The 40,564-nt window shown below is 53.3% G+C and carries 34 protein-coding genes and 1 pseudogene; 23 read left to right on the forward strand and 12 right to left on the reverse strand.

The features are described from left to right. Positions 1-7: 7 nt before the first annotated feature. Both fabF and POTG_RS01015 read left to right on the forward strand, forming a co-directional pair. On the forward strand, positions 8-1,246 hold the full coding sequence (fabF, locus tag POTG_RS01010; protein WP_009222926.1) for a beta-ketoacyl-ACP synthase II: 1,239 nt from the start codon (positions 8-10) through the stop codon (positions 1,244-1,246). A gap of 186 nt (positions 1,247-1,432) precedes the next feature. Continuing rightward, the gene (locus POTG_RS01015; RefSeq protein WP_009222927.1) at positions 1,433-2,560 is read left to right on the forward strand and encodes a DUF4349 domain-containing protein; all 1,128 of its coding nucleotides are present in this window, start codon (positions 1,433-1,435) and stop codon (positions 2,558-2,560) included. A gap of 296 nt (positions 2,561-2,856) precedes the next feature. Here the strand turns inward: POTG_RS01015 and POTG_RS01020 are convergent, their stop codons facing one another. Then, complete coding sequence (locus tag POTG_RS01020) at positions 2,857-3,738, reverse strand: LysR family transcriptional regulator (RefSeq protein ID WP_009222928.1); 882 nt, start codon at positions 3,736-3,738, stop codon at positions 2,857-2,859. Between the two features lie 136 nt (positions 3,739-3,874). Here POTG_RS01020 and POTG_RS01025 point away from each other — a divergent pair, with 136 nt between their 5' ends. Both POTG_RS01025 and POTG_RS01030 read left to right on the forward strand, forming a co-directional pair. Then, the gene (locus tag POTG_RS01025) at positions 3,875-5,287 is read left to right on the forward strand and encodes an MFS transporter (protein WP_009222929.1); all 1,413 of its coding nucleotides are present in this window, start codon (positions 3,875-3,877) and stop codon (positions 5,285-5,287) included. A 121-nt stretch (positions 5,288-5,408) separates the two neighbouring features. Continuing rightward, positions 5,409-7,601 (forward strand): alpha-galactosidase, encoded by a 2,193-nt coding sequence (locus POTG_RS01030; RefSeq protein WP_009222930.1) that lies wholly within the window; start codon positions 5,409-5,411, stop codon positions 7,599-7,601. Positions 7,602-7,857: 256 nt separating this feature from the next. Here the strand turns inward: POTG_RS01030 and POTG_RS01035 are convergent, their stop codons facing one another. Next, positions 7,858-9,108, reverse strand: a complete 1,251-nt coding sequence (locus tag POTG_RS01035) for a methyl-accepting chemotaxis protein (protein WP_036643720.1) — start codon at positions 9,106-9,108, stop codon at positions 7,858-7,860. 249 nt (positions 9,109-9,357) lie between these two features. On the opposite strand from POTG_RS01035, the gene POTG_RS01040 reads away from it, so the two are divergent. Next, a complete protein-coding gene (locus POTG_RS01040; protein WP_036643922.1) occupies positions 9,358-9,810 on the forward strand; it encodes a MarR family winged helix-turn-helix transcriptional regulator in 453 nt (150 codons plus the stop codon). Continuing rightward, a complete protein-coding gene (locus tag POTG_RS01045; protein ID WP_009222933.1) occupies positions 9,800-11,320 on the forward strand; it encodes a DHA2 family efflux MFS transporter permease subunit in 1,521 nt (506 codons plus the stop codon). Before POTG_RS01040 ends, POTG_RS01045 begins: the two co-directional genes overlap by 11 nt. An 88-nt stretch (positions 11,321-11,408) precedes the next feature. Here the strand turns inward: POTG_RS01045 and POTG_RS01050 are convergent. The 4 genes and pseudogenes from POTG_RS01050 to POTG_RS01065 all read right to left on the reverse strand — a co-directional run bounded on the left by POTG_RS01050 (position 11,409) and on the right by POTG_RS01065 (position 17,088). Next, positions 11,409-13,851: pseudogene (locus POTG_RS01050) on the reverse strand (GH36-type glycosyl hydrolase domain-containing protein). 102 nt (positions 13,852-13,953) lie between these two features. After that, the gene (locus POTG_RS01055; RefSeq protein WP_009222935.1) at positions 13,954-15,006 is read right to left on the reverse strand and encodes a LacI family DNA-binding transcriptional regulator; all 1,053 of its coding nucleotides are present in this window, start codon (positions 15,004-15,006) and stop codon (positions 13,954-13,956) included. A 100-nt stretch (positions 15,007-15,106) separates the two neighbouring features. Then, positions 15,107-16,024, reverse strand: coding sequence for a molecular chaperone DnaJ (locus tag POTG_RS01060; protein WP_009222936.1), 918 nt, complete (start codon positions 16,022-16,024; stop codon positions 15,107-15,109). A 176-nt stretch (positions 16,025-16,200) separates the two neighbouring features. Then, positions 16,201-17,088, reverse strand: a complete 888-nt coding sequence (locus tag POTG_RS01065; RefSeq protein ID WP_009222937.1) for a C40 family peptidase — start codon at positions 17,086-17,088, stop codon at positions 16,201-16,203. Positions 17,089-17,193: 105 nt separating this feature from the next. On the opposite strand from POTG_RS01065, the gene POTG_RS01070 reads away from it, so the two are divergent. Next, the gene (locus POTG_RS01070) at positions 17,194-18,456 is read left to right on the forward strand and encodes an MFS transporter (RefSeq protein ID WP_009222938.1); all 1,263 of its coding nucleotides are present in this window, start codon (positions 17,194-17,196) and stop codon (positions 18,454-18,456) included. Positions 18,457-18,586: 130 nt separating this feature from the next. Then, positions 18,587-19,579 carry an aldose 1-epimerase gene (locus POTG_RS01075; RefSeq protein ID WP_009222939.1) on the forward strand — a complete coding sequence of 331 codons (993 nt, stop codon included), beginning with the start codon at positions 18,587-18,589 and terminating at the stop codon, positions 19,577-19,579. 99 nt (positions 19,580-19,678) lie between these two features. On the opposite strand, the gene POTG_RS01080 is transcribed toward POTG_RS01075, so the two are convergent. Beyond that, positions 19,679-20,035 carry a LytTR family transcriptional regulator DNA-binding domain-containing protein gene (locus POTG_RS01080; RefSeq protein WP_009222940.1) on the reverse strand — a complete coding sequence of 119 codons (357 nt, stop codon included), beginning with the start codon at positions 20,033-20,035 and terminating at the stop codon, positions 19,679-19,681. Between the two features lie 173 nt (positions 20,036-20,208). Here POTG_RS01080 and POTG_RS01085 point away from each other — a divergent pair, with 173 nt between their 5' ends. Both POTG_RS01085 and POTG_RS01090 read left to right on the forward strand, forming a co-directional pair. Then, positions 20,209-21,303: a lactonase family protein gene (locus POTG_RS01085; protein ID WP_009222941.1), complete on the forward strand. Its 1,095-nt coding sequence runs from the start codon at positions 20,209-20,211 to the stop codon at positions 21,301-21,303. Between the two features lie 88 nt (positions 21,304-21,391). Beyond that, positions 21,392-22,468 (forward strand): AI-2E family transporter, encoded by a 1,077-nt coding sequence (locus tag POTG_RS01090; protein ID WP_009222942.1) that lies wholly within the window; start codon positions 21,392-21,394, stop codon positions 22,466-22,468. A gap of 85 nt (positions 22,469-22,553) precedes the next feature. Here POTG_RS01090 and POTG_RS01095 read toward each other — a convergent pair whose 3' ends face one another. After that, the gene (locus POTG_RS01095; protein WP_009222943.1) at positions 22,554-23,096 is read right to left on the reverse strand and encodes a hypothetical protein; all 543 of its coding nucleotides are present in this window, start codon (positions 23,094-23,096) and stop codon (positions 22,554-22,556) included. Between the two features lie 141 nt (positions 23,097-23,237). Here POTG_RS01095 and POTG_RS01100 point away from each other — a divergent pair, with 141 nt between their 5' ends. The 7 genes from POTG_RS01100 to POTG_RS01130 all read left to right on the forward strand — a co-directional run bounded on the left by POTG_RS01100 (position 23,238) and on the right by POTG_RS01130 (position 33,226). Continuing rightward, positions 23,238-24,266, forward strand: a complete 1,029-nt coding sequence (locus POTG_RS01100) for an FUSC family protein (RefSeq protein WP_036643723.1) — start codon at positions 23,238-23,240, stop codon at positions 24,264-24,266. A 222-nt stretch (positions 24,267-24,488) separates the two neighbouring features. Then, on the forward strand, positions 24,489-26,834 hold the full coding sequence (gene helD, locus POTG_RS01105) for an RNA polymerase recycling motor HelD (RefSeq protein ID WP_009222945.1): 2,346 nt from the start codon (positions 24,489-24,491) through the stop codon (positions 26,832-26,834). 81 nt (positions 26,835-26,915) lie between these two features. Continuing rightward, on the forward strand, positions 26,916-28,181 hold the full coding sequence (locus tag POTG_RS01110) for an MFS transporter (protein ID WP_009222946.1): 1,266 nt from the start codon (positions 26,916-26,918) through the stop codon (positions 28,179-28,181). 157 nt (positions 28,182-28,338) lie between these two features. Beyond that, positions 28,339-29,025 (forward strand): ribose-5-phosphate isomerase RpiA, encoded by a 687-nt coding sequence (gene rpiA, locus POTG_RS01115; RefSeq protein ID WP_009222947.1) that lies wholly within the window; start codon positions 28,339-28,341, stop codon positions 29,023-29,025. Continuing rightward, positions 29,010-29,450 (forward strand): GNAT family N-acetyltransferase, encoded by a 441-nt coding sequence (locus POTG_RS01120; protein ID WP_009222948.1) that lies wholly within the window; start codon positions 29,010-29,012, stop codon positions 29,448-29,450. Before rpiA ends, POTG_RS01120 begins: the two co-directional genes overlap by 16 nt. Before the next feature lie 168 nt (positions 29,451-29,618). After that, entirely contained in the window at positions 29,619-30,068 is a 450-nt protein-coding gene (locus tag POTG_RS01125; RefSeq protein ID WP_016312489.1) for a MarR family winged helix-turn-helix transcriptional regulator, read from the forward strand. Then, positions 30,065-33,226 (forward strand): MMPL family transporter, encoded by a 3,162-nt coding sequence (locus POTG_RS01130; protein ID WP_009222950.1) that lies wholly within the window; start codon positions 30,065-30,067, stop codon positions 33,224-33,226. Before POTG_RS01125 ends, POTG_RS01130 begins: the two co-directional genes overlap by 4 nt. Positions 33,227-33,305: 79 nt before the next feature. Here POTG_RS01130 and POTG_RS01135 read toward each other — a convergent pair whose 3' ends face one another. Then, positions 33,306-33,983 (reverse strand): tetratricopeptide repeat protein, encoded by a 678-nt coding sequence (locus POTG_RS01135; protein ID WP_009222951.1) that lies wholly within the window; start codon positions 33,981-33,983, stop codon positions 33,306-33,308. Positions 33,984-34,086: 103 nt separating this feature from the next. Continuing rightward, positions 34,087-34,644 (reverse strand): hypothetical protein, encoded by a 558-nt coding sequence (locus POTG_RS24555; RefSeq protein ID WP_009222952.1) that lies wholly within the window; start codon positions 34,642-34,644, stop codon positions 34,087-34,089. Positions 34,645-34,802: 158 nt separating this feature from the next. On the opposite strand from POTG_RS24555, the gene POTG_RS01145 reads away from it, so the two are divergent. From POTG_RS01145 to coaD, 5 genes are all read left to right on the forward strand, one after another. Beyond that, on the forward strand, positions 34,803-35,516 hold the full coding sequence (locus POTG_RS01145; protein ID WP_009222953.1) for a glycoside hydrolase family 73 protein: 714 nt from the start codon (positions 34,803-34,805) through the stop codon (positions 35,514-35,516). Positions 35,517-35,648: 132 nt separating this feature from the next. Then, positions 35,649-36,101, forward strand: coding sequence for a hypothetical protein (locus POTG_RS01150; protein ID WP_198136135.1), 453 nt, complete (start codon positions 35,649-35,651; stop codon positions 36,099-36,101). A 75-nt stretch (positions 36,102-36,176) separates the two neighbouring features. Next, on the forward strand, positions 36,177-36,383 hold the full coding sequence (locus tag POTG_RS24560) for a hypothetical protein (RefSeq protein ID WP_050769658.1): 207 nt from the start codon (positions 36,177-36,179) through the stop codon (positions 36,381-36,383). 19 nt (positions 36,384-36,402) lie between these two features. Continuing rightward, positions 36,403-37,005, forward strand: a complete 603-nt coding sequence (gene rsmD, locus POTG_RS01160; protein WP_009222955.1) for a 16S rRNA (guanine(966)-N(2))-methyltransferase RsmD — start codon at positions 36,403-36,405, stop codon at positions 37,003-37,005. Further along, positions 36,998-37,510, forward strand: coding sequence for a pantetheine-phosphate adenylyltransferase (coaD, locus tag POTG_RS01165; protein ID WP_009222956.1), 513 nt, complete (start codon positions 36,998-37,000; stop codon positions 37,508-37,510). The genes rsmD and coaD overlap by 8 nt, the downstream gene beginning before the upstream one ends. A gap of 15 nt (positions 37,511-37,525) precedes the next feature. Here the strand turns inward: coaD and POTG_RS01170 are convergent, their stop codons facing one another. After that, on the reverse strand, positions 37,526-38,746 hold the full coding sequence (locus tag POTG_RS01170; protein ID WP_157273273.1) for a nucleoside recognition domain-containing protein: 1,221 nt from the start codon (positions 38,744-38,746) through the stop codon (positions 37,526-37,528). Between the two features lie 178 nt (positions 38,747-38,924). Here POTG_RS01170 and POTG_RS01175 point away from each other — a divergent pair, with 178 nt between their 5' ends. Next, positions 38,925-39,953 carry a SepM family pheromone-processing serine protease gene (locus tag POTG_RS01175; protein WP_009222958.1) on the forward strand — a complete coding sequence of 343 codons (1,029 nt, stop codon included), beginning with the start codon at positions 38,925-38,927 and terminating at the stop codon, positions 39,951-39,953. A 56-nt stretch (positions 39,954-40,009) separates the two neighbouring features. On the opposite strand, the gene POTG_RS01180 is transcribed toward POTG_RS01175, so the two are convergent. Continuing rightward, on the reverse strand, positions 40,010-40,564 hold a 555-nt coding region (locus tag POTG_RS01180; protein ID WP_009222959.1), incomplete at its 5' end, for a nucleotidyltransferase family protein.

The following is a 40,564-nucleotide window of genomic DNA, read 5'->3' on the forward strand; positions in this document are numbered from 1 at the left end:
ATGTTTTATGGAACGAGTGGTTATTACCGGAATGGGTATTGTATCCCCGCTGGGCAATGATGTAGATACATTTTGGCAAGGGTTAAAAGAAGGACGCTCCGGGATATCGCAGATCGAACGTTTTGACGTTACGGATTTTAGCACCAAGATCGCCGGGCAGGTTCGAGGGTTTGACGGCGAGGCAATCTTCGGGCGAAAGGAAGCCCGCAAAATGGATCTCTTCTGCCAATACGCGTTGTTCGCCGCAGAACAGGCAGTTCAGGACGCCGATCTCAATCCGGAGCTGATCGACCGCGAGCGCTTTGGCGTGTATGTCGGCTCGGGCATCGGCGGGATTGAAACGTTGGCGGAAAACGTTAAAGTGCTCGAAAATCGCGGACCTAACCGGGTGAGCCCGAGTCTGGTGCCGATGATGATCTCCAATATGGCGGCTGCTCAGATCAGCATCCGTTTCGGCGCGTTAGGCGAGACGCTGTCTCCGGTTACGGCTTGCTCGATCGGCAATTCGTCGATCGGCGAGGCGTTCCGGCTGATCCGCAGCGGCGAAGCCGATGTGATGATCGCCGGCGGAACCGAAGCGGCGGTGCATCCGCTTGCGCTGGCCAGCTTTGGCAATGCAACCGCGCTCTCCAAGCGGAACGAAGCTCCGGAGCAAGCCAGCCGGCCGTTTGACGCGGACCGCGATGGCTTCGTGATGGGCGAAGGCGCCGGGATCGTGGTACTCGAGTCGCTGTCGCACGCATTACGCCGGGGAGCACGCATTCACGGCGAGTTGATCGGCTACGGTGCAAGCTCCGATGCCTACCACGTGGTCGCTTCGCATCCCGAAGGCGCAGGCGCCTATCTGGCGATGAGACGAGCGCTCGTCTCGGCGGGGATCACGCCGGAGCAGGTTGATGTGATCAGCGCCCATGCGACAAGCACCCCGGTCGGCGATCTTGGGGAGACGAAGGGGATCAAAAAGGCGTTTGGCAAATACGCCCATCGCATTCCGATTACGGCTAACAAATCGATGACCGGCCATATGTTTGGTGCGGCTGGCGGCGCGGAAGCTATCGCCCTGGTCCAAACGCTGAAGGAAGGCATCATCCCGCCGACGATCAATCTGATGAACCCCGATCCGGAATGTGATCTCGATAACGTGCCCAATGAGGCGCGCCGGGCCGAGCTTAAGATCGGGTTATCCAACTCATTTGGATTCGGCGGACATAACGCCGTGATCGTCGTGCGTAAATATGAGGAATAGGTTCAACCCAACCAACCGTCCCGTCGATGCGGGACGGTTTATTTTTATTTCACAGGTCAGGCAACATTAGGTAGCCCTTACGCGTTAGGATAGGTAAGGGACGCCGCAGGATGAAATACAGATGAATCCGACAAAGCCGGCATCGTGCGGAAGTCTTGAAATCTGAAACCACAGGGGGGCATATTGGTGGGGAAAAGGGGAAAAAAGATAACGGTTTGGGGCGTTATCATTATGCTTCTGCCTCTGCTGCTTAGCGGTTGCGGGAGTGCAAGCAATGACGTTGCCTCGAATTCGTCGGCTTCTAAAGAAGCGATGAATCAAGCAAGCAGCTGGGCGGAAACCGAAATGGATGGAGCAGGCGCTGCTGAGACTGCAACTGATGTGGCCACAGCACCCGCGACCGGCTCTGTCGCACCGGATTCAGCGGCGGCTGGGAATGTGGGGAACGACAGCGAGGCGGTGAACTCCACGTCGGGACTTCAGCAAGCTAGTACCGATGCCGGGCTCAACCGCAAGCTGATCTACCAGGCACACGTCGTGATGGAAGTGAAGGACTACGCCAAGGCACAATCGGAGATCCGCAATCTGGTGACGCTGGCGGGCGGCTACATCGTAGAATTTTCCGAGAACCAATCGCAGCACGAGCTTGGCGGCAACTTTGTACTCAAAGTACCGGCGGCTGGCTTCTCCTCGTTCCTGGACCGGCTGGAGGGATTAAAGCCCGAGTCATTGCAGCGGAACATCCAAGGACAGGATGTCTCGGAGGAGTATGTTGATCTGGAATCCCGATTAAAGGTCAAACAAGCGATGGAAGCACGGTACCTGAAATTCGTCGAGGAAGCGACCCAGACCAAGCAACTGGTTGAATACGTTAATGAGCTGGAGCGGATTCAAACGGAGATCGAGCAAATTAAAGGGAGAATGCGGTACCTCGACAGCAATGTGTCCTATTCAACGATTGATATCCGCGTCTTCCAGCCGGATCCGTCGAAGCTGACAGCGGCATCCAGCGATGATACGCCCTTGCTGGAACGGATGAAAAAAGCCTTGACCGGCAGCATCGACGTCTTGTCGCTCTTCTTCCAGTGGCTTGTCGTATTCGCAGCAGGGGCGCTGCCGCCGCTTGTCATTGCCGCCCTTATCGTCATCCCGATCTGGATCAAGCGCCGGAAGAACCGGGAGCAGCGCGAACGCCGCCGTGCTGAGCTTAAGGCTTCCAAAGCGACCTCGCCGCAACGGGAAACGATGCCTACCTCCAGTACAGAGGAAAAACAAGAGGATGTGGGTCATGTGGATCACCCGGAGGAACATTAAATTCAAGAAACGAATAAAAAAGTAAGCCCAAGGAAAAAAAAGTCCTTAGCGCTTATTTTTTTGTGTGGGACTGGATCCAATTTACTTCATCTTAAACTAAACTTAAACGAATTCAATTTCGTTCTATGTTAAGATAACGGAACAAAACGCGGAAGTGAAAGGTTTGAAGATGGATGCTGAGAGATTATCTATAACTCCTGAGAGACATCAAGTATTTGCCGCTAGCAACCGTGGCGTTGGCCGGCGCCTATATGCTGAAGCGGACGCCGCTCAGCAGCAACCGGTAATCACAAGATTTAAGCCTCACTGAAGTATTCGCTTAAAAACTCACGGAAGCGCCGCGCCGCTTCAGACAAATAACGGCGTTCCAGCCAAGCAACGGAGTAGACCCGCCGGCAATCCGGGCTTTCGATTCGCAGCATCGGGTAGGCTGGGCGTTCATCCTTCCGGCAGGCCGGCATGAAGGCAACGCCTAATCCGGCTTGAACGAGGCTGCCCAACGCGCTGGGTTCATCGACCTCGCACACGATGCGCGGACGGAAGCCGGCGGCATGGCAAAACGACTCGTTGATTTTGTGAAACGGATGCCCCGTTTTATATTCAATGAAAGATTCGTCCGCCACGTCTTCGAGGCGGATGTTTTCTCTATCTGCCAGCCGGTGGCCGGGCGGTACAGCTAAGAAGACTTCGGCATTCAGCACCGGCTGTTCACACACCCCGGGATAATCCAGTGAGGAAGCGGTGAAGCACAGATCCACCTCGCCGGACTCCAGCAGCTGAATCATCTCCGCAGCGGATGCGGGAGACGTCTGGAGAATCCGGAAATTAACCTCCGGATAAACCTCGCGAAAGGCTCCCAGCGCCCCTGTAATACGCCCTAGCGCATTGGTCGCCAAATGGATGCTGCCGCGCTCCATCCCCGCCAGATCTGCCACCTCTCGGCGCCCTTCCTCCAGAACATCCAGCGCGGTCTCCACTTTTTTCAGAAAAGCTTTACCAAAAGCGTTGAGCCGAATTTGACGGTTCTGTCGATCAAACAGCGGCACCCCCAGATCCTCCTCAAGCCTGGAGATCGTCTTACTGAGCGCCGGCTGGGCGATATGCAGCTCTTGGGCGGCTCGGGTCATATGCTCCAAACGAGCAACAGTACGAAAATATTCCAATTGCAACAGCTCCATCTCGACATCAACTCCTTCTGGTTTACTTTAATCGATAACCTCAAGTGTATGAATATATAATTTAATATATATTTTTCATTATTATTATTCAATCATACAATAAGTGGTGAGGAGATCGATAGGAAGGGAGATTGCAATGAAAAATGCTGTTTCTACCGGCATATCTGCTGCGAGTGAAAAACTGATCCGCATCTTGGCGTTTACAATGACTTTATCATCCATGGGCGCCACGCTTTTTAATATCGTACTTCCGGATATGAAAGAGGAATTTGGCTTGTCCGTGGCTCAGGTCAGCTGGGTAACCACAATTTATGGGCTGATTTATGCCATCGGCTCGGTGATCTATGGGAAATTGGCCGATGCTTTTCCATTGAAAAAACTGCTGACCTTTGGATTTATCCTGTTCTGCCTTGGCTCATTAATCGGACTATCGGCGCAGGCATATTGGATGGTCTTGCTAGGCCGCACGCTGCAATCCGCTGGAGCCTCTGTCGTACCAGCTGCAGCGATGATTATACCGGTGCGGTATTTCCCTGCGGAACGCCGCGGATACGCGCTCGGAATTACCGCTACAGGACTTGCCATCGGCGGCGTGCTTGGGCCTGTTGTATCTGCACTGCTAGTGAGTGTAGTTGATTGGCGATGGTTGTTCTGCGTGCCGATGCTGATGCTGGTGACGTTGCCGTTTTACCGGAAATACCTCAGCGATGAACCGCTTCAATCCGTCCAAGTCGACTGGCTTGGGGGAGGCTTGCTTGCCGGTACGGTTACATTGTTATTACTTGCGGTGACCTATGGAGGATGGGAGCTGTATGTCGGCAGCTTCATCGGGTTTCTGCTGTTTGTATGGCGCATTGTGCGTGCCCGGCAACCGTTTGTGAACCCGCGGCTCTTTCGGAATGTAAGCTACTCGTTTGGTCTCGTGTTGTCAGCGATGGTTATGGGGATTGGGTATGCGCTGCCGTTCCTTACGCCACAGCTGTTGGCTGAAGTCAACCGGCTTCCTGCCGTTTGGATCGGATTTGCGATGGTGCCGGGGGCTGCCGCTTCGGCCATCCTTGGACGGAAGGGAGGCAAACTGGCGGACGCCAAGGGCAATGCCTTTGTGTTTTATCTGGCGTCGTCGTTGCTCATTAGTTGCTTCTTGCTTTACTCCGGGGGGTCCGGGGCACCGGCGGGTTGGGTTGCCGCGATTCTCATTCTTGGGAATGTGGGGCAGATGTTCATGCAGTTAGCGTTGTCCAACACGATATCCCGCACCTTGCCCAAAGAGCTGACGGGGGTTGGCATGGGGATGTTGTCGATGCTGAGCTTCTTGTCCGGCACGGTGGCCATCAGTCTTTACGGCAAAGCTGTAGATTTCGGAGCGACGTCCCATTGGAATCCGCTAAATCCATTTGAGGGTTCCGCCGTGTATTCCAATGTCGCCTTGGTATTGGCTTTGCTGCATATCGGCATCCTGCTGTCCTACCGTTATTATGCTCAGCAATTTGGAAGTGCGACGAAATCTTTGCTGAGCGACAGAACGAGTTTGGCGAAGCCAGAATAAATCACAAATATCCATATAGAAGATCACTTTATTCTCGTTACTCCTCCTGGGGTTGATAGTAGAATGGAAGAAGATGAACGCCATTCCAATTCAGATAAGAAACCTACCAGGAGGATCGAGAATGCCTATCTTTTTCGATGAAGCGCAAGGTCTCTTCCATTTGCAATCCCGCAATACAAGTTACATCATTCAATTGGTTCACGGGTATCCTGCCCACGCTTATTTTGGGGCGAAGCTGCGCCATGGCAGCAACCTCGATCAGCTGCTGACCTTCCAGGAACGCGCCTCATTTAGTCCGAACCCGATCCCTGAGGATAAGTCCATTTCACTGGATTCTCTTCCGCAGGAATATCCGCAGTACGGCACAAGCGATTTCCGGAGTCCGGCTTATCAGGTGCGGCTGGCGAACGGTACGCGGGCCACGGAGTTGACGTATCGCTCCCACCGGATTGTTCCGGGGAAACTGGCGCTGGAGGGGCTGCCTGCCGTGTATGTCGAGCAAGACCATGAGGCGGAAACGCTCGAGTTAGAGTTGGAAGACCGTGTTTCCGGACTCGTCGTTGTGCTGAGCTACACCGTGTTTGCCGAGTTTGACGCTATCGCCCGTTCCGCTCGGCTGACGAACGGAAGCAGCGAGCCGCTTCAACTGGAGCGGGCGCTCAGCGCCTCGGTAGATTTCCCGGATGCAGCTTACGACGCATTATATTTATCCGGCGCTTGGGCGCGCGAACGCCATGTCCAGCGCAGACGGCTCGCTCCTGGTGTGACCGGGATCAGCAGCCGCCGCGGTTCGAGCTCCCACCAGCAGAACCCGTTCCTGGCGCTGTTGCGGCCGGATGCGACAGAGCAGCAGGGTGAGGTCTATGGCTTCAGCTTGGTTTACAGCGGCAGCTTTACCGCTGAGGCCGAGGTGGAGCAGTTTGGGACAACCCGGGTTCAGATTGGGATCAATCCTTTCGACTTCACGTGGAAGCTGGAGCCGGGCGAAAGCTTCCAAACCCCGGAGGCCGTGCTGGTATATTCTGCCGAAGGGCTGGGAGGCATGTCCCGCACCTATCACCGGTTGTACCGGACTCGACTCTGCCGCGGGCAGTTCCGTGACCAAGAACGGCCAATTCTCGTTAACAACTGGGAAGCGACGTATTTCGATTTCAACGCGGACAAAATTGAGGCGATTGCCAAGGCGGGCAGCGAGCTGGGCATCGAGCTGTTCGTGCTCGACGACGGTTGGTTTGGCCGGCGCGACCGGGATAACAGCTCGTTAGGCGACTGGTTCGAGGACCGCCGCAAGCTGCCTGACGGGCTCAAGGACCTGGCCCGCCGCGTGAAGGACACCGGGCTGCAGTTCGGCCTTTGGTTCGAGCCGGAAATGGTCTCCCCGGACAGCGATCTGTACCGGGCGCATCCCGACTGGTGTCTGCACGTTCCGGGGCGGCGGCGGACAGAAGCCCGCGACCAGCTGGTGCTGGATATGTCGCGCAGCGATGTGCGTCAGTATCTGTATGAGCGCTTAAGTGCCATTTTCTCGACGGTGCCGATTACGTACGTGAAATGGGACATGAACCGGAACATGACGGAGATTGGTTCAGCGGTCAGCCCGGCGGAGCGGCAGGGGGAAGTCGCCCACCGTTATATGTTGGGGCTTTACGAGCTCTTGGAGCGTCTGACGAGCGAGTTCCCGCAGATTTTGTTCGAAAGCTGCTCCGGCGGCGGCGGGCGGTTTGATCCGGGCATGCTGTACTACATGCCGCAGACTTGGACGAGCGATGACACGGATGCGGCGGAGCGCTTGAAAATTCAATACGGCACCAGCATCGTATATCCGGTGTCGACGATGGGCGCGCACGTCTCGGCGGTGCCAAACCACCAAGTAGAGCGGACGACCCCGCTGACGTTCCGAGGGGATGTGGCCATGTCCGGCAATTTTGGCTACGAATTAGATCTTACCCGGTTTACGGAAGAAGAGAAGGAGACGGCCAAACGCCAGATCGCACTCTACAAAGAAATCCGCGGATTGGTGCAGCAAGGGGATCTGTACCGTCTGCAAAGCCCGTTCGAAGGAAATGAGACGGCGTGGATGTTCGTTAGCCCGGATCAGAGCGAAGCGTTGCTGTTCTATTTCCGCGTCCTTGCGGAACCTAATGGCCCGCTGCGCAGCGTCAAGCTGCAAGGACTTGACCCGGCCAAAGATTACGAGGTGGTCGGAAGCGGCGAAGTGTATGGCGGCGACCGTTTGATGAACGCCGGCTTGTCCATGGCTTCGGTGCGCGGCGATTTCAGCAGCAAGATGGTTCACTTGAAAGCGAAGTTATAAATAACGCAAAGACCTGAGGGAGGTTAACTCCATCAGGTCTTTTTTTGATGATGCTTACGCAGGTTTCACTATATCACGGCAGCCGGGGAACATCCCCGTGGAAATGGCGATGCGGTTCCAGCAGTTGATAACTTTCATCCCAAATCCCTCCATTGGATAATGATTTGTGCTTACGCTAGACTCCTCATATCTTATACGAAAAAAAGAAAAATAACCCAGCCCCTATGCAAAAGGGACTGGGCGGTGGGTGGTTCGATTAAAACTTGAAGATATGTATCGTCTTCTGCAGCTGGAACACGGCATTTTTCATCGCTTCGGCCTCTTCGGCCATCGCGCGGATCGAGGTAATCTGCTCGTTCATGGATGCCGAGACTTGTTCCGTGCCTGCCGCGGATTCCTCGGTGATGGCGGAAATGTTCTGAATCGCCGATGAGATGTTCTGCGCACTCTCCAGCATCTCCTCGCTCTCTCTGGCGAATGCGGCGATTTCCTCACTAATATACTGCACGCTTTGCACGATCTCTTGGAAGATTTGCTCTGCTTCCCGGATCATTTCGCTTTGCTGCCGGACAACTTCTTCATTGATTTTAATGTTCTGTCCAGCTTGCTTCACGTCTTGTTCGATGCTGCGAACCAGATTAAATACCTCTTTGGTTGAGGCGGTGGATTCTTCAGCCAGCTTGCGAACCTCGTGGGCAACCACGGCAAACCCGGCTCCATGTTCGCCCGCCCGCGCCGCTTCAATCGAAGCGTTCAGCGACAGCAGATTGGTCTGTTCAGCAATTTCAGAGATGGTTGCCGTAATTTTGGTGATCCCCTGCGCGTTTTTCGCCAAAGCCTCGATGGACTCAGCCACTTTCTCAGTTGCTTCGATGTTCTTGCGCATCCCGCTCGCTTGACGGGAGACGGACTCACGTCCACGCTCTACCAATTGAATCATTTCTTCGGAACGCTGATTCATCTCACGGGAGGCTTCGGTGTAATTGCTCACCTTCTGCTCAATCTCGCCAATCGCGTCCTTCATGCCGCTGACATCTTCGGAGATGGCGTTGGCACCAAGAGCCAGCTCGTTGGAGGAGTGGGTGACTTGGGTCATGACTTCAATCAGCTCCTGATTGCGGTCGGAAATCTTCCGGCTGGAATCCATCACCTTGCGGGTGATATCCGACGTTTCCTGGAGGATCTTGCGCAGCTTGTCCACCATGCTGTTGAAGGAGCGGCTGAGATCATCCATGCCTCCGGATTCCGAAATTCGACTGGTAAAATCCCCTTTGGCGATTTTGGCCGAAGCGCTGGTGATATCGTCGAATGAATCCGTAAGCGCTTTCTGGAGGTAACGCGAAAGCGGGAAGGTAAGCGCTGCCAACACGACGATCAGCAAGATACCGATGACGATATGTCCCAGCAGGATGAAGGCGAGCAGCGATGGTACGGCAAAGAGCGCGGCCACAAGATAACAGGCAGCGGAGATCTTTCCGGATAAGGGAAGTCGGTTGAACCATGTCATGGGATTCATGTCCTCCTTAAGTAATAGGTGAATTCTACCATGATTATATCATTCAACACGTCAGGGGTATAGAATGAAATCTTCCGCGAAATGCTATCCGAAGGTTGAAAATCATCCAATTTTGTCTATTGATAATATTTGTGATACCCATATTGACAATAAACTTGATGCTCTGTTAAATATAGTAATGGATTGTTTCGCATACGAAATATTAAAGAGTAGAACTAAGTGTTAAAGGATGAGCACCGTTTGGACCAGAAGCAACGCATGCATGAGATCGTGGAATCCTTCCGCGAGGTGAAGAGAGCCTTTTACCAATTGCTATCCAAACAAGCCGAGCCCTTCGGCATCACCGGCATCCAGTTCATGACCTTAAAGCGAATTCATCATCATCCGCAAATCGGGGTGACGGAGCTTGCCGAACAGATGCGGATGGGGAACAGCACGGTCAGCGGCGTGATTGATCGTCTGGTCAAAGCGGGGCTCGTGGAGCGCGGACGGGTGGACAGCGATCGGAGGTCCGTGTTCTTGCAAATCACCGACAAGGGAATGGAGGTATATCGGAAGACGGACCTCGAATATACCCGGGCGTTCTCGGCGGTCCTGGAGGCAGCGGGGGAAGACATCGACCAGATGCTGCAAACCCACCGCAAAATTATCGCATCCTTAGAGAAAGTGAGAGAGGAAACCTATGAACAGTAATACTGCTGCTGTACCGGCCGTTAACTTCAAGAGATGGCCGATTGTAATGGCGCTATTAATCGGGGCATTTGTGTCCCTCCTGAACCAAACCTTGATGAACGTTGCCCTGCCGAAAATGATGGACGACTTGGGCGTTGGAGCGACGACGATCCAATGGTTAACGACTGGATTTATGCTGGTGAACGGCGTTTTGATTCCGATCAGCGCCTTTTTGATGGAACGATTTACGACACGGATGCTGTTTATTTCCGCCATGGTTTTGTTCTCGGCGGGCACATTCATTTGCGGAATCGGTTCTAACTTTGAAATGGTGCTCATCGGGAGACTGGTGCAGGCGGCCGGCGCCGGTGTGCTGATGCCGCTGATGACCGTCGTCTTCCTGACGATCTTTCCGATTGAGAAGCGCGGGCAAGCGATGGGGATGATGGGGATCGCCATGATCTTCGCCCCTGCGGTTGGACCAACGCTCTCCGGCTGGATCATTGAGCATCACCCATGGAATGTTTTGTTCTGGATTATTTTCCCGTTTGCGGTTCTTTCGATTATTCTTGGCGTAATCTTTATGAAAAATGTAACCCAGGTTGGCCGTCCAAACCTGGACGTCTTGTCGATCATCTTGTCGACAATCGGCTTTGGCGGTATCTTGTATGGGTTTAGTGAAGCTGGCAGCACCAGCTGGGGCGAGACAGATGTTGTCGTCAGCCTGATTGTCGGCGTTATCACCTTGGGCTTGTTCCTGTGGCGTCAACTGATATCGGATAAGCCGCTGCTGGAGTTCCGCGTATTCCGTTACGATATGTTTTCGCTGACTACGATCATCAATGTGGTGATCACCATGGCGCTGTATGCGGCGATGATCTTGCTGCCGATTTACCTGCAGAACATCCGCGGCTTCTCCCCCGTGGAATCCGGGCTGCTGTTGATGCCGGGGGCAATTTTGATGGGGATTATGTCGCCGATTACCGGGATGATCTTTGACCGGATTGGCGCTCGCTGGCTGGCGGTTATCGGGTTGACCATCACCACCGTAACGACCTGGGAATTCAGCAATTTGACCGTAGATACGACGTATACTCATCTCATCTTGATGTACACCGCACGGATGTTTGGGATGTCGATGTTAATGATGCCGATTCAGACGGCCGGTCTCAACCAACTGCCGGCGCGGCTGAATGCCCATGGCACCGCGATGTCCAACACGCTGCGGACCATCTCGGGAGCATTGGGGACCGCACTTCTCGTGACGATCATGTCCTCGCGTGCCAAGGATAAGGCGGCCGAAATGATTCTCGCGGCCGGAATTAATCCGAAAGACCCGGCTAACGCCCAACAAGTCGCCTTGATCACTCGGGATGCGACGATCAACGGGATTGATTTTGCCTTTGTCGTGGCGACGGGGATTACGCTGGTGGCTCTCATCTTATCGTTCTTTATCCGCAAAGTGCAGGTAAATAAAGAAGGTCAGGGAACTGGGAAAGAGGAAACCGGCATGAAACCTGCGAAGGCTTAGTGAGTTCTCCCATAATTAGAAAAGGTACAACCACTCGATTGGAGCAGTTGTACCTTTTTCATTTTCGCACCTTATTGAGAACAGGGGCTTACCCAAGCTCAACCTCGACTTGGTGAACGCCGCCGTCGCCAACCGGCGGAATGATGTTGCCTTGAATTGGCTGGCCGTCCACCGTGATGCTGGCCACGCCTTTTTCCACATGATTCGGGTTGCTCACGCGGATGACGTACGTGTCCCCCCGGAAGACGCGGGTGATTTCGTATCCGTCCCATGCCGACGGAATGCAAGGATCCACTTTCAGCCCTTTAAAGTCAGCTTGCACGCCAAGAATAGCTTGCGTGATTGCTACGTAGTTCCAGGCTGCCGTCCCGGTGAGCCAGGAGTTCTTCGCTTCGCCGTGACGTACGGCGTCTTTGCCGGCAATCATCTGCGAGTAGACGTACGGCTCCATCCGATGGATTTCGCTGATGTCCTCCAGGTAAGCCGGGGCGATTTTTTTGTATACTTCAAACGCCCGATCGCCGTGGCCCAATACGGTTTCCGCGATCATGATCCAAGGGTTGTTATGGCAGAAGATCCCGGCGTTCTCTTTGTACCCCGGCGGGTAGCTGGAGATTTCGCCCAGGTTCAGATAATACTTCGAATACGGCGGCTGTTGCAGCACGATCCCGTATTTCGTATCAAGGCGCTCCTCAACCGAAGCAAGCGCTTTGGCGGCCAGGCCTTCTTCAACGCCAATACCTGCCATGACGCACATACCTTGCGGCTCAATGAAGATTTGGCCTTCAGCGTTTTCTTTGCTGCCGACCTTCTCGCCGTAATGATCGTAAGCGCGCAGGAACCAGTCGCCGTCAAAGCCGTGTTCCAACGTCGTTTTACGCATTTTCTCCGTCCAATCCAGCGCTTCCTTCGCTTCGGATTCCAGCCCGCGGATCCGGCAGATTTCAGCGAAGTCTGGGCCTACGAAGACGAACAAGCCGGCGATAAATACGGACTCTGCTACGCGGCCTTCGATGTTCGCGGTCGTTTGGTAACGACTCACCTGGCTCCTTGGAGAAGCAGTTCAGGTTGAGGCAATCGTTCCAGTCTGCGCGGCCGATGAGCGGCAAGCCATGCGGTCCCAGGTTGTGTACGACATGGTAGAAGGAACGTTTCAAATGCTCGAACAGCGTTGCGGTATTGTCTGGATTGTTATCGAACGGTACCTGTTCATCCAGGATACTGATGTCGCCAGTCTCCTTGATGTAAGCCGCCGTCCCCAGCACGAGCCACAATGGGTCATCGTTGAAGCCGCTGCCGATTTCGTTATTTCCTTTCTTGGTCAGCGGTTGATATTGGTGGTACGCGCTGCCGTCCTCAAATTGCGTAGCAGCGATGTCGAGAATCCGCTCGCGAGCCCGTTCCGGGATTTGATGCACAAAGCCAAGCAAGTCCTGGTTGGAATCGCGGAAGCCCATCCCGCGGCCGATCCCGGATTCGAAATAGGAAGCCGAACGGGACATATTAAACGTCACCATACATTGATACGGATTCCAAATGTTGACCATGCGGTTCAGTTTATCGTCGCTGCTTTGGATTTGATACTTGGACAACAAGCCGTCCCAGTACGCAGCAAGATCAGCCAAAGCGCGGTCAACGTCGGCGTCTGTTGCGAATTTCTCGATCATCTCGAGCGCTGGTTTTTTGTTGATGACACCTGGGGATTCCCATTTCTCTTCTTCCGGCACTTCAACGTAACCGAGGATAAAGATCAGGCTTTGCGTTTCGCCTGGGGCAAGCTTCAGCGTCACTTCATGCGAGCCGATCGGGGACCAGCCGCTGGCTACGGAGTTGGAAGCTCTGCCGGCTACAACGACCTGCGGTTCGTGCAAGCCGTTATACAGCCCTACAAACGATTCGCGGTCCGTATCAAAGCCGTCGATGTCGCGGTTCACGGAATAGAAGGCATAGTGATTGCGACGCTCACGGTATTCCGTTTTATGATAGATGACGGAATCCAGCACTTCCACTTCGCCGGTGCTCAAGTTGCGTTGGAAGTTGGTCATGTCGTCCTGAGCGTTCCACAGGCAGAACTCGGCAAAAGAGAAGAGAGAGACTTTCTTCGTCTGGGAACTCGTATTCTTCACTGTCAGGCGATGCACTTCGCCGTTGTAGCCCAGCGGAATAAACGCCAATTGAGTGACCGAAATGCCGCCGCGTTCCCCGGTGATCGACGTATATCCCAAACCGTGCCGGCATTCGTAGAAATCCAGCTCGCGTTTGACCGGCATCCAGCCCGGCGTCCAGAAATCGCCGTTGTCGTGGTCGCGGAGATAGTAGTAACGTCCGCCGGTATCCAGCGGAATATTGTTGTAGCGATAGCGGGTCAACCGGCGCAGGCGCGCATCGCGATAGAATGTATAACCGCCGGCGGTATTGGAGATGAGTCCGAAAAATTGCTCATTGCCAAGGTAGTTAATCCAAGGGTAAGGGGTTTGCGGCGTATGAATCACATACTCTTTACGCTGATCGTCAAATGCTCCAAATTTCATGAACAGGAACTCTCCCTTCGTTTGTGAACGCGCGTTTATTTTGATGAGAAAAGGTTCCTCCGGCGATCGTTAAAAGATCGGGGAGGAGGGTAGGGTGTTTGGTTATTTCGCCGGGGGTTGACAGGAATCCCGGATCACCAGACGAGTTGGGAAGCTGACTGTGCTGAAGGTAGGTTGCTCCGCTTCGCAAAGCTCAATCACTTTGAATACGGCAGCCTTGGCCATCTCATCGATGGGCAGCCGGACGGTCGTCAGCTTCGGTGTAACCCGGGAAGCTAACTCGACATCGTCAAAGCCGATGATCGACACTTGCTCCGGTACGCTGATCCCTTTTCTTGCAAACGCTTCCATCGCAGCGATGGCCATATCGTCGTTGGCGCAAAATAAGGCCGTTGGCCAGTTTCCTTGCTCGATCAGTCGCTGAGCCTCGCGGTAGGCGCTTTCCTTCAGGAATTCGCCCTCAAGGATATACGCTTCATGCAGCGGCAATCCGTGCTTCTGCAGCGTGTGCTCATAAGCTAAGTATCGCTCACGACCCGAGTACGTATTCATGCTGCCTTTCAAAATGCCGATGTCGCGATGCCCAAGTTCAATCAAATATTCGATCGCCTGGACCGTGCCTTCATAGTCACTGGAGTTGATAACCGCCAGATGATTTTTGTTCAGGCGCTCGGTCATGATTTCCGCGATGTCATAATCGACGAGCACTAACGGCGCTTCCTGATCCACCATTTCCCGAACCAGCTCGATGTCCTTCTGCGTGCCCACCAGAATTCCGCCATCAATCCGCTTCTGCAGGAAGGCTTGCTTCACCTTCTGGAAATCGCCCGGCGAATAAACGGTATGAATCAGTACATAAAATCCGCGGGCATTGGCCGTATCGACGACCATGTCGACGATCGGGGCAAAGTAGCTGTTCTGGTAGATGCGGCTTGTGTCTTCTTTCTCTGTCATGCTGATGGCGAACAGGCCGATCGTATCCGTCCGTTTGCCGGCGAGCGCCCGGGCGAAGCTATTCGGCTCGTAATGGTGCTGCTCAATGACGCGGAGCACCTTGGCCCTGGTCGCTTCCGGAACGTTCGGATAGTTGTTGATCACCCGTGATACGGTGCTGCGGGACACCCCGGCCAGTTTGGCGATGTCTTCACTGCGCATAAAGGTTTGTCCCCACTTTCGTAAACGCGCGTTTATAGGGTTATTTTATAGCATCCCCTGAAATTAATCAATTATGAAAAAACGCACGAAAAAATGGCGGCTATTCCGCCGCCTTCGGGAGATTCTCCAAGTAGGTCTTTATCATCGTGATCGCTTTGTCTTTGTTCTTCGCGTCGACACGGAGCGAAATAATCAAGTCTGTATAACCCAGCGGCAGCTCCTTGACGAGAGTGCTGTTGGTGACTTTAATGCCGTACACATGCTCGGTATTGTCCTCGTCGGATACATCCTTGACAAGGTTGTTTTCCGTCAGAAGATCCTTTAATTCACCGTTAACCAAATCATCGAGGCTGAGAAAAGCGCCGCCATTCGATAACCACTCAAAGGTAGGCGCATCGGTTATATAAATATCCGGACTTGTCGAAGCGATCACGGCCATCGCTTTTTGCTGATAAGCGATATCCGCGGTACTCAAGGCTTCTCCTTGCGGCGGTAAGTACAGCATTTCAATTTCCACTCTTTGGAATCCGGGAATTTGCGCTGTCATCGTTTGCTCCAGAGCGTCGACACCGCCGTTCTGGTCGTCAGTCAAATAATTGCCGGCCATGATGATCGACAGATCGATGGGAGGCAGGGCGGCCAGTCGTTTTTGTTCTTCAAGATGGTTAAGATAAGCATTCGTCCCCCAAATAATAGCTGCGATGGCAATGATTCCGATGATCACATAATTGCGATAAAGCCGAAAAAAATCGTCAACCTTCTCAGCGGTCCCGGCAAATTTGCCCCACTTCTCATAACGCCTGCGGGTTAACTCCGCGAGCTTGCGCTGTTCCTCCGTCTCCACGATCCGCTTGTAAGCCTGGATCTTACGCTCGATTTCTTCGGCTTCGCCGGGATCAAGGTTGCGTGAGCGGGATTTGCGCAGCAAAATGTCGAATTCTCTCTCCAGTTCTTCGCGGGAAGCGTTTTCGGGAAGTCCAAGCACCTCATAAGCCTGTTTCAGATTGTCGTTGTCCATCGTCTTTCTCCTCTAAATCCATCAAGGTTTTAATGTATAAATATTATATGGAAAGTGATGCCTACATTCATTATACTTTGTATTTGTATCGAAGGGAAATCGCTGATCGGCAGGAAAAAAGCCGGGTGAACCTTGCGGTTCCCCGGCCTTTACTTTAAGCCTTGGGGTGGTTGAAACTAACGGACCCGGCGCATGGAAAGGATCACTGTGCTCCAATACCCGCTGTCCAGCGGGCTGATTTGAACTCCGGGAGCACCCCAGGTATGAATAAATTTGCCGTCGCCGATATAGATGCCGACATGGCCGGGAATTTTGTCGGATTGAAACCGGCCGGGGACCGTGAAGAAGATCAAATCTCCCACTTGCAGTTGATCCCGCGTCACCGGCACGCCTTCTTTGGCTTGATCCCGGGCCAGCCGCGGCAGGTCTTGACCAAACTTCTTAAAGACATGACGGGTGAAGGACGAACAATCAAATTTTTTGGACTGTTCGTAAGGTGCGGCGCCAAATTCATAAGGTACGCCTAAAAACTGCTTGGCATAGGCGACCATCTCATCCTGATGTTCGGCAACGCCTAGAACTCCGTACCGGCTCGTTCCTGTCTGCGGTGGAATATTGCCGCCCGCCGGGGTAATGCGGTCAAAGCTAAGCTTTCCCGTGCGGGAATCGATCTTCGCTTTGGTTTGCAGCAGGGCGGATACGGCATCCATCGTCATATAGAGCTGACCGTTCTCACGCACCGGCGCCTGAGGCAGAGCGATCGGCTGCCCAAAGGAAATCGCATGTCTCTGGCTAGGCTGGACGGTAAACATCACATCGGTATAACCGAGATTGGCGCTGTCACTGTTCTCCTGCAATCGCAGGCCAAGGCTCTGAGCCACTTGCGTTAACGGCACCCAGGTTGTGCCGTTGGATTCGGTGATGGCTTCTGTTCTCACCGGGGAATTGCCGGATGGAGGGACAGCATTCGAGCGGAGCCGATCCTGCTGGCCGCAGGAAGTGATCATGGTCAGCGGCAGGGTCAAACAAACAAGGAACATCCCAAACCTCAAGGAAATCCGCATAAGATCATTAGCACTCCATTCATTTAGATTAGCGAATCACTTGAAGTATGTAAAAAAAGAGACAGAACTATTCGGAGAGAGAAATCAAAGGAGCATCCATCAACAATGAAGAGCAATATTATGCAAAAATCGTTTGTATCGAGAAAGCCGTCCCGCCAGCGCCGCAACTTGGCGATCGCGACCTGGGAGGGCGTGCCCTCCACGATCTTCCAAACGTTGCTTGGCGGTCAGTTCCTGACGGGATTTCTGCTGTATCTCGGGGCGAATTCAGCGCAAATCGGCTTTGTCCTGGCGATAACGACTTTCGTGAATATTGCTCAAATCGCCGTTGCTTTTCTCATTCAGCGATTAACCAGCCGCAAATGGGCGCTGGTGCTGTTCGTTGGGCTGCATCGCATTCTGTGGGGTGCAACGGGCCTTGTTCCGTTTGTTTTACCGCGCCATTATTGGGTTGCCGGATTTATCGCTCTATATATCGCGGCGTTTATATTTAATACGGTTGGAGCGATGCTGTGGAACTCGCTGATTAGCGATATTGTGCCGACCCGCGTACGGGGAAGATATTTTGGAATCCGTAATACGTTTCTTAATGCGCTGAACACGTTGGTGATGTTTTTGGGTGGGATGGTGCTGGACCATTATCCGGCGGCGCAGGGGTTCTTTTACTTATATATCGTGATCTGGATTTGCGCGATCGCCAACATCATCGTGTTTATGTTCTATCCCGATGCGGCTTTCGAGCGCTCAGCGGAAAGCAAGTTTATGCCGATGCTGCGTAAACCGCTCCAGGACGGAGCCTTTATGAAAGCAACGTTGTTTCTGGCCGGCTTCCTGCTGCTGCAGAACCTTGTCGTGCCGCTGTACTCGTACGTGATGTTGGAGCTGCTGCACATCAATTATCAGACGATCTCGCTTTTAAATGTGACCCAGACGGTCTTTATGATGGGAAGCTTTTACGTGTGGGGGAATCTGAATGCGCGTTACAGCAATCGTCGCTTGCTGTTCTGGACGCTACCGATCATTGCGCTGGCGATTCTATGCTGGGGCGGACTGTCCGTGTTGCCTGTGCTGCCTGTGCTCTTCCTGGCCCATATGATATTTGGGGTTGGCGTCGGCGGATTTAACCAACTGGCCTTTAACTTTATGATTGGCGACACGCCCAAATCGGAGCGTCCGATGTATATGGCGATGTATTCGGCGATCACGGGGGTGGCCTCTTTCTTTGGTCCGCTGCTCGGCGGGCAGGTGTTGGAATGGATTGAATCGTGGCCGATGTGGACGCAAATCTTTGGCATGCAACTGTTCGTTGGGGCGTCCATGATCGTCTTGGCTGCAAGCTTGGGTCGCAAAATCTTGCGCGATGCATGATGTAAAGCGGATGGAGACAACATGATAATTTGCGACCCTAAAGCTGTTGTGATGGACAGGGGTGACTTTTGGAGGCGCTTTAAGGTATATTACAAGATGAGCGCTAAGCAATGAAGGGAGATTACCATCCATGGCACAAAGAACGGCTTATGAAGGCACTTATCAAGGAGAAAAAGCAGTTTGGCTCAAATCCGGGCGTTATGAGGCGGTGATGCTGCCGGAAATCGGCGGCAATCTGATCGCTTTCCGCGATGTCGAAAGCGGTTACCGTTTCTTGCGTGAGCCCGGTGAACAGGAGATGGAGGCGTTCAAAAGCAATCCCGGCGTCCACGGGATCCCGGTGCTGTTCCCGCCCAACCGTTATGAAGACGGACAATTCCCGTGGAAAGATGAAGTTCTTCAATTCCCGGTGAACGAGGCCGCAACTCACAACCATTTGCACGGATTTCTACATACGACGGCCTGGGAGGTTGAGGATTTCGGACAGACCCCGTTGGAAAGTTACGTTTCTGTCAAAGTGTCGGTTGACGAGAACCACGAGGTGTATCGGTACCTTCCCTTTAAATTTACAATGCGGCTGAGATATTCGTTGAGCGATGATGGCTTGGCTCAGCAGGTGTTCATCCGCAATGACGGCGACAAAGAGATGCCATGTCTGCTAGCCTTCCATACCGCGGTGAATGCACCGTTTGCGCCTGAAAGTACGGCAAAGGATTACAAGGTCAAGCTCACGATCGGGCAGCGTTGGCAAATGAGCGAGCGGATGCTCCCAACCGGATCCTTCCAGCCGCTGACAGATGAAGAAGAGCAGATGAAAGGGGAAGGCGTCTATCCGTTCTTCGCTTCGATGGATAACCATTACACGGCGGTACCGCAAAACGGCAGAAACCGGATGGAGCTGACCGATACGAAGCTCGGCAAGACGCTCGTGTATGACGTAGGGACCTCCTACAAGCAATGGATGATTTGGAATAACGGGGCGACGGAAGGCTTCTTCTGTCCGGAGCCGCAGATCAATCTGGTGAACGCACCAAAGTCGAATTTACCGGCAGAGGAAATTGGTCTGTTTAGCCTGCTTCCCGGCGAGATTTGGGAGGAACGCGCCCGTCTATACGTGAAATAAGAGGGACAACGGAAAAAGCAGCCGACCCGGCCGTCTACGACGGTGCGAGTCAGGCTGCTTTTTGCCTTTGGCCGCTTGGCAGGTCAGTTCAGCGGAGGGTTAGTTCACTCCGGCAGTGACTTTGCCGCGTTGAGACGGGATCAGCCGTTTCAATTGCTCCAGATTACGTCTGGGGACCGAAATCGTCTTGATCCCATGCCGTTCATCCCGGAACCAAACAACGTTATCGCGAATTTCCGAGACTTGGGTCAGGTTCACATAGCAGTTCGTGCTGATGCGGTAAAAGCGAGGGTCTGAGATCAACTTCGAGGTCTGTTCGGCGGATAATCTCTGTTTAATACTGTAATTCCGTCCATGGAAGCAAACCAGTCCGTGAGCTCCGATCTTGAAGAAATACGTCTCGTAAGGATTAAGATCCTCGTAGACGCCTCTTTCTTCGAGTCCGACGTTCATCATTCCAAATCCCCCTTTAGAAGATGCTTTCGGAAGCGCTTACAGTATATCATATTTTATCTGGTTTGGGTAGCTGGCCTCATTTCAGTTTCAAATTTAACTTTATCCCGGGCGAGACTGGACTTTTTGGGTGAATTACGGAAAAATATAGGGGACATCATTTAAACAAGCTTCATATGAAGGAGGAATTTCATTTGTCAGTCTCACAACAACGATTGCTGATATTTGTGGGATCGTATGCTGAAGCGAGCGATCCCGGAGTTTACACATATGAAATGGATTTGGACGCAGGGGAGCTCCGTCTCCTGGATCAAGCGTCCGGGTTAAAGAACCCCACATTCCTGGGCATCCATCAAGATTCCCGCAAGGTGTACGCGATTTCCGAAACGACCTTGGGAGGGGAGCGGATCGGGGAAGTTGTTGCGTTTGATGTGGATGCGGGCGGCAAGCTTCGTGAATTGAACCGGGAAGTGACGATTCGCCCTTCCTCCTCGCATATTCAACTTGACCGCAGCGGTCGATTTGCCGCTGTATCGGGGTATCACGGAGGGAACGTTGGCCTTGTGGCACTTCAAGCAGACGGAACCGTGGGCAAGTTGGTTGACGAGCGCCAGCATGAAGGGCAAGGGGCTGATCCGGTGCGCCAAGATCGTCCGCATCCCCATTCTGTTACTTTCAGCCCGGATAACCGATACGCGTTGGTGGCCGACTTGGGGTTGGACCGCATTTTCGTCTATTCGTTTGAACCTGAATCCGGACAGCTGGTTTACCGAAGCGAAGCGTCTACGCCGCCGGGGGCTGGTCCGCGACATCTTGCATTCCATCCGAACGGGCAGTGGCTTTATTCCATCAATGAAGTGAATTCCTCGATTTCTCTTTTTTCTTATGATGCAACAACCGGAGAGCTGGCCTTGCAGGACACCGTACCCACGTTGCCTGCTGATTATACCGGGGAGAACACCACGGCAGAGGTAGCCATTTCGGCAGACGGCCGTTATCTGTACGGTTCCAATCGCGGCCATGACAGCTTAGTGCAGTTTGCAATCGATCCGGAGAGCGGACGGCTTACCTTGGTTGAACATGTCTCCAGCGAAGGCGGTCATCCGCGGCATTTTGCGCTTACCCCGGACGGTAAACATCTGATTGCGGCGAACCGGGATAACAACTTGCTGGCTGTCTTTACGGTTGATCCCGATAGCGGACGCTTAACGTTTACCGGCCGAACCGTATCCGTATCCAAGCCGGTTTGCGTAAAGCCGGTATGGTTCTAACTATTTTATTTGCAAAGTCTTAACGGCTCGCTTAAGATTAACGCAGGGGAATACCCTCCAGTAACTGTGAAGGAGCCGTTTGTGACTCATGACGTTTTTTAAGGAACTGTTTCAAATGGCGGGATTCCGCAGGGTGCTTGCCCTGCTGTTTGTCGTCCTCGTTTTGTATTTCGCCCGCAGTATGCTGAATATGCTGCTCATTACGTTTATTCTGACGTATTTAATCAATCGGCTGCACAATTTCATCAGCCGGAACGTAGCCAAGGTGATTCGCATCAATCGAACCGTCACCGTGCTGTTTATTTACGTCGTGCTAATTACCTTGCTTGGTTCCGCCATCTACTATTATATGCCGGTGCTGCTTACCGAGCTGACCGACTTGGTCAACCAGGTGATTTCGTTCTATTCGAACCCGCCGGTGCTCCCGGATAACCCGATTTTGAATTACATCGTGGAGTACTTGAAAGATATCGATCTATCGGCATATATTAACAACGGGTTTACGTTCTTGCTCAGCACGCTGACGGATATCGGCGAATGGAGCTTAAATCTGTTCATCGCGATCGTACTCAGCTTGTTCTTCCTGCTGGAGAAAGAGAAGGTCACGAACTTTGCCGTCCAGTTTCGGGAAAGCCGGATCGGAGGGTTGTTCAAGGAGCTGGAGTACTTCGGTCGCAAATTCGTTCAGTCCTTCGGCAAAGTGATTGAAGTGCAGTTTTTGATTGCAACGGTAAATGCGGTATTATCGACCATTTTCCTATGGATTTTAGGGTTTCCGAATCTGATCGCCCTGGCGATCATGATCTTCCTGCTAGGGCTTGTTCCAGTTATGGGGGTTATCATTTCGCTGATTCCGCTGTGTGCGATCGCTTTTAAAATTGGCGGATTGATCAAAATCGTCTATGTCCTCATCATGATCGCGCTTGTTCATGCAGTTGAAACGTACTTCTTAAACCCGAAATTCATGTCCAACAAAACGCATTTGCCGATTTTTTTCACCTTCCTCATTCTGCTGGTCTCTGAGCATTTCCTTGGGGTCTGGGGACTGATCGTTGGTGTACCGATCTTTATCTTCCTGTTGGATATCGTTGAGGTTCCCGTAGGAGGGACTCCACATAAAGCGGTAGGACCTGCAGTGGAGACGGGGGCGCCGGAAGAGAAATAAATCGTTAGATCATGCAAAACCGCTGAGCGTACCTTTTAGGCCGCCCAGCGGTTTTTTCACGGTTGTCCGTAGTTATTCACCTGGGTTAGTGAACCATATGGCTCCAGTTGACCTTGTTATTTTGGTAATCCGCTGCAGGCTGTCCCGGTATCCGGTCCTTCCAGTTGCGGTTGATGACCTTCTTCAACTTGTCCGGAAGCTTGGACTTCATTTTGTCCGCTTTTTCCTGGTCGATTTTGCCCTCAGCCAGCGCTTTGTCGATATTCCGGTTCGCGGACTCGGTCAGCTTCTTCAGATATTCCTCTTCGCTCCAGCCTTTCTCGGCCTGCACGACTTGCAGCAATGTCTTGCCTTGCTTCAGTTGGTCTACCAGGGCTTTGGGCTCGATTCCCAGCATTTCGGCCGTATCTTTGACGATGTGACCGCCGCGGAAATGGCCGTGCGGGTGATGCTTATGCGGCTTGGTTTCCGTCTGCGACGGACTTGGACTCACCTGCGGCGTTTGATCCGCCGGAGCGCCGGTTTCCGCATATGCGGTGCCCGCCGTAGCAGCCGAACCGGCAGCCAGCAGAAGTGCAAGGGTCAATTTGCCAGCCATCGGTTTCAAGTTCTCCATAAACATGGACATTTTTCACCTCTTCGTATAGAATTATTTGGTCCTTGCCTTTATCAGTTTTGACCAAAAACAGGCAGGATATCTGAGATGAACCTTAATATTTGTTAAAATTTTGCTTAAAATAAATGGAATGTGCTGGGGGACGTAGGGGGAATGGAAGTGACATTTGGCGCAAGAATGCTAAAAACGGGGGTTGCGGTTACACTGGCTTTATATGCCGGTACTTTACTGGGATTATCCTCGCCGGTGATCGCGGCGATCGCCGCGATTTTTGCCATGCAGCCGACCATTTATCGTTCCTGGCGTTACTTGATCGATCAGCTGCAGACGAATACGCTTGGGGCCGTGTTAGCGATGCTGGGCGGCATGGTCTTCTCCAATGAACCCATCGCCGTAGGGCTGGTTTGCATTCTAGTGATCATGATCTGTCTGCAGCTGAAAATGGGGGATACGATTGGCATTACACTGGTTACGGTCGTGTCCGTGATGGAGGCGTCAGGCCAGTGGGAATTTGCGTTAAACCGTTTTCTGTTGAGCTTAATTGGTATTTTTTCAGCTTTTATTATCAACATCGTCTTGTTCCCGCCCAAACCAAAGGTACAGTTCGAGCAACAGGTCCGGCAAACGTTTGATCGGCTGTCGCTGCTGCTAAGAACGGCGATTTCCGATGAGATTAAGGAAGCGGTGTTCCGGTCCGATAAGCGTAAACTTGAGGATACCATCAGCCAATTAGCAGATAAGTATAAGCTGATGGAGGAGGATCAGAAGAAAATCAAAGCACCGAAATTTAGCGACCATCGTCAACTTGTGGTGTATAAGCAAATGCTGCGCACGCTTCGCCAAGGGCTTGAGGTGCTGAACGCGGTGGAGCAGCATTATTTCCAGGCGGCTCGCACGCCGGAATTAAATCAAGAATTTGACGAGCATCTGGAGAAGCTGACCAAATTCCACGAGCATGTCATGCTGAAGTTTGATGACAAGCTGAAGCCGGGCTACTGCGAATCGATGCAATTTGAAACGGAAAACGACGAATTCCTGCGGCGGATGCTGGACCGATATGCAGCCGAGCGCACAGGCGTGCTGCGCTTATCGATTGTGTCAGCCGAAATGTATGAATACGGTCACCAATTGGAGCGGCTCAACCGGTTGGCAGATCACTCCACAGCAGCGACCGGCGATTAATGGGAATAACAAAAAAAGTCCTGCCTTTAAGGCAGGACTTTCATGTCATTCATCGTGTAAACATAGATTGATAAGTAAAGTTCATCTTGGTACAATAAAAGATAGACTATCAATCGTTGTTGCAGATCAGATTTTATCCAAATCAATTATAACATGCTTTTTATCATTTGTCAAGATATCAGCTGTAGATAAAGTTAGATGTCATTCAAGGGAGCGATTTAATTGGACCATACAGATCAGGCATGGCAGGAAGAACAGCGCCGCGTGGAGTACGTGGCCGACCAAATCGACGCCAGAATCCGCAAGCTGGAGCGGGAGGTTGGCAGCGTACGCGGCGATGTCGTTGAGATGCGGAAGAACTTTTGGGACGAAGTAACGGTGAACTTCAGCGAAGCGGATGATGTCGGTGAAACGTCAACTAGCTTACGGCAGCAGTCCCAGGTGCTCGCAGAGCGGGAGAAAAGCCACCAGCATGCCTCTATCGCGTTGGGGAAGCTGAAACGTCTAAAGCAGTCTCCTTATTTCGGGCGCATTGATTTCGCTGAAGACGGCGAACCGGTGGAAGCCATCTATCTTGGGATTGCTTCATTGCTCGAAGAGGGGGATGAAACGTTCCTCGTCTATGATTGGCGTGCCCCGATTTCCAATCTCTATTATGACAGCGTTCCGGGTCCAGCTTCCTATGAGACGCCGTCCGGTACGATCAAAGGGACGATGACGCTAAAACGTCAGTTCGTGATCAACGGACGCCGCATCAAGGTGATGTTCGACACCGGCGTCACGATTGGCGACGAGCTGCTGCAGCAGGTGTTAAGCCGCAGCTCTGATGCGCAGATGAAGAGCATCGTGGCCACGATCCAGCGTGAGCAAAATAAAATCATCCGCAACGATCGCAGCCGGATGCTGATCGTGCAAGGGGCCGCCGGCAGCGGCAAGACATCGGCCGCCTTGCAGAGGGTCGCTTACTTGCTTTATAAGCACCGCGAGGTGCTGCAAGCGGATCAGATGATTTTGTTCTCGCCCAATCCGATGTTTAACAGCTATGTTTCAACGGTGCTTCCGGAGCTGGGCGAAGAAAATATGCTGCAAACGACGTTCCAGGAGTATCTGGAGCATCGGCTTGGAAGAGAATTTCAGCTTGAGGACCCGTTTGTACAAATCGAATTTGTCCTCTCTGCTCCTGAGGATGAGGCTTATCAAGCTCGGGTCAGCGGAATCCGTTTTAAATCGTCGGTACAGTTCCTGCATGCGATCACGCGGTATAAGGAACTGCTGGAGCAGAAAGGGATGATCTTTAAACCGCTCCGCTTTCAAGGCAAGGAAATTGTTGGCGTGGAGGAAATTGCCCGGCAATTTTATGCTTATGATCCCGCGATCCGGCTGGCCAACCGTTGTGAGCTGTTAAAAGATTGGCTGCTGAAGGCCATCGCGGCCTTTGGTAAGTCCGAGCTGGATCAGCCTTGGGTAGAGGAACAAATTCAGCTGCTGGATGCAGAGGACTACCAGCGGGCTTACCAGCGCATGCGGCACAAGCAGCATGGTAAAAGTCCTTCATTCAGCGATTACGAGGATGAGAAGACGATTTTGGCCAAAATGGTTGTCAGCGATCGTCTTAAACCGCTCCGGAAATGGGTCAAATCGCTGCGGTTCGTTGATGTGACGCGTCTATATACGCAGCTGTTCAGCGACCTGACGATCTTCCGAGAAGTCCATCAAGAAGAGCTTCCAGATCAGTGGGAAGATATCTGTGAGCAAACGCTGCAGAAGATTGCGGGGGGCGAGCTGTTCTATGAAGATATTACGCCTTTCCTCTATTTAAAAGAGCTGCTGCTTGGCTTCCGGTCCAACACGTCGATCCGTCACGTCATTATCGACGAAGCGCAGGATTATTCGCCGTTCCAGCTGTTCTTCCTGAAGCGGCTGTTCCCGCGGGCCAAAATGACGGCGCTCGGCGACTTGAACCAGGCGATTTATGCTCACGCCTCGGTGCTTCAGCAGTCTTCTGTATTCAGCGATTTGTACGGTGCGGAGGAGAGCGAGTTGATTACGCTGGAGCAAAGCTACCGTTCCACCCGCCAAATTGTTGAGTTCACCCGCGAGATGATCCCTGGCGGGGAGGCGATCGTTCCGTTTAACCGGGAAGGCGAGATGCCGGAGGTTCACCTGGTTGACGATGCAGATAAGCTCCACGCTTCGCTGGAGGCGATGATCGGTCAGCTGCGCGCGGACGGATATGAATCGATTGCCGTCATCTGTAAAACGGCGGAGGAAAGCAAGCAAGCCTACGATCGGCTTAGCGCTAAGCTGCCGGCCAAGCTGATCAAGAAGACGACGTTATCCTTTGAGAAAGGGGTTCATGTCATTCCGGCGTATTTGGCCAAAGGTGTGGAGTTCGATGCGGTACTGATTTACGACGGTTCCGACCGGAAGTACACGAGAGAAGCCGAACGGAAGCTGTTTTATACGGCCTGCACAAGAGCGATGCACTTGCTGCGCATTTACTCCGTAGGCGAACCTAGCCGGTTTATCCGGGAAGCTTCGAAATCAACCTATATTCTGGTTCCTTGACAGCGGTATAATTTCGGCTAAATGTATCACACTAACCGGGTCTGTTTAAACTTCATTCGTGAAGGGTGGCCTGATGGTTAGATGCTCGGCAAAAAAGGCGATTTGATTGCATTGGCCTCCATACCGCTTATTATGACGCTGGGAAATTCCATGCTGATTCCGATATTGCCACAGATTGCCCGTGAGCTTCATGTCAACTCCTTTCAGGTCAGTATGCTGATCACCGTGTATGCGGTGGTTGCGATCTTGCTGATTCCGATTGCCGGCTATCTTTCCGATAAATTCGGCCGTAAAGCGATCATTGTGCCCAGCTTGATTATCGCGGGAGTCGGCGGCTGTATTTCTGGCGTGGCGGATTGGTTTGTGAACGGGCTGGCCGTATACTGGCTGATCCTAGGCGGTCGCTTCCTGCAAGGGATCGGAGCGGCCGGCGCCTTCCCGATCGTGTTGCCGCTGGTCGGCGATCTGTATGAAAGTGAGGAGGAAGTCAGCCACAATTTAGGCTTGATCGAAACCTCCAATACGTTTGGCAAAGTGCTCAGCCCGATCTTAGGTGCACTGCTTGGCGCTTGGATCTGGTATGTGCCGCTTCTGTCGATTCCGGTATTATGTTTGATCTCGCTATTGCTGGTGCTGTTTTTGGTGCGGGAACCGAAAGATCGGGAGAAGGCCAAGCCGCTGAGGGAATTTATCTCTGCCGTCAAAGCGGTGCTGAAGCAAAAAGGCCGCTGGCTGTATGCCATCTTTGCGATCGGCTGCATTTCGATGTTCCTGTTGTTTGGCGTGCTGTTTTATTTGTCTGAGCAACTGGAAGCAAAACACGGCCTGGACGGTGTGATCAAGGGGTTGGTACTGGCGATTCCGCTGGCAGCTTTATGTCTGGCTTCTTATGTGACCGGGAAAAAAATCGGCAAGGACAAAAAGCTGATGAAATGGTCTGGCGTCGCAGGCTTAATCCTATCGACCGGCGCCTTATTTGGCATCGGCTTTTTCAACAACATCTATTTTGTGATCGTTTGCCTGATCGTCTGCGGCGCTGGTATCGGCATCGTCCTGCCCAGCTCCGATGCCTTGATCACCGAAGGTGTCGACAAGGAAATGCGAGGTACGATTACTTCACTCTACAGCAGCATGCGGTTTATCGGTGTATCGGCGGGGCCGCCGGTGATGTCGCTGCTGATGAAGGCTGGCCATATGACGATGTTTTTCGTCATCGCCGGAGTGTCGCTGGTGGCGGTCATCCTGCTGCTGACGATGGTCAAGCCGGAATCCGGGCACGGTGGCGCAATCAAGCCCAAGGAGCCCCGAAAACGTACGAAAGTGGTAAAGGCTTTCTATCACAGCTAGGCATAAGGGCATGGACTCTCGGCAGCAGCGGACCGATCGGTTACGCTGCTGTTCTATTGTCCGGGCTTTTTTGGTATGATTAGGAGCGAAAGTGCCGCTGGGACAGAGGTGTTCGAGCGGGCAAAGGTACGAACATCATGATTTTGGAGGGGTAGACATGAATGCCAAACAGGCGGCGGGTTACCGCGCTGCAAAATGGGTAAAGGACGGAATGACCGTTGGTCTCGGGACGGGGTCAACCGCTTATTATGCGATCGAGAAAATCGGCGAGATGGTGGGGAACGGGTTGCAAATTCGTGCCATCGCAACTTCGAAGGCTTCAGAGGAGCTTGCCGCGAAATATCACATCCCGCTAATTGAGGCGAAGGACGTGGACCGATTGGATCTGGCGATCGACGGGGCCGATGAGGTGGATCCGCAAATGGCGCTGATCAAAGGCGGCGGGGGAGCGCTGCTTCGGGAGAAGCTCGTTGCGATCAACAGCGATCGATTTATCGTTATCGCCGATAACGGGAAGATGGTCTCTACATTAGGGCGTTTCAAACTGCCAATTGAGCTGGTTCCGTTTTGTTACGAATGGACTCTGCGGGAGTTGAAGAGCCGTTATGATGTGCCGTTCGAGATGCGGATGCAAGGGGATCAGTTGTACGTGACGGATAACGGCAACTACATTGTCGATGCGGCCTTCGGACAGATAACCGACCCAGCCCGGTTAAGCGACGAGTTGAAGGCGATGACGGGCGTTGTTGAGCATGGATTGTTCGTGGGTATTGCACACACGGTTGTGATTGGTTACGAGGATGGGCGTACGGAAATCAAGGAGGCTTCATGTTCAAATCAATGAAAGTAAGAGTGGACGAGCCTGCCATTCGGGAGCTGCTGGAATATGCCGTGATGTTTGACCCGGATGCACTGGAGGATGCGGCTCGTTTGTACCGGGAAGAGGATACATATCAGCTGTTTGGATATGAGGAAGAGGAAGCAGGGATTACCGGAATTATCGGCTATCGGGTTAATGCTTCGCAGACGCTTGAAATTATCCACCTGGCTGTCCATCCGGAGCAGCGAATGAAAGGGTATGGACGTGCCTTGGTGCTGCTCGCCCTCACGGAAGCATCTCCTGAGCGGATGGAGGCTATTACGGATGAGGCAGGAGCAGATTTCTTCCGGAACATTGGGTTTCAAATTACCGGGTTTTGGGATGAAGTTGCTGGGGAAGAACGGTTTCGTTGCATTTATGAAGTGGAAGAGAACGAAGAGGACGAGTAAGGTCTGGATGAAAGGCTGCGGGAAATCCGCGGCTTTTTTTGCTATTCATCGCAAGGATAAATTTGACTTTCAGGCGGCAATCACCTATAGTTTCATTTGTAGTTTGATTATCGAACTATTCGACTATAGAACTAATTGGACAGGTTTGAGCTGGAGGGATGTAAGGCAGTGAATATTGAAACGATGCAGTTAATTGAACGTTATTTGGCCGCTTATTTCGAGGTCACGAAACGGTTGAACGGGCAAATCCGCGACATGATTCAAGAGGATGTCACCATGGAGCAATTTCAGATCTTGAAGTATATTGCCTCTCGCGGCCGGTGTACCTCTACGGAACTGGCAGACACGTTTGGCGTCGGCAAAAGCTCCATTACTGCGATGACCACGCGAATGGTTGATAAAGGGGTGTTACAGCGAACTCGGGATGAAGAGGACCGTCGGGTCGTATATTTAACGATGACGGAGCAGGGAGAGCGCAATTACGCAATCGTTCAAGAACAAATCATGAGCACGGTCTCCAAGTATTTGGTGCATTTTAGTGCGGAAGAGGTTGAAGGGGTTATCAGCGCTTTCGAAAAATTAGCCAGATTGATCAGCGAAGGGAGTTCAGAGAAATGAGATTCATACTGAAGGCAAGATGGTGGATATTGCTGCTGTGGATCGCCTTAGCAGCGGCATTGATGCTAACAGCGCCTTCCATGGCAGATTTAGTGCGGGAGAACGGGGAGATCACCGTTCCGGACGGGTATTCCTCCTCTGAAGCTTCCGCCATATTAGCGGAGGCGGCCAAGCTGAAGGGCGGAGCGGCAGAGACTCAGATCGCCCTCGTCTTTCATGATGATCAAGGCATCGATGATGCCGAGCAGAAAGAGATTGAACAAGGCATCTCCGCGCTGCGCGACCATATGGAGGAGATCGGCATCGCTTCAATTACCGATCCGTTCAGCACGCCGGAAGCGAAAGATAAGTTGATCTCCAAGGACGGTAAAACGATATTAACCTCTTTGTCGGTGCTTGACGAGCAGCGTCCGCTCAAGGAGATCGAGCAAGATATTCATCAAACCCTCGATTCGCTGAAGGTCGAGCACTATCTGACCGGGCAAAAGCAAATTAACGAGGATATGATCGTCAGTTCGGAGCAGGGGCTGAAGAAATCGGAATATTTTACAGTCATCTTTATTCTGTTGATCCTGTTTGTAGTTTTCCGCTCGGTGGTGGCGCCGTTTATTCCTTTGCTGACGGTTGGGCTCAGCTATCTGGTGTCCCAATCCATCGTTGCGTTCCTGGTGGATACGGTGAACTTCCCGATTTCAACATATACACAGATTTTTATGGTGGCGGTGATGTTTGGGATCGGGACGGACTATTGTATTCTGCTGATCAGCCGCTTTAAGGAAGAACTGCAGCATACAAACGACCAATGGGAGGCGATTGTCCAGACGTACCGTAGAGCAGGGAAGACGGTGCTCTTCTCCGGACTTGCCGTCCTGGTCGGCTTCACGACAATTGGCTTATCGCAATTTATGTTGTACCGTTCGGCGGTGGCGGTAGCGGTCGGCATCGCGGTGATGCTGATCGCCTTGGTAACGGTTGTACCGTTCTTTATGGCTGTGCTGGGCACAAAGTTGTTCTGGCCTGTCCGCGGTTCACTGGAACATAAGGAGAACCGCTTCTGGGGCGCCATCGGCCGCTTCTCCTTGAAGCGTCCCTGGGCAGCGCTGCTGATCGTTGCTGCGGTAACGGTACCTTTCGTAATTTCGTATACCGGCAATGTGTCCTTCAACAGCATGGAGGAAATCGGTGACGAATATGAATCGGTCAAAGCGTATAACATCATCTCCGAAAGCTTTGAACCCGGCGAGTCGTTGCCGTCCACCATTGTGATCAAAAATGACGAGCCCATGGATAATGCGGAGTATATGGCACTCGCTGAGAAGATCAGCCGCGAGGTAGAGAAAACGGACGGCGTTGCCAGCATTCGGGGGATGAGCCGCCCAACAGGGGAAGTGCTCAAGGATTTTGCATTAAGTAATCAGGTGAAGATCGTTGGTGAAGGATTAGGCGAAGGGGGCGAAGGGCTGGGCAAGATTCAAAATGGATTGGCGGAAGCCAGCCAGGCCCTGTCGGAAAACGCCCCTAAACTCAAGGAAGCAGCCGACAGCACCGGGCAGCTGGTGGACGGCACCGCGAAGCTGAAGAACGGGATCTCTCAGCTGTCTGGAGGTCTTGCCGCGATTGAGAAAGGGATTCGGGAAGGTTCGGTTGGGGCCGGCCAGTTGAAGCAAGGATTACAACAAGCGCAAAAGAGCGCTGAGGATTTGGCGAACGCCCACAATCAACTGCTTGACTCTTATCAGCAGTTGGCTCAAGGGGTTTCCGGGCTGGGTAACGGTCTGACGCAAATCCGCGAACCTTTAGGGGCTGCTTCGCAGGGGTTAGCCGCCTTGACGGGTCGCTTCAGCAGCCTGGAGGGCAAATATCCTGATTTAGCGTCGGATCCAGATTATTTAACGATTCGCACGACGGTATTGGAAACCGGCAAAGGTCTGGAGCAACTGACGGCCGGGCTTCAGCAGATCGAAGCACAGCTTGAGCAGGTTGCGGCCGGGCTGAATCAAGCTAACCAAGGCTACGCGCAGGCGGCAGCCGGCGGGAAGCAGTTGGCTGGGGGCCTGGACCAAATCGTTGCTGGGCTGGCGAAGCTGCAAACGGGATTGGATCAGGCTGCCAAGGGTCAAGGCAAGATCGTGGGGCAGCTGCCTGAAGTCGAATCCGGTCTGGCGCAAATTCAAAACGGGCAACAGCAAGTACAAACCGGATTCAGCGAATTCTCCGGTCAAATCACGCAGCTTACTGATGGGCTGAATCAAAGCGTTGACGGCCTGGCTCAAGTGTCCGGCGGATTAACAACTGCCAAGGACTACTTGACGGAGGTTGGAAGCACGGACAACGGTCTGGACGGCTGGTACGTTCCGAAGGAAGCGCTGGAGAACGAACAGATCGAGCAAGTATTCGATACGTATCTGTCCGCGGACCGCAAAGTCATGAAGCTTGAAGTCGTCTTTTCCAGCAACCCTTATGGCCGGGAAGCGATTGACCAGATCGATGCAGTGGAAGCTGCGGTGCAAACGGCGGTGAAAGGGACGCCGCTGGAAAACGCCGACATCGCGATCGGCGGCGTATCGAGTACGTTTAACGATCTGAAGACGATTTCGGGGAACGACTATACGCGCACCGTCTTTTTAATGCTGGCTGGGATCTTCATTATCCTGGTGGTATTGCTTCGTTCGTTGGTGATGCCAGTCTACATCATTTTGTCCCTGGTGTTGACGTTCTACGCTTCGATCGGGTTTACGGAGTGGGTCTTCGTCGACATCTTTGGGTACTCCGGCGTGAGCTGGGCGACGCCATTCTTCGGTTTCGTTCTGTTGGTAGCGCTGGGCGTTGACTACAGCATCTTCCTGATGGACCGCTTTAACGAGAACAAAGAGTGGAACGTCAGCGACGCGATCTTGCATTCGATGCGCAATATGGGGACGGTGATTATGTCCGCAGCGATCATTCTTGGCGGGACGATGGCCTCGATGTATCCGTCCGGCGTGCTGTCCATGCTGCAAATCGCCACGCTGGTGTTAACCGGCCTGGTGCTGTACTCCGTAGTCGTTTTGCCGTTCCTCATCCCGGTGATGGTGAAGCTTTTTGGGCAAGCGAACTGGTGGCCGTTTCACCGCCGCTTCGGCGAAGGGACGCAGCAAGAGAACAGTGTAAATTTGTAAACCGCAGGTGTACAAAAGCAACGCCGGCTTCTTCTCCAATTTGGAGGGAAGCCGGCGTTTTGTTGTGGATACCTTGACCTTAACCAAGCGTGCTGCGTTTGAGGAAGCTGCGCAGCGCCCATCCGCGCTCTTGACGCTTCTTATATTTCGGTAGAGAACGGTACACCTCAATCGACTCCTTGTAAGCGCGTTTTGCCTCTTCCTTGCTGCCCAGCGACTGATACAAGCAGCCAAGCAAATAATACGCTTCACTGGAGGAGGATTGGATTTCGCCAAACCGCGCGGCGTATTGCAGCGCTTTCTGCGGATCTCGCTCACGGAAGGCGGAGGCGAGGCGCAGGTAAGGTTGACCGTATTTCACCCGTTCGTTCAGGCTTAGGGCGTGCAAAATATGCGCTTCCCCTTCCTCGATCCGTCCCAGTCCTAAACAGGCCGTCCCGAGGTCATCCCAAAACTCTGCCGACGACTCAGAGAAGTCCTTCGCCTCTTCGAGCAAGCGATGAGCTTCGGCATATTTCTTGCGTTCCAGCAGTAAGCGGGCAAGCTCGCGTTTGGCAGAGACGTCGAAGGGGCTTGCGGCCAACTGCTGCCGGAGACGACCTATATTGCGGCTGCGTTTGATCGGTTTGCTCAGGCTCGGAAACAACCCAACATATCGCCGATCAATGAAGTAAAGGATGAGGAGCAAGACGATGATGGCGAGAAACGGATTGCCTAGCAGCCAAGACAAGAGAAAAAACAGGAATATCTTACTCATGAAAAGTCCTCCGCAATCACATGATAATTTCCAATTATATCACAGGGGAAGGAGGACGAGGAAAAAATAAAAACAGCCGCCTCGAGGCGGCTGTCACATTGATTTATTGGAAGTTGCGAAACGAGCCTGTGGAGCCGATCGAACCTGTACCGGTGATCGAACCCGAGGTGTGAGATCCCGTGGAGTTCATGGAGCCTGCGGAACCCAAGGAGCCCATGGAGCTGGCAGCGCTGGAGCCGATGGAGCTCAAAGAACCGGTGTGCGTGGAGCTTGGCTGGTGACTGTTCATGGAAGAGCCGATGCTGCCACCGCTATAGCTGCTTTGACCGATTCCTTGCGTGCTGTAGGAGGTTTGACCGATGCCAGGCTGGGTATAACTCGTGCCGAAACCAGACATCGAGTTTACGCTGCTTTCCAGTTGATTCGCAAGCTGTGCTACGCGTTGATACTGCTGCATCGCAGTTTGATGCCCTTGGAGTGCGGATTGAATCACTTGCACGGCTCTACGCTCGCGTTGAGCCAGCTCTTCCAGCTGCATCGCGTTTTGTTGTTCCTGTTGCAGCATTTGCTGGTACATCATCGTAGCTTGACGGGTTTGCTGTTCCAGCTGGCGCATCGTTTGTTCGATCTCACGAAGTTGTTGACTGACATTGTTGTACATCTGCTAAGGATCCTCCTAAAGTTAAGTTAGGTTGTGAAACCATCGTTAGGTTACCCCTCGAATTCACGGCTATACATCGAATTAAGCAGATCCCGAGGCCGTCAAGGTAAGGGTCCAATCCCTCGTCCAACCGGATACATAAACTATGGTGGAGGTGAATGCGATTGGATAAAAACGGGTTTATTCAGAAAATCGCCCCCCTTGCCGTCGCCAGCTCGAAGGAAAGCAGGATTCCGGCTTCATTGACGATCGCCCAAGCCGTTTTGGAATCGAACTGGGGGACCAGTCGTCTTGCTGTCCAAGGCAATAACCTGTTTGGGTTAAAAGGCACCGGTCCGGCAGGCAGCTTGATTCTGCCCACAACCGAGTATCGGGGCGGCAAAGCGGTGACGGTGAACGCGGCTTTTCGCAAATACCGGTCATGGGCAGATTCGATTGCGGATCACGCCCGTTTATTATCGGCGCCGCGCTATGCCGGGGCGATTGGAAAGACAGGTCCGGAAGCGGCGCGGGCCGTTGCAGCGGCCGGATACGCGACGGATCCGCAATATGCCAACAAGCTGATCCAGTTGATGAATACCTACAGCTTGACGCAATATGATGCAACGAAGGGAGATGAACCGATGACTGCAGAGGAGAAAAAACAATTTGCAGCGCTTCAAGACCTCGTCCAAGCGCAGGCGAAGAAAATCGCCGAGTTGGAGAAATGGACAAAGCCGGGGATTCCCGCCTGGGCCAAGGAAGCGGTGGAGGCGGCGGTGAAATACAGCAAAGACGATCCGCTGTTGATGAACCCGGAGCAGGGCAGCGTGGATTTTTACCGAATCATTACCGTGATGCACCGTCGGGGCTTGTTTGACAAGGGGATATAAGCCAGGACTTAGACGGTTGTCATCAGCGTCCCCCGGTGGTACGATGGGTTGGAAGATTAAGGAACTGCCGCGAGGGAGGGAGTAACGATTCGCAAGCGATTATGGATATCCGCGGTTGCCGGATTGGTTTTGTTGCTGGCAATGTATACATGGTGGTATATCGAGAACGTATCTCCAGTGAAGGTGACGAAAACCTTTGACGGTGCGGCCTGGATGGAGGAGGACCCGACTTTTGCACCGCCGGTCCATCTTTCGTTAGACGGGTATTATGACAAACGAAACGCCCAATTTAAGGGTGCAGTAAAGATTAACGGACAGGTGTATGACAATTGCTTCCTCGTCAACGGGTCCGGACATCGTTATGAAGGCGCTAACTTGATTCGGCTTGGGGCAAGCTATTTCGATGCAGAGATGGTACGCATCGCGTGGTCCATTCCTCAGTCAGAGCTCCCTCCTGAGTTGACCCACCCGAAGTTCCCCGATGCGGAGATTTGGTTAATTAGCCCGGCTTCATCCGGTGAAGAGGCGAGCAACTTACGACAGGAGTTAGTAGATCGTTACTTCGCGAAGCTAAAGCTGAAATAAAAAAAGGACAAAAGCCCTCGTAGAATTCCTTGCTACAAGGGCTTTTGTCCGGGCATCCCTTGCGGGATGCCCATCATGGGAGAGGAGAAACCGGACGAAGAGCTTATGGGGAAACGTAAGTCTTCTCCGCGGTTGTCTACGACATTTGGTGATGTCGATACTCTAAGTGTGTCCGGGCAGAGGGGTTTTATACCTCCATTCGCAAAAAAGTTCGATGATTTTTTCATTTTTCATTCCAAGGCGGATTATGGTACGATATCGACAGGAATTTTCCAGGCATAAAAGGTGAGTGAACAAATCGATGAGAGTTATTTCGGGCCGAGCCCGGGGCAGGTCGCTCAAAGCCGTACCCGGCATGGGGACCAGGCCAACCACAGACAAAGTCAAAGAAGCGATATTCAGCATGATCGGTCCGTATTTCGACGGCGGCTCCGCGCTGGACTTGTTTGCCGGAACCGGCGGTCTCGGGATTGAGGCGTTAAGTCGCGGCATGGACAAGGCGGTGTTTATCGATAAAGATTTTAAGAGCATTGAGACGATCCGTCAGAATTTGAAGGCGACCGGATTCGAGACCATGGCTGAAGTCTACAAAAACGACGCTGAACGTGCGCTGAAAGCTCTGGCGAAACGGGAGGCGTCATTTGATCTGGTGTTCTTGGATCCGCCGTACCGCCTGAAACACGGGGATGCGCTGATGACCCAGATGGACGAGCTGCAGCTGCTCAAGCCGGAGGCCACGATCGTGCTCGAATACGAAGCCTCGTATGTTTATCCTGAGCGGTTTGGGCCTTTTGTGCAAATACGTAAAGCGGAATACGGGGAGACTTCCGTATCCATTTATACTTACGATACCGAGTTGAACACGGTTCAAACCGACGATCAGGAGGAAAAACAACATGAGTGAACAGCGGCAACCGCGAGTGGCGGTATATCCGGGCAGCTTTGATCCTGTAACGAAAGGGCATATGGACATCATCCAGCGGGCCTCGCGCCAGTTTGACAAGCTGATCGTGGCCGTGCTGAACAATTTGAGCAAGAAGCCGTTATTTACGGTCGATGAGCGCAAGGCCTTGCTCAGAGAGGTGACCGGGCATCTTCCTAATGTCGAAATTGACAGCTTCCGGGATCTGCTGGTCAATTACATGGACTACAAACAAGCCCATGTAATCGTCCGGGGCATTCGCTCCGTCACCGACTTTGAATATGAGCTGCAGCTGGCTTCTACGAATCATAAGCTGAACAGTGAGGTGGAGACGATCTTTATGATGACGCATCCCAAATATTCGTATTTGAGCTCCAGCGTCGTCAAGGAGATAGCCAGCTTCCACGGCGATGTCAGCGATCTCGTTCCGCCGGAGGTTGAGATGGCGTTGCGTGAGAAGTTCAAGGATAAGCTGGGGCCGAGCTAAGCAAGGCTCAGAGCTTTAAGGTTTCTCTTGTCGCCGCCACAGGAGCGCGATGGACAAGAAGCCAACCGTCAGCAATGTCAGCATCCACAGCTGCCATTCCATCACCCCGAACGCTTGCTGCCAGCTGGGCAGCTTGACGGCCGGGGTGTCGCTTCCTATTGGGGAGGCTTCGCTGCCGCCAAATGCGGGGAGAACGCTTGGCAGCCAGCGGGTGACCGGCTTCCACAGCAGCAGGGTCAGGACATAAGCATAAGCTGCATGGAGCAGACGGCTGAGCAGGAACGACCGTTCTCCGATGCCTGCGGGGCCGAGGATGGCACGCACTTGCAGGTAAGCGCATAGGCCGCTCCACCCTAGCACCGCACCCAGTAACGAGGCGCTGAGGGCCGGAGGAAGGGAAGGGGCCAGCCCGGACAGGGCATAGGAGCCTAAATGGACCTCGAGAGCGCTTTTCACTGCAACGGCCATTGTTTGATTAGGGAACGCGAGCAGAATAACGTGAATCACGACTGCGAAAATAAGCATATATCCGCCGATAATCATCAGCGTTTGAACGCCCGAGGCGACCGCGTCGCCCAGCAGCTTGCCAAAGCTGCGGCCGTCTTCGCGGCGGGCCTCCTCCATCCGGCGCATGGCCAGGCGCAGGATGGATTCACGCGGCCTGGCTGCAGGCTTTACCGGCGGAGACACCGCTGATTTCGAGCGGTCTGGGAACACCAACTGCAGCGTAACGCCGGCGGCGAGGCCGGCAATCCAGTGCACGGCGAGCAAGAGCAAGCCGACCTCAGGGCGGCTTAAGAAGCCTGCGCCAATCACAACGACGAGCAGCATCGGGCTGCAGAAGTGAGCTGCCGCGGCGAGACGTTCGGCTTCACGCGCGGTGACCTTGCCCTGCTTATGCAGGGTCACCGCAGCTTCGGCTGCGGCAGGGAAGCCGGCCGTCATCCCCAGCGGCAGCACCCAGCCGAAGGAGCCGGGAAGACCCAGGGCGCGGCGGGTGAAAGGCTCGAGCAACGCGCCCAGACCATGGGCGAATCCTGAGGCGATCAGCATTTGCGACAGAACGATAAATGGCAGCAAGGCTGGGAATACGATGCGCCACCATATGGCCAAGCCTTCCCCCGAAGCTTTGAACGCTTCGCCGGGGGCGTAAACGACGCAGATCACGAGCAAAACGGCCAAAAATCCGGTTAACCATGTAGAGAGCGGGCTGGCGGCCAAACGTCGGAAATTCATATGTATAGATCCACCTTCTTTGTCATTAGATAAAGATCGATAGCGAATATACGCATAGTACATGCTATGCATCAGCGGCGAAGGACAGACTACCGGTTTCGCATGGCAGGTGCAGGCAGAGGAGCGGCGGCTGAGAAGATGCGAAAGCGCCGTCACACAGGAAGGGAGGAGAAACGGGATGCGACCATCCAGAGCCAAAGCGTTAAAATCGGGACTGTATGTGCTGATCCTTGCGGTGATCGTCTATATTGTCGTCTATATGTCTACCCCGTATATGATCAATCAGCCGGGGACGGCAGAGGAAATCAAACCGATGGTTTCCATCCCGTCGGGAGATCCTGAGGAGAAGGGCACTTTTATGCTCACAACGGTTTCCGTCAGTTACGCCAACGTATGGATGCTGGCGACGGCTCGCTTCAACAAGCATGCCGAGATCGTGAAGAAGGAACCTGATCGCAATGACGAGGAATACGAAACGCAACAGCGATACTATATGAACAGCTCCCAATCCAATGCGATTATGGCGGCCTATAATAAAGCCGGCGTCAAGTACGGTATCGTCCCGGAGTACGTATTTATCATCGGCTTGTCTAAGGATAGCCCGCCCAAGGGAGATTTTCACTCCGGGGATATAATTCGAGCGGTGAAGGGACAGCCAGTCAAACGGTTTGAAGACCTTGGCGCCTTGCTGCAGGACAATCAACCGGGGGATGTGGTTGATGTCCGTCTGGAACGGGGAGGCAAATCGGTCGACCAGCAGGTGGAGCTGGTAGAGATTAAGGCGGCTGACGGCGTGCGCAAGGCCGGATTAGGTGTATCGGTAGGCGAACTGCGGAAGATACAGGCCGCGGATCAGGCTAAGGAAGTGAAGTTTGCCGACACGCGGATTGGCGGTCCGTCGGCCGGCTTAATGTTTACGCTTGAGATTTATAATCAGCTGACACCAGGGGACTTAAGCAAAGGCTACCGGGTGGCTGGCACCGGCACGATCGCCGAGGACGGCACCGTAGGAGCGATCGGCGGCGTCCAGTTTAAGATTGTGGCGTCGGATCGGGAGAAGGCGGAAATATTTTTTGTTCCAGAGGCAAATTATAAGGTTGCGAAGGCCAAAGCGGAGGAAATCGGTTCGAAGATGAAGCTCGTTCCGGTGAAGACGCTGGACGATGCCTTGGATTATTTGGCTTCGTTGGAGCCGAAGGCGCCATAATCCAGGGCAAGCGATTCCAGGTTTGGCGGCGTGAGGCTTGGAGCGTAACGGCGCGATTAATCCGTCAGGCGAATAGGGGATTGACGGTACTCGCGCAGCAGCTCCTCTGCGCTTCGCTTTGGCATCGCATTTGCATATACGGCAGCGGCCCGAATGTCGAGATTCAGCTGCGGGTGCTCCATTTCAGCAGCCCGGGTGAGGATCGGCAGACGGGCCGTTTGTTTCATCCGCTTCAGCAGCTGCTGCCCGGCCGCGCTAAAGCCAAGCACGCGCAGATACCCTGGGCCTTGCGCGAGCACCTCGGGCGCCAGCAGCTCTCGGGGATGCTGCAAGAGAATATGCAGCAGCGTGCGCTGCAGCTTCGTATGCGTGTAGCGTTTGGTCTTGAGCTGCGTCAGCAGCTCGGCGACGGTGGGCTCGGACAAGCGGGGCAGCGTTTTTTTGATCCGGTATTCCAGCCCTTCGGTGACCTCATGAAGGGCGGCCAGCTGCTCCGGCGACGCCAGGAGCAGCTGATGGAAGAGCGGCGCGGCCAAGCTCTCCCACGTCACGGGCCCGCGTCCCGCCGCGAACTCGCGGGCGAGGACCTCCGCCGTGAACGGCGGGAGATA

Origin of the sequence: Paenibacillus sp. oral taxon 786 str. D14 (assembly GCF_000159955.1) — a bacterium.
GTDB classification, from domain to species: domain Bacteria; phylum Bacillota; class Bacilli; order Paenibacillales; family Paenibacillaceae; genus Fontibacillus; species Fontibacillus phoenicis.

What these genes read in the sequence shown, in the direction of transcription:
- POTG_RS01175 (WP_009222958.1), top strand. Translation starts at nt 38,925, where the DNA reads ATGCGACCATCCAGAGCCAAAGCGTTAAAATCGGGACTGTATGTGCTG.
- POTG_RS01090 (WP_009222942.1), top strand. Translation starts at nt 21,392, where the DNA reads ATGACGTTTTTTAAGGAACTGTTTCAAATGGCGGGATTCCGCAGGGTG.
- POTG_RS01060 (WP_009222936.1), bottom strand. Translation starts at nt 16,024, where the DNA reads ATGGACAACGACAATCTGAAACAGGCTTATGAGGTGCTTGGACTTCCC.
- POTG_RS01035 (WP_036643720.1), bottom strand. Translation starts at nt 9,108, where the DNA reads ATGACATGGTTCAACCGACTTCCCTTATCCGGAAAGATCTCCGCTGCC.
- POTG_RS24560 (WP_050769658.1), top strand. Translation starts at nt 36,177, where the DNA reads ATGGGAGAGGAGAAACCGGACGAAGAGCTTATGGGGAAACGTAAGTCT.
- POTG_RS01025 (WP_009222929.1), top strand. Translation starts at nt 3,875, where the DNA reads ATGAAAAATGCTGTTTCTACCGGCATATCTGCTGCGAGTGAAAAACTG.
- POTG_RS01065 (WP_009222937.1), bottom strand. Translation starts at nt 17,088, where the DNA reads ATGCGGATTTCCTTGAGGTTTGGGATGTTCCTTGTTTGTTTGACCCTG.
- POTG_RS01110 (WP_009222946.1), top strand. Translation starts at nt 26,916, where the DNA reads ATGCTCGGCAAAAAAGGCGATTTGATTGCATTGGCCTCCATACCGCTT.
- POTG_RS01045 (WP_009222933.1), top strand. Translation starts at nt 9,800, where the DNA reads ATGAACAGTAATACTGCTGCTGTACCGGCCGTTAACTTCAAGAGATGG.
- POTG_RS01135 (WP_009222951.1), bottom strand. Translation starts at nt 33,983, where the DNA reads ATGAGTAAGATATTCCTGTTTTTTCTCTTGTCTTGGCTGCTAGGCAAT.
- POTG_RS01080 (WP_009222940.1), bottom strand. Translation starts at nt 20,035, where the DNA reads ATGATGAACGTCGGACTCGAAGAAAGAGGCGTCTACGAGGATCTTAAT.
- POTG_RS01145 (WP_009222953.1), top strand. Translation starts at nt 34,803, where the DNA reads ATGCGATTGGATAAAAACGGGTTTATTCAGAAAATCGCCCCCCTTGCC.
- POTG_RS01055 (WP_009222935.1), bottom strand. Translation starts at nt 15,006, where the DNA reads ATGCGCAGTGAAGACATCGCCAAACTGGCCGGGGTGTCCCGCAGCACC.
- POTG_RS01100 (WP_036643723.1), top strand. Translation starts at nt 23,238, where the DNA reads ATGGAAGTGACATTTGGCGCAAGAATGCTAAAAACGGGGGTTGCGGTT.
- POTG_RS01170 (WP_157273273.1), bottom strand. Translation starts at nt 38,746, where the DNA reads ATGAATTTCCGACGTTTGGCCGCCAGCCCGCTCTCTACATGGTTAACC.
- POTG_RS01120 (WP_009222948.1), top strand. Translation starts at nt 29,010, where the DNA reads ATGTTCAAATCAATGAAAGTAAGAGTGGACGAGCCTGCCATTCGGGAG.
- fabF (WP_009222926.1), top strand. Translation starts at nt 8, where the DNA reads ATGGAACGAGTGGTTATTACCGGAATGGGTATTGTATCCCCGCTGGGC.
- POTG_RS01030 (WP_009222930.1), top strand. Translation starts at nt 5,409, where the DNA reads ATGCCTATCTTTTTCGATGAAGCGCAAGGTCTCTTCCATTTGCAATCC.
- POTG_RS01020 (WP_009222928.1), bottom strand. Translation starts at nt 3,738, where the DNA reads ATGGAGCTGTTGCAATTGGAATATTTTCGTACTGTTGCTCGTTTGGAG.
- POTG_RS01085 (WP_009222941.1), top strand. Translation starts at nt 20,209, where the DNA reads ATGAAGGAGGAATTTCATTTGTCAGTCTCACAACAACGATTGCTGATA.
- POTG_RS01095 (WP_009222943.1), bottom strand. Translation starts at nt 23,096, where the DNA reads ATGTCCATGTTTATGGAGAACTTGAAACCGATGGCTGGCAAATTGACC.
- POTG_RS01070 (WP_009222938.1), top strand. Translation starts at nt 17,194, where the DNA reads ATGAAGAGCAATATTATGCAAAAATCGTTTGTATCGAGAAAGCCGTCC.
- POTG_RS01075 (WP_009222939.1), top strand. Translation starts at nt 18,587, where the DNA reads ATGGCACAAAGAACGGCTTATGAAGGCACTTATCAAGGAGAAAAAGCA.
- coaD (WP_009222956.1), top strand. Translation starts at nt 36,998, where the DNA reads ATGAGTGAACAGCGGCAACCGCGAGTGGCGGTATATCCGGGCAGCTTT.
- rpiA (WP_009222947.1), top strand. Translation starts at nt 28,339, where the DNA reads ATGAATGCCAAACAGGCGGCGGGTTACCGCGCTGCAAAATGGGTAAAG.
- POTG_RS01130 (WP_009222950.1), top strand. Translation starts at nt 30,065, where the DNA reads ATGAGATTCATACTGAAGGCAAGATGGTGGATATTGCTGCTGTGGATC.
- POTG_RS24555 (WP_009222952.1), bottom strand. Translation starts at nt 34,644, where the DNA reads ATGTACAACAATGTCAGTCAACAACTTCGTGAGATCGAACAAACGATG.
- rsmD (WP_009222955.1), top strand. Translation starts at nt 36,403, where the DNA reads ATGAGAGTTATTTCGGGCCGAGCCCGGGGCAGGTCGCTCAAAGCCGTA.